Here is a 41,415-nt window from a genome sequence, read left to right on the forward strand (position 1 = left end):
ACTCCATTCCATGTTGGGTTATCAAACACCAGCAAAATTTGAAGTCAAATTGGTCGCTTAGCAATGTGTCCGATTTTCCCGGGCAAGATCAGTTTAATGATTTGATAGACGCTTGTAATAGATATATTGCTCACTTAGAACAAGATATAGGGCGTTATTTTAAAGTATTGAAGGCAAAAAGTGGTCTACAAGAGGACTGGGGATGTGATGTAATTATTAGTAAGGCAAATTCCGGTCTTTCCCTCACGTGGAGTGTTGGGTGTACCAGTGAACACTCAATCACCCTATGTCCAGAGCTCTATTTAGCGATAAAAAAACATAACCTTGTGTCCGCCCTGTTAATGGAGTTAAATAACCCTCAGATCTCACCTGAACATAAGCTCCAAGGGGTAAATGGGTTATTATCCGAAGAAAAGAAGAAAATTTTAAAAGAGCCTTACTCGCAATCGCTAAAGTCCAAATTATTCAAAACCAAAGGCGAAGCTTTTCTAAAAGAAACTGTAAAAATTTGTAGAAGAATACATGCTATCCTAGAAAGTGAAAATCAATCTGAATCCGCTCCTTCATAAGCAAGACAAAAATAAAAGTGTCAGTTTTGACTATAGTTAAATGGAATATTAAACACTAAGCAGGGAATGGAGCTCGAGTCATGAATCGGATCAATGTAAGTTCACATGCGCCCTGGGAATCTATTGTGGGTTACTCCAGAGCTGTACGCGTGGGCAACTGTATTACGATATCCGGTACGACCGCCACGAATAAAGAAGGAAAAATTGTAGGTCATGGTGATATCTATCAACAAACCATTCAAACCCTTAAAAATATTGAACCTGCAATTCAAACTATCGGTGCCCATTTAGAGGATATTGTTCGTACGCGAATTTATGTGACAGATATTCGTCAGTGGGAAGCAGTGGCGAAAGCGCATGGCGAGTTTTTTAAAAGTATTCGTCCTGCGACGAGCATGGTTGAAGTGAAGGCATTGATTACTCCCGAAATCCTTGTCGAAATTGAAGCAGATGCCTATCTTGATCCTCTTATTTTTAGGCCTGCCTTGAAACATGAAATGAGTTGGATCAATGCGATTTATCACGAAATCGGATTTGTTCCTTCTATCCATGAAAAGGAAAACAATATTATTGCTGAATGCGATAAAACCCCCATAGGGATAGCACGACTGGTTCCTATTGACAGAGAGCAAGTAGAACTTGGTGGTATCTATGTCATGCCTGAATACCGACATCTTCATATTGCTGTCAAATTAATCGAATACATGATCGATCTAGGTCGGGCGTGGAAAACGGTTTACTGTGTCCCCGATTCAAGCATGATTAGCTTTTATGAGCGTTTTGGGTTTAAAAAAGAAAATAATTTTGAAATATTACCAGTCTACTTAAAAGACAAATACCACTGGCCACCCAAAAATAAAGAGGGCTCCTCTTTTTATTTAGTCATGCATTATAGCAATCTGCGTACAGATGGAGCCCACAACGTGAGCCTAAAACCGAGTTAAGCGCATTTCTATTTAAAAAGGACTCGCATTGATTGCCATAAATGATAACCGAGCGTTGGTTTTGAGTGGAAATTAAGACAACAATCCAGTCACTCAGTAAAAATTCGGTGAGCTTATTGGATAAAATGACAAATTAATCGTGTGCGAGGGGCGAAATTTTATTAGGGATTTCATGGGTTCCCTTTAGCTTACTTTTGCCCTCAAAGCGATTATTCAACAAACTAAGTAAGGCGCCAAAGAGAAGAACGAACACTCCGATAGCCTGCATAAAATTAACTTTCTCATTCAAAAGGAGGATGCCAAAAATGACAACGAAGACAGGCTCTAACACGGACAATATCGATGCTTGAAGCGAGCTAATTTGTTTTAATCCTTTCAATAGCAAAACAATGGGTAAGGCAGTACAAATAATGCCTATCCCACAGATGTTTATCCAAACAGACACAGCAAAGGGTACTACAAATGTTTTTTCAAGTATTGCAGCGATTAAACAGGTGAATGCGGAGCCCAATGAAACCCATAAAGTAGACACAAGCGGAGGTACTGGACTTGTTTTGCTGGCAATAATGTACAAAGCATAAAAAAGTGCAGATAGCAGTGCCATGCTAAGACCAATAAGATTAAAATTAAATTGACTACCTCTCATTAAACAAAGCATGCCAATTAAAATAATCAACAACGCAAGGTAATAAATTCGACTGACTTTTTGCCTATAAAGCACGAAATTAATGAACATAACCATGGCTGGGTAAGTAAAAAATAAAACCATAGCTAAACCTGAGCCAATGTATTTAGCGGCTATAAAATAAAAAATAGAAGTACCACCATAAAAAGCGATACCATAAAAAAAGACTTTGATGAGTTCATATAAAGGTACTTTTAAAGCATTAGGCTGAGGTATTAACAAGACAAAAATAAATAAGCTTGACACTAAAAAGCGCCAAAAGAGCATCGTAGAAACAGAAATGTTGGCATTGACAACACTGATCCCAAAATAGCCTATTAGGCCAAACAGAAGGCCTGATAATGCCGCATAAAATGCCCCATAATTCTTTGCAGACAAGAAAAATGCCTTCATTAAGCTGAGTTTGCTTCTATTTTATCAGACTTTGGCTGAAAGAGGTTACTGCCAAGAGTCGGGAGGTCCTTCGCGTTGCTCAGGATGACGGTGGTGTTGTCGTCCTTAGCGAAGCGAAGGATCTCCTTGGTGGAGCTACTGTCAAGAGTCGGGAGGTCTTTCGCGTTGCTCAGGATGACGGTGTTGTCGTCCTGAACGTAGTGAGGGATCTCCTTGGTGGAAGTTACTGCCAAGAGTCGGGAGGTCCTTCGCGTTGCTCAGGATGACGGTGGTGTTGTCGTCGTCCCGAACGTAGTGAGGGATCTCCTTGGTGGAGCTACTGCCAAGAGTCGGGAGGCCGCTCGCTTTTGCTGAGGACGACACTGACTACAACACAGAAATTTTATTTCCGCGTTTTTTTAACATTCTGCTTTCTTGTTAAAGTTGATGTTGTTTCTCTTGTTTTTTTAGTCATTCCATCCATAATCCCTTGAGCTCTGTTCATTCCTTCATTTAAATTTTTCATTGCCTCATCAGAGGTGAAAAACAAATTTCGTTCAAATATCTCAGCAGCTTGTTCAAAGTAGTCAAGCATTTTGTGTCCATTATTGACAAACATTTTCATGCTCTTATCAAGAATATCTTGTGGATGCTTTAAATTAGACCATTCACCGGGCCTGATATAGGATAAACTTTTAAGCGTTCTCATGTTCAATTCCATTAACTCCGGTACCGGATTTTGTAATCGATTTAAACTATTTTTTGCGGCTTTTAACATGTCATGTTGCATGGCACTCTCCCTATGCTGGAAATAAATCTAAGCTTAGTTTCTGATTTATTTTTAGTCAAATTAATTTGAGAGGAAAACGCCGTCGCGTTTGAAATTTAAAACCAAGTGCTCGCAGATGAGCTACTAGGCAAAGAACTATAACTGACAAAGTGCTAAATAAAGCTTAGCCTCGGTTTCGCGTACTTCGCGCATGGTGCTTACTTCGCATAGTCGAAGACTAAGACCATGATGTCCTAGTTGCATACGGGGAACTATGCCAAAAGATTTGTCCATTTTTAATATAATGAGATGACAAAACGTTTTGGGTGGTAAAGGGCGCTGATAATACCCATTAAGCATATCGATTTTATCAAATTGTGCGGTATTTCTTATCAACGATAAATAAAGGCTAACTGTCGTACTTAAGGCACGCAAATTATTCAACCAAATGGCAAAATCGCGTTGCCTGATGACAGGATTAGATTCTAACCATAATAGAAGCTGTGGTGAATACATTTCAAAATCATTTGATTGCGAAGGTTGAGTGAGCTTTATTGATTGTAAGAAGGGGTTGTTGTGTATATTTTCACCAAAACGCCCCACGGTATGCGACAAGAGTTGAATTTGATTATATAAATTCCGGTATAATTCTTCTGAAAGCCCCAGCCCTGATTTGTTGAGGGCGTGCTCTATCCGCATTAGCTCTTTAAGAAATCGACTTTTAAGTTCAGGCTTCTCGATTAAATTAGTAATTTCAATGACATTTTTCAATGCATAATGGTGAATAACCGGATGCACTTCTTCGCAGGCTTGGTTTATAGTACGATATAAATATTCTAGTCGCAGAGCAATTTTTGGCAAAAAATGCGTGGCTAATTCAAAGGTAATTATCTCTTCTTGCATAAAAAATTGCTGTCCTTAGCCGGCTTTTGCCCAGTTTATTGTATTCATGGTTTCACTAATGTAAGCGCTTCTCGATGAAAAGGCATGCTTAATTTCGCCATAGAATGATTATTTTTCGAAACGACCCAAATTTATGTTTAAGCGAAAAGCACAGCTTGCCTATTTTCACTGAATTTCTGCTATCATGACTTTTGACTTGCAAATTGTAAATACTGCTGATGTAAAATTTCAACTTTTTTTGCCAAGTCATCAAGAGAACCATCGTTTGTGATGATATCATCGGCAATTTCACGATGAATTGCCTCGTTGGCTTGTGTTGCCAATATCGCTTCGGCTTGTTCCCGAGTCATTTGGTCTCGTGTTCTTACGCGTGCAATTTTTTGTTCGTATCCAGCTACAATAAGTAAAACGCGATCTAAGTAGGGGTAGTCGGCTCGCTTATTCAAAAGTGGAATTTCAATCAGCACATAAGGTCCAATGGATTTTCTGATTTTATCTTGAATATGTTGCCTAATTAGTGGGTGAAGCAGTCGCTCTAACCAGATTCGTTGTTTAGGATCTTTAAAGATCATTTTTCGCAAAGCAAAGCGGTCAAGTTCCCCTCCACCCGTAATAACCGACTGACCAAAATGTTCTGCTATTGAAGTTAGAGCGGGTTGGTTAAATGCTGTAAGTTCACGAGCAGCTTCATCTGCACTAATTACGGCAATACCAAATTCTTTAAAAAAGCGGCTAACAGTCGACTTACCGCTGGCAATATTTCCTGTTAACCCCACACAATACATAAACAGTCCTCTTATTCACTCTTTTGAATTTAAATTTTTACAGGTCATTAAATTGATGTAGCAAGTATCTGGGAAAGCACTGTTTTGCTCGCAATAGGCTTTTGCCGCTATTGCCGCATCATCCCGATGAGTATATACATTACTAGGCCATGATTTTGCCATTTGGTCAAGAGCGGTGCATCGCCACATGGGTCTAGTGGATTTTCCGTTCACAAACGCTTCACATGATTCCTTCGCTGTTTTGCAACTTCTGGGAATCTTACTTTGTTTTTTGCATTCATCAAATGCTTTGTTGACTGCAGAAATTTCATAACTGCTCTCAACAGTCCACTCTTTATTTTCTGCATCAAAGGCGGTGCAGCGCCAAAAATTTCCTTCTAGCGTTTCAGCTGCTAAGGGTGAAGAGATAACCCAGTGAGCGATGAAAAGTGTTATTGTTAAAATTTTGTTCATCCTAAACCTCCTTCAATCATCCGAACTAAATATTCGTAAGATAAGGCTTTTGCAAAATACCATCCCTGCATAAAATTAATTCTATTTTTAAGTAGAAACTGAAGTTGCTCCTCGGTTTCAACCCCTTCGGCAATGATGTTAAGCTCCATATGGTGGGCCAAATGAATAATGGCTTGGTTAAGTGTCTCAGTAATAGCGCCTGTGCCTATTGCTTGGATAAAAATTTTGTCAATTTTAAGGTAATTAAAGGGAAAATGTTGCAGGTACTGTATGCTTGCATGTCCTGTACCAAAATCGTCGATTGCTAAAGAATACCCTCTTATCCTTAAATCATGCATTTTGGCTGCAATTTGAGGATCATTTTGATCCAACAGTTCTCTTTCGGTTAATTCGAACATTAATTGCGGAGGCGGAATTTTGAAATCCGAACACAGTTCATAAAATTGAATAAAAAAATCTTGATCAGAAAAATGGTTGGCCGATAAATTAAACGATAAATAAAAGTGAGGGTGTCGCTTAAGGAAATAATGCATTTGCCGGAAAGTTTTGGCAATGAGCTGCAAAGTAATAGGAACAATTAATCCAGACCGTTCCGCATCACCAATAAATGAATCAGGCATAATAATTTCGTTTGAATCGGTTTGCCAACGAAGTAGAACCTCTGCGCCACAAAATCGATTTTCTAAATGATCTTTAATGGGCTGATAAGCAGGTTGAAAATGGTTTTGTTTAAGTGCATTTGAGAGTGCATAATGCAATGAATAGCGGTTGTTGAGTGCAGAGCGAAATTTGAAATAAATAAGCAACGAAACCAAGGTGATTATAAGGAGCAAAGGTGACTCTTCATAGAGAAAATGTGCATTTGGCTTAATAGGAGCTCCTATAGTAATAATTTCTATATTTGCTAAGCTTTGTAATCGCGCACTCGCTATGTTAGGTGAATCCGAAGAGGGGGGATTGTTGGATAATGATTTATTGCCAATTGCAAGGAGACTTCTCTTTTGATCGTGATCAAACAGTATGATTAATTGATCATTCGAAGAAACGGACTTTAATAGATCTGCAAAAACACTCTGCACAATATAAACGCCCAGGTAGTATTTCCCTAAATGCTGTTGTAGTAAAAAAGCAGGTGCTCTATTGGAATCAATAAGTAAGGGACCATAAAGGAAAGGAGTTCGTTCTGGCGCCTGTGGAAGACTAGGCTGAAAATTGAAAGTTGAGCAAATCACTTTATTATTCTCGTCACTAATCACTGCTGCAGAAATGAAGGGATTGTTAAAGCTAAGAGTAGATAAAATGGGCAGTAAGCCATTCTGGCAGTTTTTAATTTCACGCCCGTATAAGGGTAATGAATAAATTGAACGAAACACGGGGTCGAGTAAATGATCGAATTTAACATTCAATTCATTAGTAATAAGCTGTAATTGCTGTTGGCGTTGCAGCCGATAGTGGTGCCATTGAAGGAAAAGCACAATGATTAGCAATAAAATTGTTGAGAAGAACCAGATTAGGTTTAATGTTCTTCGAGCTTTATCATGCTTCCGATAGCTATTACTTTTCATTTAATTTTTACTATAAGCCATTCTTATAGAGTTTAGGGTGATTTCTGCTAATTTCTCAATGGTTTGGTTATCAATATTCAAGGGAGGAAACCAATACAAGGTATTCCCTAAAGGTCTTAAAAGAGCACCCAGTTGCAGTGCTTCTTGATAAACTCGATAACCAATCCGTTGGGTACCGTAATCGACTAAATCGGCTGCTACAATAGCGCCTACTGATCTGATATTTGTTAATTTGCCGGTAATGGAGGCGATTTCGTGTAATTGATGTTGCATTATTGGGTTAAGTTTCTGAACATGCTCAATTGTTTTTTCATCTTCCATGGCTTTAATTGTTGCCAGTGCTGCGCTCACTCCTAAAGCATGTCCGCTGAAGGTGTGCGAGTGCAGGAAGGTTTTACCCTTGTCATAATCGTCATAAAAAAGCGCATAAATGGCATGGTCAATGAGAACACAGCTAAAGGGAATCGAACCAGACGTCAATCCTTTTGATAAGCAAATTAAATCGGGAGTGATATTGGCATGTTGACAAGCAAGCCATTCTCCTGTTCTGCCTAGGCCTGTCATGATTTCATCGGCAATAAAATAAACGTCATTTTGCTTTGCCCAGAGGGCCAACTTCCTTAAGAAATCTGCACTGTAGCAACGCATGCCATTTGCTCCCTGAACGATGGGTTCAACAACAATTGCACATAAATTCTCTTTCACTCTTTCTAATTGTTCTAAAGTAGAGGGCCAATACGCCTCACAATTTCCCCATAAAGGATCGCTTGGATCAGAAACATAGGGCAATGTCTCAAGGAAATGGCATTGAACGCCATAGTTTTCATAGGGTTTTTTAAAAGAACCTAGATCGCTAATACTGAGTGCTCCTAAGGTTTCACCGTGGTAGCTATTTGGTAGAGAAAAGAATTCATTACGGTGAGACATGCCTTTCAATTGGTTGGCATGAAGCGCAAGTTTCATGGCAATTTCAACCACACAAGAACCATCACTGGCAAAAAAAACATGTTGAAGATGACTCATTTCTGCCATTTTCTCGCCAAACTCAACTAACAAGGGATGAGTGGTATGCGCTGAAATAACATGTTCAAATGAATCAAGTTGTTCTTTAATTGCTGCAATCACTGCGGGATGACCATGGCCTAATGATTTACACCACCAACTGGAAATAGCGTCAATCACCGGACCTTTATCAGTATAAAGGTAACTTCCTTTCGCATGGGTGACGATTAAAGGAGGACATTGTTCAAAATCTTTCATTTGAGTGCAGGGATGCCAAATATGTTTTAAATCTCGTTCAATGAATTGCATTATGTTAACCTTATTTAAAATTTTGGTTGACAAGAAATGGCACGACTCTATCATGTCCGGCATGATAAAAAAAAGGGGTAATCAGTGAGTAAAAACAGTCACCGTTGGACATTAGCAGAAGTAGCCCGAATTTATGAGCAGCCGTTTAATACGCTATTGTACACTGCGCACAGTATTCACAAAGAAAACCATGATGCAAATGCATTGCAGTTGGCAAAATTACTCAGCATTAAAACAGGAGCTTGTCCCGAAGATTGTGGATACTGTTCACAAAGCGGGCATTATACGACTCATATAGAAAAAGAAAAATTAATGACGGTGGAGCAAGTACTGGCCAAAGCCACTGAAGCGAAAGCCAATGGCGCCAAACGTTTTTGCATGGGTGCTGCGTGGCGTTGCCCACCTAATAAGGCTATGCCTGAATTGAAGGCAATGATCGAAGGGGTAAAAGCAATGGGACTCGAAGCCTGCATGACTTTGGGTATGTTGGAGAAAGATCAAGCTGAAGCATTAAAAGACGCAGGTTTGGATTTTTACAACCACAATATCGATACCTCACCGTCTTATTACGATAAAGTGGTCACCACCCGGCGTTTTAGCGAAAGATTAGAGACGTTGGAAAACGTGCGGCAAGCCGGCATTAAAGTGTGTTGTGGAGGTATTTTAGGTTTAGGTGAAACCCGGGACGATCGTATTGAGTTTCTCTTCACCTTGGCGAACATGGAGACTCCTCCTGAAAGTGTGCCTATTAACCGACTCATTCCTGTCGAGGGAACACCTCTTGCCAGCGCAAAGCAGGTCGAAGGAATAGAGTTAGTACGCACAATTGCCACAGCACGAATACTCATGCCCACCAGTGCGATACGTTTGACGGCAGGGCGAACGGAAATGAGCGACGAGTTGCAAGCTCTTTGCTACTTTGCCGGGGCGAATTCCGTGTTTATTGGAGGGAAACTACTCACCGAAGCAAATCCTGAGTGTGATGCTGACCGTGTTTTATTTAAAAAATTAGGACTAAGAGCTTTTGCTGAAGCATGATAAACCAAGCACTCATTGAGCATTTATCTCAACTTAAGCAACGCGGTCTTCATCGTAAGCGACTCTTAAGTGGAGTTGATAAAGAAATAATTAATTTTAGTTCCAACGATTATCTTTCATTATCTGAAGAATGGTGTATTCGCAACGCTTTCCAAAAAGGGTTTGCTCACCATGCCTCAGGGAGTGGAGGGTCAATGGTTATCTGCGGTTATCATCAAAGCCACCGCGAGTTAGAGTGTGCTTTTTCACAAGCTTTAGGTGTTGATGATGCGCTTTTATTCAGCTCGGGTTATGCGGCCAATTTAGGCGTTGTATCCTTATTTGCTCATTTTAATGCTCATTTTTTCATTGATAAAGGCGCCCATGCCTCATTCTATGATGGTTTGCGGCTAACCAATAGCCTTTATACACGCTATCCACACAACGATCTTCAAAATTTAGCCAGTAAATTACAATCAAGTCATTCAAATCCCGTTGTGATTGCGGAAAGTGTTTTCAGTATGAGTGGACAAGAAACTGATCTTCGTAAACTGTCTAACTTGTGTGTTCACTATGGCACGGATTGTGTGGTTGACGAAGCGCATGCTTTTGGCATTTTAGGTGAGCAAGGCTTAGGTGCAGTGAAACAATATGGCTTAAGTCAACAAGAGATTCCCCTACGGATCATTCCTCTTGGCAAAGCATTTGCTTTTCAGGGTGCAGTGGTTGCGGGACAAAGCGAATGGATCGATGCTCTATTGCAATTGGCTCGTTCTCATATCTATTCCACTGCAGTAAGCCCAGCACTTGCTTATGGCATACGGGAAACTTTAGCGTTCATGCTCAAAGCAGAGGATAGACGACAAAAGCTCCGAGATTTAATTGCCTATTTCCAGAGGGCCATTAAGGAGTCTCCTCTAAAATGGCGCAATTCCTCAACCCCCATTCAACAATTGCAGCTCGGTTGTCCACACAAAGCATTGGCTTATGCGAACGAATTGCGAGCTCGAGGCCTTTTTTGTCAGGCAATGCGTGAGCCGACGGTGAGTAAGAAAGACACCGGGTTAAGAGTGATTTTAAATTATCATCATGAGCCGGAGGATGTCGATAAATTGCTCATTGAGCTTGAGCGAATTAGGTGGATGGCGCATAAAAAGCCAGCCATTGTTAATTCTTAAAGCAAAGGGACAAGTCTATTGCTAGCACAGCGCGCTTTGTCAGAATTTGAAACTGAAACGGTAATTTATGAATTTACATATCACAATTAAAGGTCAGGGTTATCCACTAGTGCTTTTCCACGGCTGGGGGTTTGATCATAAAATATGGCTAAATCTTGCTCAGCAACTTGAAAAAGACTATCACCTCTTTTTAGTTGATTTACCAGGGTTTGGTTTAAGTTCACCAATGGATTGGGAAACCTTTAAACAGAATTTACTTCAGCGTTTACCTGCACACTTTCATCTTGCGGGCTGGTCTATGGGGGGACTTTTCGCAACAAGGCTGGCTATTGAAGAACCACAACATGTGATGCGATTGGTGAACATCGCTTCTTCTCCTCGTTTTATTAAAGAGCAAACATGGCCCGGTGTTGAACAAGCTGTTTTTGAGCAATTTTGTATGAATTTAATCACCGATCCTCAGCTTACCCTTTCAGAATTTATTGGTTTACAATTGAAAGATAAAACTTATCAATACGTTAGTGTAGCAATGCCCGAGGCAGCGAGCTTAAAAGAGGGTTTACATCTATTGGCGAATTGGGATTTGAGAGAAGCACTTCATGCATTGACTAGGCCTGCCCATTTCCTTTTCGGGCGTCTTGATACCATCATACCAAGAACCACCCTGGCTGCCATGCAAAAAAACTATCCGCAATTTGATTATTACCTGTTTGGAAAGGCAGCACATATGCCTTTTTTATCTCATCAAAATGAATTTATAACCGTCTTAAAGGACATATTGTTATGAAAATTTTTTTTATCACTGGCACGGATACTGATAGTGGTAAGACTTATGTGACTTGCCAATTATTGAATTTCTTAAATCAACGCCAACAATCCGCGCTAGCCCTTAAACCGGTCGCTTCCGGATGCGATGAAATCAATGGCCAATTGCTCAGTGCCGATGTCTTAGCGTTGCAAAAATACAATTGTAATTCCTCTTTGGAAATTAATGGCTGGAAATTTGCGCCACCCATTTCACCGCATATTGCTGCGAAGAAAGTGAATTTACACCTGTCAATTCAAAAGATTGCTGATTTTTGCTTCGATGAGCGATTTTCTCATTTTGATTATTTGTTCATCGAAGGAGCAGGCGGCTTAATGGCTCCTTTAAATGACGAAGAAACGTGGCTGGATTTTTTAAAATGGACACAGATTCCTGCGATTCTAGTGGTTGGCATGCAGCTTGGATGTTTAAATCATGCATTGCTTACCGATACTGTATTAAAACACAATCGAATTTCTTGTGCTGGATGGATAGCAAATTGCTTAGACAAAGCGATGTTAGCGAAAGATGAAAATATAAAAACGCTCTCGTTAAAAATGCATATGCCTCAATTGGCAACTATTTCGTATGAGGGAAGTCTGACCGATGAACATATTTTGCAGAAATTCCAGTGAAACTGCTGTTAATTTACTCAGCTATACATTGTCCATCTCTTGTTTATTAAGCTATAATAGTTGGTTTTCAGGTTTACACATGAAAAGCGTGATGCGCCTGTGTTTTATCTTCGGAGCTCAGAACCGTTGTTGGGCTGATTGATCTCACGGGGTGCAAAAAGAGGCGTTTAAATTTTCAGTAGACCCATTATAAAAACAGCTGATTGGAGAGTCGTTGATGCCAATTTATGAGTATGAATGCACAAGTTGCCATCATCATTTCGATTTAATGCAAAAAATTAGCGATGCACCTGTAAAACAGTGTCCGCAATGTTTTGAAAACACAGCAGTACGATTGGTTTCAGCAGCTGGGTTTCAATTAAAAGGAAGTGGTTGGTATGTTACTGATTTTAAAAATAATAAAAAATCAGAAGCAAAAAAAGAAACCACTACGAACCCCGATAAAAAGACTGAAGATAAGAAAACTGCAGACGCCAAAACGACTACTGGAACAAAAGGTGATTCTGAGTGAAATCGAAATCCTTGCGAAGTTATCTTCTTACAGGCTTAGTCGTGTGGTTACCTATTGTAGTCACCTTCGTAGTATTGCGCTTTATTATTGATATTTTAGACAATACAATGGCCTTGTTGCCTAAAGCGTACCAGCCTGAACAACTCTTTGGATTTCATATTCCTGGGCTCGGTGTAATTATTTCACTGCTTTTGCTTCTTATAACAGGTATTTTTGCGACCAATTTTTTCGGCTTACGCATTATGGCTTGGGGCGAAGCGATATTAGCTAGAATTCCTCTGGTTCGTTCCATTTACAATGCAGCAAAGCAGATTATTCAAGCCGTGTTTGCAACCAATAGCCAAGCTTTTCGTAAAGTGTTGCTGGTTGAATACCCGCGAAAAGGATTATGGACAATCGCTTTTCTGACTGGAGCACCACATCCAGAAATGAATTCGCTTGCTGGCGAAGACATGGTATCCATTTTTGTGCCGACAACGCCCAATCCGACTTCCGGTTTTTTCATGATGATTCCTAAGCAGGATGCTATTGAGCTGTCGATGACTATTGACGAAGCATTAAAACTGATTATTTCTTTGGGCGTGATGCAACCAGGATTGCAACTGCAGCTTGAGAAATAAACGAAACATTAAAACAGGTGGCGTATGAGATCACATTATTGTGCAAATGTTAATGAAACAATGACTGGAAAGCCGGTAAGTGTATGCGGTTGGGTACATAATCGCCGGGATCATGGTGGTGTGATTTTTTTAGATATACGTGACCGTTCAGGGTTAGTCCAAGTGGTCTACGAGCCAGAACTTGCAAGTGTTTTTGCCATTGCTGAAAGATTACGCCATGAATACGTTGTGCGGGTGCATGGTACTGTCCGCCCAAGACCCGAAGGCATGATCAACGAAAAAATGGCAACAGGCCGTATTGAAATCTTAGGAACCGAGCTGGAAATATTAAACCAGGCCCAAACGCCCCCATTTCTTCCTGATGAACATCAAACGGTCAGTGAAGATCTTCGCTATCGCTACCGTTATCTTGATTTAAGGCGAAGTGACATGCAAAATAATTTAACGCTTCGTCATAATTTGAATCGTTTAATACGCGATTATTTGAATGCACAAGATTTCCTTGATATTGAAACGCCCATGTTGACTAAGGCCACCCCTGAAGGAGCAAGAGATTACCTCGTTCCTTCGCGCGTTCATCCAGGCCAATTTTATGCGTTGCCACAATCACCGCAATTGTTTAAACAGCTATTGATGATGTCTGGTTTTGATAAGTATTATCAAATTGTGCGCTGTTTCCGTGATGAAGACTTACGTGCGGACAGACAACCTGAATTCACCCAGCTCGATATTGAAATGTCTTTTATCGATGAAAAGGTGATTCAACAATTGATTGAAGGCATGCTACAGAAAGTATTCAAGGAGATTTTGGACGTTGAGATAGCTAATCCTCTCCCCAGAATGACATATAGAGAAGCAATGCGACGATTTGGCAGTGATAAACCTGATCTTCGAATCCCCTTAGAACTGGTTGATGTTGCTGATTTGGTCAAAAATTGCGATTTTAATGTCTTTGCTTCTGCTGCTGAAAACAAAGAAGGGAGGGTGGTTGCGTTAAAGCTGCCCAATGGTTGTCGCTTAAGCCGCAAAGAGCTAGATGATTATGGCCTGTTTGTTGGTATTTACGGCGCTAAAGGCCTGGCTTATATCAAAGTCAATGATCGCAGCAAAGGAATTGAAGGCCTACAATCACCCATTCTTAAGTTTCTTTCTGAAGACTGTGTTAATGCCATCCTTAATCGCGTTGAAGCGAACACAGGTGATGTCATCTTCTTCGGTGCTGGCCATGAACAAATCGTGAATGAGTCAATGGGCGCTTTACGGATCAAATTAGGCCATGATTGTCATTTGGTTGAGTCAGGCTGGCGGTTGCTTTGGGTAGTTGATTGGCCGATGTTTGAAAAAGACATTAAAACGAATCAACTGATTGCTATGCATCATCCTTTTACTTCACCGCAGGAATCATCAATTGATTCGCTCAAAGAGAAGCCAACGCAAACACTTGCAAGGGCCTATGATATTGTCATCAATGGATTTGAAATTGGTGGCGGTTCAATTCGGATCCACCAAACTGCAATGCAGCAAGCAGTGTTTGATATGCTAGGCATTGGAAAAGAAGAGGCGAATGAGAAATTTGGGTTTTTGCTTGATGCCCTACAATATGGTTGTCCTCCGCATGGCGGAATTGCGTTAGGGATTGACCGATTAGCCATGTTGTTAACTCATTCCAATTCTATCCGTGATGTCATTGCATTTCCAAAAACACAATCGGCATCTTGTCTGCTGACCGATGCTCCGTCAGCGGTAGGTAATCCACAGCTTAATGAGTTAGGAATTCGTCTTGCACCTTCTTCACAACCCAAATAACTTGAAGCGATCGAATGCCAGCGTAATCTGGCATCGATTGTGGTTTTATTTGTTCCTCAGTCTGGCTTTATTTTGGCCATACTTAACCCCGCTTTATGCAAAATCAGATGGAAGCGCTAATAAATTAATCGAGTATCTGGTTCAGGAAAAAAATAATCTCACGCAAGCCCTTAATGAAACAAAGCTCATTGCCCCCCCTGCTAATCAAGCACAGTATGATAAACGCATGCAAGAAAATCGTGCAATGCTGGTATTAAATCGCGCAAAAACGACCAGTTTGGAGAGTTTTCTTGTTAATCAGAGGAAACTACAACAAGATTACACACTACGGCTAAAAAAGTTACAGCAATCTCCTTTGTCCGATAATAATCAGATCAGTGCGCAGCAACGCATATCGAATTTAAATACTCTCCTTGAGATCAATAAAAAAGGAATTGAATTAATCAGCGAAGATTTAGCGTTGGCCAATCGCTATCAAGATGCTTTAACTGTGCAATCACAACAATTGGAGCTATGGAAGTCCAAAAACCAGATGCATCAACAGTTGGAAAAATTACGCGCGCAAGAAGACAGACTTCGCGAATCGTTAGAAAAGCTTTATGAAAATAGTATTAAGCTTCAACAACAGGCTCAATCAGGCATGGATACTGTGCCTAATTATACGCTAGAAGCGCGGCTATTATTAAATAATCAAGTCATTAATTTAACACAGTATAAAATTGCTGAAATCGATTTGCAGAAAAAATTAGTCAAAGCAGATTATAAACTCGAAAAAAGCCCTGATATCAGAACTCTGCAAGCTGTCACAGAAACTTATAAAAATGCCATTACCCAATTGGTGGAAATGGAAGAGTCGTTAAAAAAAATGGTGAGTATGCTCAATAGCGAACAACTTCAATTTACCGATGCTAATTTGAAACAACAGTTTGCTGCTTTAATTCGCATCATCAATTCCAAAATTGAAGGCATTGTTATCCAGCAACAAACACTGCAAGAAGATCTCGAGAACCATGAACAAGAATTAAAAAAGCAGTTATCCGTCAGGCAAAGTTTATCAGAGTATCGCATTGATAGTTGGCCAACCATCATCGAGCAAGTTTCAAAAATTCCAAGTCAATTTTATAGCTATATCAAATCATTAGTTCTCAAAGTGAAGGATAATTATTTGTGGTTAGATGTTCTTCCAGCCACTTTACTATGGGTAGCATTGACGTTGGTCGTCATTGTTTCTTTCGGTTTACATAAGTTATTAAAACGGCTAACTCGAGATAAAGAGCGTTCACGCTTATCTGGCCATTTATACACAGGAACTTTGACTCTGCTAAGTCGCAATTTGCCGCATTTAACTGCTGCTACATGCCTTCTTTTTTTACTTTATTTTAATCATGTTTTATTCGCTAATTATCAATTACTACTGAACTTAGTCGGGGTCTGGCTTACTTTTCGTACTCTGATTTTAATTGCTAGTTTAGCGCTATTAGAGCGAGTGAGTGATTCATCAGGTAAAGATGTGAGTTTATTTTACCGTCTAAAATGGCTGCTACTAACGGGAGGGTGGGCGACCGCATTAATGGTTATTTCCAATGAGTTACCTTTACCCTCGATACTCCAAGATATTTTTAGCCGTTTGTTTATGTTGTTTTTAGTTGCTGTTTCAGTGGTAGGATGGCGTTCAAAAGAAGTGATTACCCATATCTTACACCCTCTACTGAAATCGAAACGGCGTTATTTTCGCAATGCTGCGATGCTACTTGTGGTTCTCATTCCGCTCACTCTATTTACTACGGCAATTATAGGACTCGTTGGCTATATCAATCTTGCTTGGACTATGAGCCGCTATCAAATGCAAATCCTCTTACTGATTTCAGGCTATGTATTGATTCGAGGCATGCTTTTTGACGCTCTGGAGCTATTATCAGAATGGATGATTTCTACCCTAAGCAACGGTTGGCTGTGGATAGAAGTTGTATTAAAACCTTTGGATAAAATATTCCGTGTGTTGTTGTTTATCGCTAGCGTTTTTATTTTATTCCAGCTATTTGGGTGGCAGTCAGATTCCGCGGTCATTTTGAGTTTACGTGAGTACAGTGAATACCCACTGGTTAATTTATCAGGTATTCATATTACTCCTTTGAGTGTGCTTGAATTTCTTATATTGCTTTCTATTTTTGTTTGGGTAGCTAAGTGGACGCGGGAATTTTGTTACCGTTGGCTTTATCGCGATGCAAGGGATGCAGGTATTCGCAATAGCTTATCCGTCTTTACGCAGTATGCCATTATTTTAATTGGTGGCTTAATTACCTTACGCGTTTTGGGATTAGATTTTAGCGGTATGTCCATGGTCATTGGTGGTCTGGCGGTGGGGATGGGGTTTGGCTTGCGCGATTTTGCTTCCAATATTGTCGGCGGGATAATGCTACTCATTGAGAGACCTGTAAGGGAAGGAGACCTGATAACCATTGGTAATTATGAAGGACGAGTAGCCCACATTGGTATCCGCTCCATGCGTGTTTCCTCTTGGGATAATATGGAAGTGCTTATCCCTAATGCAGAAACGTTTAATAAGCCGTTCACTAATTGGACTCATCAAGACAGCATCGTTCGCACCGTGGTGCCCATAAAAGTAAGCCGATCAGATGACCCTGAAATGATTCAGCAAATTATTTTTGATGCATTAGCGAGTATCCCTGAAATTGTTCTCGATCCACCAGCGCAGGTCTTTTTAAAGCAAATTGATGACGCGTTAATTGAATTTGAGGTGCGTTATTTTATCAATGTTCAAATTCATACTCGCTTTGAAATTCGCTCTAAACTTTTATTTGATATCATGGCAAGGTTTAAAGCTGCGGGAGTTAAACCGCCAATACCGCCCATCAGCATAGAATTAAAAGAAGGTGAAGATGAAGCACCTGTTTTTATCAAAAAGAAAGTTGAACAATGAAGAAGAACTTTTGGATCAGTGTCGCTTAATAGAAGGGGTAAGTTTTTCCCAATTGGCAGACACCTTGCAAATAGCGATACCCACTGAGAGACAACGACGCAAAGGTTGGGCTGGACTTGCAATCGAACTTGCTTTAGGTACGACTGCAGGAACCAAATCCATCCCCGATTTTTCAGAGCTCGGTATCGAGCTTAAGACCTTGCCTCTGAATGAGAAAGGAAAACCGGCAGAATCCACTTTCGTGACCAGTATCCCTCTCCTGACTATTCACCAACAAAGCTGGGTCACTTCTCAATGTTATGCCAAGTTAAAACGTGTTTTATGGTTGCCGATCGAAGGGGACCAAAAAATTCCTTTTGAGCATCGTCGCATTGGCCGAGGGTTTTTATGGTCCCCTAATCAGGCTGAAGAAGCAATACTCGCTGCAGATTGGCATGAATTGGTGTCGATGATTGGAATGGGGCGTTTGGATGAGATTCACGCAGGTATAGGACAGTATTTGCAAGTAAGGCCGAAAGCTGCGAATGCCAAGTCCCTGTGTTATGGTTTCGATAGCGAGGGATCCAAAATTTTAACATTGCCCCGCGGTTTTTATTTACGCAGTCGCTTCACTGAACAGATTATAATTCCTTAACATAGGTTTAGCCTTTGCCCAACCTTAAGATAGTTCGATTGTCTAAAATTGTTAGACCAGTGCCAAATCCTTCCTAAAAATTTATTTAATCCTTAATATTTTGTTAATTAAATTCATCCATAATATTTAGAAATATCTGTTATATTAAAGTCGTTTTATATGAAAATTTCTGTAGCCCAAGCACTCCTGATTCTTATAGATTATAAATCCAAATTTTTAGCTAAGCAATTAGAAGAAAAAGAGTTAAATTTGCAATTAATTGACAATTTAAAATTGCAGTTAACTACGCTTAAAAAATTGTATTTGGTTGGTGCTAAAGATGATGAAAGTCGCGTTGCAATTGTTGATTATTTAAAAGATCCTATTCTGCAAGAATTTGAAATATCAGCTGATCCGGAAATTATTGATAATGATAGTTCGCGTCGATATTTTGAAACTCATCTCGCTTATGAAACACTTGCAAATCACCTTGATAAATTAAGTACTGAAGAACTAGAAAAACATCTGCAGTTGGTGAAGAAAACTGCACCAGATTATTACAGTGATCTTTATGATACCGTTTTAGGTGTTCAGTCTCACAGCTTTGGCGATAACACAGAACGAGAATATGGATATTACCTTAAAAAATTAAAAGATAATGAAATATTCAGCGATTTTTCTGAGGAATCAAGGGAAAAATTAATAGCCCTAGTGTCTTCTGCTTTTGTGGCAATGGTTATCGCTGATAGTAATCCCAAATTATTACCATTAGATATCTATGGAGAAGGGATTTACCTGCCAGAGGAAAGAGGGAAAAAAGTTAGAAATGTAAATAAGAATACGCCGACAAGTGCTCTAGGTCTTCTAAAAACCACTATGCCTATTCCTAGAGAAGACGAAGCACTTATGAAGAAAACCCAAACATTTTTAAAACCTTCAGATCAAGCCACCTACAACGCTGATGCAACATGGGTAAAAGATAATTTTTCAAGATTAGTGCATCCTTTTTCAAACTCAATTTCTGGAACATTGCTTTGCCAGCTTAGGGCTATGCTTAAAATAAAAGACACTGCTTCTGTTCAAGGCCAAAGTATTTATTTATCAGGTGATAAAATGAAAACTTTTTTAACGGTTTTCATTTCTGCTCTCTTGTTTAATTCTGGAGGGCATAGCTTGCATGAGTTTGTTTCCCCCTTAGAGCTTGATAAAGTAAAGAATGCCTTTACCGCTATTAATGGATTTGATTCATTTGATCTTGAAGGGCTTTTCTTAGCAAATAATGAAATAGCATTTGATGAAGCGCTAAAGAAAACAATCGAATACAATAATCAAATTCTCAAGAGAGCCGCAGTGCATGGTGAGATCAAGCAGCAAAAACAATCCTTTAATGAGCAATCACTACGAGCAGCTATTAGCGAGTCACCGTTTGATCAAGATCTAAAAAGCAATTTTTTACAGCAAGTTAATTCCAATGTAGAGAATGCTAAAACCTGTTTTGATTTAGCAGATAAATTACACAGTCTAATTGCTGTAAACAAAGCAAGAGTCAGTGGTGAGTATTTTTCAGTTTATCGACAAGGGGCCTCCAGGCATCAGTTTCTCGAAAAAAATCTAATTGAAGTTATTCGAGAACTTAGTCATGGTAACCTACCCGTTGCAGAAAAATTAATTCAAAGCACAGTTGATGGATTAGGAAAATTTAAATCACATTCTTTGTTTGGTAGTCAAATACCCGAATTGGCGGCGCTTGTTAGTATACAGATGAGGCTACGCACTGTCATTGATACTGATCATCAAATGGAGATTGGACAACTTAGTCCAAGTCAAGTTCATACCAAAGCCCTTGAATAAGAATGAATGGACACAGCAATAGTGGTGATCTCAAAGAAAAATATAATAAGTAGGGTAAAGGCCTCTAATAGTAATTATAAAGCCAAATAGTCTAGATTCCGCCCATGAAGCGCGGAAATAGGCAAAAAGAAAGATATTATGGTTAGAAATTAGATGCGCTTGACCTGTATAATAAGCCTATTAATTTGTATAGATTCCAAGTCTTTGTTATCATATCGCTTACCGCAGTTAAGCTCTCGCGAAGGTTTATGAAACGGATTGATAAAGATGGTAATTATACTACATTCCCGGGTGTCACGGTGATTGCAGCTATTGGAAATAATGCTACTCCTTTTTGGCAAAAAGTTTATGACTTTCTTGTTCATTCTAAAGCGATAAGTGAACATTATAAGCCTTTGCCTTGCACAAGCTACCATATGACGACGTGTAATCTTTATACGAAGGAACAATATCCCGATGATTGGCCGTCTTATGTCACAAAGCAGCTCAATTTTTTACAGAAGCTTCATGCTAAGCTCAGTGAAACCCCGTTAACCCCTGAAATTTCAATCGATGACATAAGTATTCCTGATGTGTTACAGCTGTATGTTTCATTACCTACAGAGCAAGAAGAATTAATTAGGGCCATAGCCAGAGAATTTGGGTTGGAGGACAATGTGCCCAAGGGATTCCATATTACATTAGCTTATGAATATAACCCTATAATCGAGCAAGAAGATTATGATGCAATAAAGAGAGAATGCGAAAAGCTGCTTAAGTTTTGTAAAGAAGAAGGACGCCTTACCCTTGATTGTCCTCAATTATCGTACTTTACTAGCATGGAAAACTTTATTCCTTGGGATGGCAAAACAAATCCTTTCATTGCTCAAGGAGCGAATGATTCTTGTTTTTTCAGTTTGCGCCGGCTTGGCTGTCCAGAACTGGTTAACACCATTTCAAGCTACTTCTCATCCAAATTCTTTTGAGCTTGCAAACAGAGCCTATTTCCCACTTGCATTTAGCCTAAAATAGGGATTACAGTTAGTTACTAACTTATTAAATTTCATGGAGTAAAGGATGAAAAAGCTTTTTGTTTGGACTTTGTCTTCATTGGCTGTAGTAAGTGCATCAAGTTACGCGTCAGAGGACAGTTCTCCTGGACAATTGACAGGTTCGCCCACTCAGCAAATTATGCAATTGAACACACAAATTCAAAATCAATTTAACCAAATTCAATCTGATCAGCAAAAGCAAATAGATAAATTGAACAAGCAAATTCAAAATCAACTTCAGCAAATGCAATCTCAGTTACAAGGTCAAATGCAAAAAATGAATTCTCAACTTCAAGATCAAATAAAGCAAGTACAATCCAATCTTCAGGAACAAATAAAACAAGTTCAGCAGCAAGCAGCACAGCCACAGCAACAGACACCGCAAGCGCAACAACCAGCAGCCAAGTAAAAAGTAAGAAGGTGTAATAATAGCCAGTCTCACTCCAGGTCCCTGAAGCTTAAACTCCAGGGATAACTGTAGATGATGCTCTTTTGTGTTGATAGGTAATTGTATTGCTAATTGCTTATCATGAACTACACTTAATACAGCTTATACACATGAGGGAAGTCCATAATGATGCTATTCTTTCTAAACAAAGGAGAGAAGGGCTAAAACAGGGAGTTAGAAATGACAGAGAAGCATGCAACGTGGCTATTGGTTTTCGATTCAACTTGTTGCCGAATTTATGACTATACAAAACATAAAATAGATTTAATTAAAGAAATCCAGCATCCAGAAAATAAATTAAGGGACATCGAAATTACCTCAGATAAACCTGGACGCTATCAAGCCATGGGGCAAGCTCATGGAACTTACACACAACCCACTGATCCTAAAGAAATAAAAATTGAAAATTTTTCTAAAGAAATAGCGAAGATCCTTGAGTACAATAATACTGTCCATGGATATGAAAAATTAATTCTGGTTGCACCCCCACACATCAATGGTCTTTTGTTGAAACATCTCGATAAACAAGTCAAAAAACGAGTCACACATCATATTGAAAAGGATTTTATTCATCTTTCAGAGGATAAATTATTGGATCATCTTAATGAAGCTTTAGAAAAATGATTTCATCCTAACGTCTCACCCAATGCAACTCTTTAAAGTAGGTTTGGCTTTACTTAATAGCATGCAATGTTTTTTAAATTGTTCAGATAAGGCCCGACCTACAGACTAGGGTTATTTTGAAGTATCGCATGTCTTCGCAGCCAATATAATTGTTTGATTAATAATGCTATCCTATCAATTTCAGGCTATTTAAAAGAAAATTGGGCCTTGGCCCAATCGACGAGCGATTCTAAAAAATTGCACTTATTCGTTTTAACGCGAAGGAAAGCCATAATGAATTTACCCCAAGATAGGACTGCGGAGACCGATAATATTTCCCAGGTTCTTAAATGGATTCTTCTCATAACAGCTATTGTCTGTTTTGGGATTCTGATTTGGGGCACTTATAAAACTTTTCAACTTGCCCCTCCTTTACCTCAGCAGTTTCTTACTCCCTCAGGAAAGGTCATTATGACATCAAATGACATTATTGAAGGGAAAGCGGGATTTCAACGAGCTGATCTGATGGATTATGGTAGCTTATATGGTATGGGATCTTATTTTGGTGAAGACTACACTGCAAAATACCTGGTGAGATTAGGGCAATTGACTGAGGAAGAAATAGGGCGCCAACGTTTTGGTAAGTCCTCCACAAATTTATCAGAAAGTGAGCAGTATGTTGCTCGAAAAGCGATGCAACAAGCATTGCAACACATTGATTTAAGCCACCAAACAGCGATTTTGTCTGAGCCCGTTGCAACGGCCGTTTCTCAATTGCAATCTGAGATTGCACAAAGGTTACTTCATCATAATTTTGAAACGGGTTGGACCAAAGCCTACAGTTTAGATGAAAATAGCGCACTGCAAACCGCTGGTTTTCTTATTTATTCTTCACTGACGACCATCGCGCGCAGGCCACAACAAAATAATTCATACACCAATAATTGGCCTTATGAACCCTCAGTAGGAAATTACCCAACCTCATCGACTTTCTATTGGACTTGGATTTCTTTTTGTTTTGTGTTCTTTGGTTTTGGTGCAATATTATACATTTATCATCGATACCTCAGCATTCCAGATCATGCAGCAAAAACGCCTATTTTTTTGGATTTTAAACCGTTAACAGTGAGTCAGCAGAAGGTTGGACAGTATTTTGTGATTGTCGCCGTCGTTTTATTAGTGCAGATTGGTGTGGGTGCGATTATGGCTCACTGTTATGCAGAGCGCACTGGATTTTATGGCATCGGTATCAGCCGCTTTTTGCCCTTTAACTTTTTACGTGATGTGCACATCCAAACGCCAATCGTTTGGATAGCGTTGTCTTGGATAAGCTCTGCTGTTTTTCTTGCCCCCCTCATCAGCAAGCAAGAGGCAAAAAGGCAGGGGGTTTTAGTGGATTTATTGTTTTGGGTTACTCTTTTTATCGTGGGTGGAGCAATCGTTGGCAATTATTTAGGGATTATGGGCTATGTTAACCAAGCTTGGTTTTGGATTGGTAATCAAGGTTTATCCTACATTGAGTTAGGACGACTGTGGCAAATCGGGTTTTGCTTAGGATTGTTTCTGTGGAGTTGTATTATTTTTCGAGGTATATGGCCAAGCCGAGAGCAATTAAAAAAAGCAACAGTTGAATTTTGGACCGGCCGAATTCGATTAGAACACATGTTGTGGGCAAGCACGATTAATATTGCAGTACTGTACTGCTTTGGCATGATACCACTGACAGGCATAGAAAAATCATTCACAATCACTGATTTTTGGCGCTGGTGGGTTGTACATCTTTGGGTTGAGCAATCTTTTGAGTTTTTTGCTGCCGCTGCTACTGCTTATTTTCTCATGGGGTCAGGGTTGGTTTCTCGGCTTCTTGCTGAACGGACAATGTATTTTGAGACTATTCTTATTTTCCTAGGCGGTGTTATTGGTACTGGACATCACTGGTATTGGACCGGGACACCCGGCTTTTGGGTGCCACTCGGTTCGATGTTTTCTTTTATTGAAGTACTCCCTTTAGTATTGCTTATAATTGATGCCATTGAACATCGCCAACTGATTAAGCGGCAAGGATTATTTACTTATAATTTGGCTTGTTTATACGTTTTTGGAGCGGCATTTTGGAATTTTGTGGGTGCAGGGGTGTTGGGTGGTGGCACTATTAATGCTCCCCTTGTCAACTATTATGAGCACGGTACATTTCTGACTTTGAATCATGCACATACTGCTTTGTTCGGTGCGTTTGGTTTATTGGGCATAGGATTAATTTATTTTTGTCTACGCTATGCTGCGGGTGAGGGTTTGCCTTGGGACGAGCGATTAGGAATCTGGGCATTTTGGCTATATAACATAGGTCTCTTATTATGGATCGTTTTAAATTTCTTTCCTATTGGTTGGGCGCAATTAGTGGATGTTTATGAACACGGTTTAGCACACGCGAGAAGTCTTGAATTTTATAATACAACGTTATTATGGCAATGGTTACGGCTTCCTGGCGATGTGATTTTTGCGTTAGGTGCGCTCCTTATGGCCTGTGACTTCTTTAAAAAGCTTAAGCCGTTTTTCCCTCGGTTAGCACAATTAAATCTGGAGCAAAAAATTCAATGGAGTTAGATGAAATGCTAATCTCCAAAATCAAAAGGTCTATTTAGGCTCTATTACCATTCTCTCATTGCCTCTCCTTGTAATGGTTGATTTTTTGGCAGGATGCGTTGGATTGGACTAAACTTATTGAAGCGGGTTATTTTAGCTGGAGATAAGTAACATGCAACATGAACGATTTATTCAACAATTAGTATCTCAGTTTAAAGAAAAACTTAATGGCTTATCGTCTGAGCAATTAGCGAATTTAAATTTAGAAATCGCGCTCATACCCACAGTAGGTAATGAAGCGGGTGGTGCAGCAGGCGAGCGTAAGCGAAAACCCTCTTCGCCTCCATTACCTCAAACTGGCCCTCAGCCAGGTCGTACGCTACCCGAGTTAAAAAAAGGAAATTAATGACCGTGGTCTGAGGTGCATGGCTTAATCATTCAATAAATGGAGCGGATGTAATTGATGGAGGTATTTTATGGAGCGTCAACAACTTATTCAAACGTTGGTGTCTCAGTTTGAGGAACAAATTAGAAAATTATCCGAACACAAGCTAAAAGAGCTTGGATCTGGCAAATTGGAGATAAGTTTAACGCCAGTAGTCGGAAGGGAAGCAGGTGGGGTTATTGGCCCAGTCAAAAGTCCTATTCCTTCTGGACCTGCTACCGCTCCGGCAGCTTCTAGGGCTAAAAAATTAGATGCGGCAAAGAAATATTAACCCTAATTTTTTAGTTTAAAGTGTAAATAACACGGTTAACCCTGTTCAGTATAAATTGTGGAGGTATTTTGTGGAACGTAAGCAACTTATTCAAACTTTAGTGTCTCAGTTTGAAGCGCAAATTAGGAATTTACCTGAACAGAAATTAAAGGACTTAGAGTCAGGTAAATTAGAGATAAGTTTAACACAAGCGGTCGAGAAAGAATCCGGAGGTAGAGCTCAAGTCCGCCATGAAAAAAGAAGAGAGCTTTTATAAATACTTAAGAAAATCAGCATGGAAGCTGATTTTTACTAAAACCCTGCTATTGCAGCTTTTTGTTAGAGCGATAAATGCAACTCGCTGAGGCTTGCGCTGTTGGCATGATTGTCATTTCTGCAATATCAACGTGAAGAGGGCGAGTTGCACAATAATGAACAGCGTCTGCGATATCTTCAGCATAGAGAGGATTAAAATCTTCGTAAAAAGCTTTTGCTTTCTCTTTGTCATTCCAGCGTACCTCACTAAATTCCGTTTCTACCGCTCCCGGCGCTATCTCAGTTACACGGATAGGGGTGCCTAATAAATCCATACGCATTGATTTTGTCAGGGCTCTAACCGCATGTTTGGAGGCACAATAGACATTGCCATTCGGATAGCATTCTTGCCCAGCGATTGAGCCAATATTTATAACATGCCCTTCTTCACGAGCAAGCATACCCGGCAATACTGAGCGAGTGACATACAATAATCCTTTCACATTGGTATCAATCATCGTTTCCCAATTGCTAATGGATCCTTGTTGTATTGGATCCGTCGATAATGCAAGCCCGGCATTGTTAATTAATACACTGATTTTTTGCCACTCTGGAGGCAAAGAATTTAAGGCGGATTCAACTTTTGTCTTATCTCTCACATCCAGTACAATGGGTATGCAGCGTATGCCATGCATGGCTTGCAAATCATTGGTAAGATGTTCTATGCGCTCTTGCCGACGTGCGCAAAGAATAAGATGCGCTCCACTTTTTGCGAAAAGACGGGCACACGCTTGCCCAATGCCGCTCGAGGCACCGGTTATTAATACGATCTTATTTTGTAAATTCACCATATGTTTCTCCAAATAATTCTTTGTTAGGGAGATAAAATACGTCGATGCCATTGTTCATCTTGCCCATAATATTCAACCACATCCGATAATTCGTCAAAACGTAGTGAATAAAATATAAATTGAGTAGGTTTTATTCGAAACCCACAATAGAGCGGACTTAAGGGCAACTGTTTATTCGAATATTCTCTTTCGATAGCTTTCTTTTTGTCCTCTATCACATGTTTAGTCGCAATAGGCTGCATTGAGGTTGGCGCATAGGCAGTGAATCTTAACTGGGCTAGCTGTGGATTAGTATTCCAGTAATGTTCTATTTCTGCTGGCAACAAAGGCAAAGCGGTGCCGTTAAGGATAACTTCTCTTTGTTTAAGTTCAAACCAAAAAGTAAGTGATACTTGTGGATTACGAATAATATCGTTGACTTTTTGGGTTCCTTTTTGAGTAAAAAAAAGGAGTTCGCTTAACGTAATTTCCCGTATAGCAACCACACGACTGTGCGGCACACCGTTCAGAGTTGCTGTAGCCAAGACCGCGTGTTGAGGATTGGATGCTCCTGCCTCTTTTTCTTCTGTAATCCATTGTTTTAAAAGTGTGAAGGGCATGTTCTGATCCCTATTTTAAATTTTTAACAAACGCTTCGCTCAGCCATGTCAAAGTGTAGTCGAAAAGAGGGCATGCTGACAATTGTCGTTCTTATCGAGGTATGAATTAATGATAGAAACGGTTTACGTCATGCAGTATGGATATTAATTGCTTGCCATCGGGTTTACCATTCGTCAAGGCTTTCGCTTTTGCATCTTGAATTTCGAAATCTCCAGAAGGGAATAGATTGGTAATCGTTTCCGGAGTTAAATAGCTTATGTTGTAATTGCCGCTAACAATAAGTGGGTAGCGATTTTTGTTATCAAAAAAATTCATGCCATAGCTGTAATCAGAATAGGGAGTTTGGCAACCTAATGCATCTGACATAATTGTAGGCACAACATCATAATGAGTGGTGATAAAATCATAGTGTTGCTTTGTTTTACCGGGCCAATGCACAATAAACGGGACTTTGATTTGATATTTACTGAAATTGCTTGCATGCCCCCAATAGTTCTGCTTGTTGTCATTAAATTCTTCACCATGATCGCCAGTAATAATAATGATTGAATTATCCCATAAATTCGCTTTTTGGATGCTAGCCAATACTTGAGCCACTTGTTGATCAACAAAGTGGGCTGCATTTAAATAGCGGTTCACTAATGGTTGTGCATTGTAGTCGTTATTAAAAAGGTAGCGGCTACAAGAAGACAGCTCAGGTTGAAAAGGGCCTTGATAGTTCCTATTTTCGCAATATTCATGCGCTGAATCATAAAATACAAAAGAAAAGATAGGTTGATTAGGTTTATGGTTTTCTAAAAAAGAAAGAAATCGCTTGGTCGTTTCTTGATCCCTTTGGTAAGCCCACCCCTTGGGAGCAGGTAAGTGAGGTACTTGCTTAAAGATGGTTGAAGCAAAATCGGGTATCGTTAAGCTAGCACTAGCAAATACCCCGAATTGGTAATTTTTATCTATTAATTCATTAATCAAGACAGGACTCTTTTTTTGTTCAAATATGGCTGTCCAATAAGAGGCAGGTATTCCATAAAACAGTGAAAATACCCCAGGTTGAGTGGCATTACCACCACTCAGATGATTATGAAAATTAAGATTTTCCGAAGCAAAATGAAAAATATTGGGAGTCACTTTCTCATTCATGGCATCGAAACGCCAAGTATCAATTAAAATAACAAAGATATTAGGCGGGCGCGCATTCTTTTTGCATTGCAAGGGTTTAATGGGGTAGGTTAATTGATGATCAGGAAATTTTGATTGCGCAAAGTAGTGACTAAACACAAAATAATTCATGTCTTCTTTCGAGACATAAAACAGGTGACGCACAATATCGGTGTAATACGGAAAAATAGTACTTTGCCTAATCAAATATTTATTGCCTACCACTGTAGAACAAAAGGAAAGAACAATTAAGATAATAGATGCGCAAATAAACCGTATAATCCATTTTGAAAGGTTAATGACATTATTAAACCATAATAGCAACGCGATGAATCCCTCAGCCACGAGAATGGCAGAGACAAGCAGATAGAACACAACCCATTCATTTTTCGAAAAATAAAAGATTTGATCACTGTATTGACTGAAAAGCATTTTGAAGATTAAAGAATTTAAATGAAATCGATACAGCTTAAACACATACAGATCGATAATAAGGTACAAAATAAAGCAACTGACGAAAAGAATACTAAGTCCCATAGTCAGCCAATTTTGCGATGTTAATTTAGATAGCAGATAGGGAATAAGCAAAGCTAAAAGAGTTAAGAACGCAAAATAACTAATGTACGTGACTAAGAGGTAGAAACTGACAATGAAACGGGTAAAAGAAGTGGCCTCTTCAAATCCATTTGTTCCAAAATTATAAAGTTTTATCGCAAATGCATCGACAACATAGTTGTATGAAAGTGCATAAACGACAAGCAAATTAATAAAGAAAAAATGCAAAAGCCATTTATTTATTTTGGCTTGATTTACCTCAATCGTTGCCTTCATAGAAAAAATAAAGCAATGAAGCTAATAAAAAGAGCATATTTAATTATATAGTATAGATTTTTATTGTAGTTTTTCAGTTTCTTGCCCACTAACCGTATTTGATAGATATAGGTAAATAATTGATTGATAATCCCCACGCGTTCATTGGGTAAATTTTTGCTAGAAGCTGCTTTCATTACCGTTCGACTAAAGAAACGATTAAATCGGTTGGCCAGAGCATTGTTTAAAGGTCGCTGAACATCACAGAAAAGAATAATTCGATCTTGAGAAGTGTTATTCTCAGCATGATGTACGTAAGTTTCATCAAAAAGCACGTCTTGACCGTCTTGCCAGAAGTAAGGTTCACCATCGACATAAATACAACATTCCTTAGAGTTAGGCGTGATTAACCCTAAGTGATAACGAAGTGATCCAGCATACGGATCTCGATGTTTAAATAAAAAGCTATTTTTCGGAAGTAGGGTGAACATAGCCGCATTAATATTAGGAATTTGTTGAATGAGTTTGAGTGTTTTAGGACAAAGGGTTTGCGCAGAATCCATTGGTTCCTGGTACCATTTGAGGTAAAAGCGCTTCCATCCTCGGCGAAAAAAAGAGTTAAAGCCAATATCATCGTATTTATCTGACGCTGAAATGTAACCCTCTTTGTACAAAGACTCCGCTTCTTCACGGATTGTTTCCCAATTATCGCGTAGCAGTTTTAATTCGGGGAAATCTGCTAAATCAAGAAAAGGGGTTTTGGGAACTGAAGAAAAAAGATACATAATGGCATTAACAGGAGCCATCAAGCTTGAGTGATCCGTGAGTTGGCGCAAAAATTTTAGGCGAACTTTTCCTCGTAAATGGGTGTAAGCAATTGAAAAAAAATAACTTGAAAAAAATAATGTTTTAAAATTTAGAAGTGAGAGGTAAGTCATAAAAGTCCATTGAGTGGCAATCATTTAGTGGATAAAAGCTATAATCTCCAAATGAACTTGTCAATCAGAGAATTGATTTTAATTACAAAAATGAACGGGTTTTTCCGCTAATTTTTTATCTTTTTTGATGGAACTAAAATACAGCTCATTGGCTTTAGCACAAAATTGGGAAGGTTTAAGATCATATTCAATATTGAATACGGCTTTATTTACACGGACAAAAGGGGTGAGTAACTGGCATTCGTTGTAATAAAAACATTGTTCATTGATTGCAAAATCAAAATAAGGTTCGAGTTGTTCAATTTGGTCAAGATCATTCTTTAAGCCCACCGCAAGTCCGGCTTTATGAGCCAGGTTTGCCAATTTAGTGTTGTAATTAAGTTGATCTTCTGCAGTGAGAGGGAACCCTGTTTTATTGGTATAACCATCCACATTGTCAAAGTCAATGGCGTCAAATCCCTTGTTTTTACACATCGTGATTCGTGCTTCCATGATGGGGAGTAACTGTGAAATTTGACTAATATCCAACCATTTTTCCCCTTCCCAGCCATTGGATTTGCCTTTGAGGGCTTCAGGAAAATCCTTCGCATCTGGGCGCCAATCTTCCCAGGCTCCTGCATTAAGATAACAAATCGCTTTAGCATTTTTTGCATGAATTGTGGCAACGATTTTGGCTGAATTATCAAAGCCATCGATGTCATAAACATTCACAGGCACGGTAAATCGAGGGATTTCAGATAAGATCGCATTCCATTTAACTGCTGGGGTAATTTGAGTCGTGCAATCAAGGCAAAACTCAGGTGGCTCTAGACCATTGGTTTGTGCGAAAGAAGTAGAAACTAAAGTCAAAATAAAAATCGCTGTAAAAACTCCTTTTTTACTCACAATACTTCCTTTGGGGCTTAAAACGTTACTTTTTAGTTTAGCAATAAAAGGCATTCTTTTCTCTTTTCTCCAATGGGCAATTTACAAAATGGTTAATTTCCCTTTCGTAACTAAAACGTCTATGCTTATTAATTATCTTAGCGAGGATAAGGATAAGCCATGACTGATATTTTCATTTGTTCACCGACTCGTACGCCTATTGGGACTTTTAATGGCACGCTAAAAAACACTTCTGCGCCTCAATTGGGTGCTGCAGTAGTCAAGGAAACGCTTAGACGCGCCGAACTTTCACCAGAGGATGTGGAAGCCGTTGTAATGGGCCAAGTTGTTCAAGCGGGTGCGGGGATGAATCCAGCTCGGCAAGCCGCTATTCATGGTGGTGTACCTGTCAATGTCCCTGCTTACACAGTCAATCGAGTCTGTGGTTCAGGTGCACAAGCCATTGTTTCTGCCTATCTAGAGATAGTTAGTGGCAATATTCAGTGTGCTATTGCTGGGGGCATGGAAAATATGGATCTTTGTCCTTATCTTCTTACTTCAGCACGTTGGGGATACCGTATGGGCGATAACAAAATCGTTGATAGCATGCTCTTGGACGGGTTACACGATATATTTTCAGGAAACCATTCAGGTTGGCATACTGAAGATCTCGTCAAGAAGTATTCCATTTCTAGGGAAGAACAAGATGCATGGGCGCTGCGCTCACAGCAACGCTTTTCAAAAGCGCAAGCAGAAGGTAAATTTGACACTGAAATCACACCCATTGAAATCACAACGCGTAAAGGGATCGAATTATTTCAAAAAGACGAACATAATCGTCCTGATACCACTGCAGAAACACTTGCTCAACTAAAACCTGCATTCCGCAAAGAGGGTACCATTACAGCGGGTAATGCGCCAGGTTTAAACAGTGGCGCAGCAGCGATGGTTATTGCGAATGCTCCCTTTGTTTCAGCTCACAAGCTTAAACCCATGGCGCGTATCGTAGCTTATGGAGTCAGTGCGGTTGAGCCTGGTATGTTTGGTATTGGTCCCGTTTCCGCTGTTTTGCAGGCATTGGAACGAGCAAAATGGAAATTGGCTGATGTTGAGCGAGTGGAAATAAATGAAGCTTTCGCAGCCATTGCTATCGCAGTGACTCGTGAACTTGGGCTTAACGAAAACATCGTCAATGTCGAAGGCGGGGCAATTGCTCATGGGCACCCAATCGGGGCAACAGGTGCTATTTTAACCACTCGGTTGTTGTATTCAATGAAACACGATGGATTAAACCGCGGTATTGTTACTTTGTGTATTGGTGGTGGACAGGGTATTGCGCTGGCATTAGAACGCTGTGACTAGTATTGTGCCCCACACTAAATCAGTAACGGATTTTTATATTGCTGCAGATAACGTCTGGCGAGTTGATAGGAAGCATAATCAGTAATGTGGGCTATGTCTCGAAAGACGGGGACGCCATTGATATCGGCTTTACAGCGTCCCTGCGAACATTGCACTTTTCTTGGATCAATAAGGATTAATTGAGAGTATTTCTTTTGCATTGTTAAGAATAAATCATCGAGCCAAGGATCTACTTCGCTTTGTAGACTAAACTCGCATTGCTCGGGGTGGTATTTTTTCCTTTGCTTAATATGCTTAAAAAAGCAATCGCGCAAATTGGAAGTTGATGACGCAGTCGCTTTAATAATGACAGGCACAGATCCCGAATCAGTAATTAAGCGTAGCGCTTTATCTAATGCAGTTTTGATCCGCTTTTTGGATAGTGCTATAGAGCGCTCATCGTGGAGCTGATTAATGACGTTAGTTCCTAAATAGCCGCCCCATGATTGCCCAATAATGACAAAATCATAATGATTCGCTTTAATCATCTCATAATAGCGTTTAGTCTCCTGATAGCATTCCTGATAAACAGTGTTTTTATGGGTTGACCAGTCGTAAAGATAAATTCCAGGAAGAGCAAGGCAACCGGGTGTTGCTTGCGCAAGAACAGAGAGATTTGCTTCTTTAGCCAATGTCTCAACAAAGCGCCAGGAATGATTGGAGAAAGAATCGCCAATCATTAGGCTTGTTTTACTGTCAGGATTATTTGCGCCAAAAGTACATCGATTGTTGATGTCAACACCGTTTCTACCCATGCATTTTTCTCTTTGAGCCACATCATACCGCTTTAATTGCTCAAAAACGGCCACCACGTCGTTGCTGAACCGGTGTGGAAGGCCTGCATTGTTTTTAATGATATGCCCGCTTAGATGCATTAAACCAATAGGTAAAAGCAATAAAAGAATGAGGGTATAACCCAATTTCAGATGATTGAATTTGCGTGTTGGTTTTTCAATAAATCGCCAAGAAAGATAAGCCAAAATGAAGCTGGCACAAAGTGCTAAGGAGAGGATTAAATGGGTACTTTCGATGTTGAGGTAATGAATAAAGGCAAAGACAGGCCAATGCCAAATGTAGAGTGAATATGAAATTAAGCCGATAAAAACCAGCGGTTTGGTGGCCAGGCATCGAGCCACAAGGGAGTAAGGATGACTTCCTGTTGCAATCAAGATACCCGCAGCAACACAAAGAAGCAGGGCATACCCATTGGGGAAACCAAAACTGATATCAGTGCGTGTTGCGACATAAAATAAGGTGAGTAAGGCAAACAAGCTTAGTGAATTTACCACAATTTTGTTTAAAGCAACGGTTCGGGGCGATAAGGCCACACAAGAGCCTATTAGGAACTCAAAAATACGACTTAAGAACTGGTAGTAAGTTTTGTCAGCATGATGGGTCGAGGAATAAAAAGCCAAGGCGAAAAAGAGAAGCGTAAGCCCATAAATTAGTTTGCTTAAGTGTCGCTTCGCAACGACCTGATTCAATAAGTAAATGGCCACGGGTAAGATGAAGTAACATTGCCATTCAATCGATAATGACCAAGTATGCAACAAAGGCAATTGATTGCTGTCGGCAGCAAAATAGCCGGTGGTGACACGGGAAAAATAACTGTTAGAAGTAAAAATGGAGGTTTTGCGAGCACTTTTGGCGTATTGCACTAAATCATCAGGCAAATAGAAGACCAAGGCAAAAAGGGTGACCACCACTAAGAGACAAATGAAGACGGGTTGTAGACGCCACAATCGTCGGCTGTAAAATTCAGCGAATGAAAAATGATTATTCTGAATGGATTCATGAATAAGAGTGGTAATCAAAAAACCAGAAATGACAAAAAATAAGTCAACGCCAACGAAACCCGAGGGAAAGAGCGCGAGACCGCTGTGAAAAAACAAAACAAATAGAATTGCAATTGCTCTTAAGCCATCAATATCTGGACGATATTTCATCCTCAGCTTGCCTTCTCATGTAAATGCGCCCTTTATACCATAATTTCTTTTGAGCTTGAAGAAATAGACTTGTCTGCACTCAGTGTTCATCGCGAAGGGTTATTTTAGATCTAAATCTAGATTCCATCGTTTACCATCGATTGTATACACCTGCAATAAGTAACTACCTGTATTGAGACGAGTAAACTGCTGTCCGGGAAGCAAAACTTCGGCTTCTGCGCTTTCGGGGGCAACTAAACCATATATCCCTGTGTCAATCTTATTGTAGTGGTAATGATTGAGAAGGGCGGCCTTTGGCAAGGCGCGTAATGTTGAGGCTGTCCAGGTTTCAACAATCTTGTTGGTTGAATCCAATAGCTCAATTCGCACAATATAAGCAGGTACGGTACTTGGACCCGCATCCACATTCAATTTAAAACGTACTGAACCATTGGCATCCAATTGTCCATTGCTTAAGCTTAAGTGAAAAACATCGGCACTCACGGGTCCTGCATGGTATCGGGAAAAAACTGCACCGCGGTAAAAGTCGTAGGTTCCCACTGTAAAAATCACGGTAAAGATAAAAAACACAATGGCTGTGCGTCTCAATGAGGTAAAAGCCCATGGACCACTGTTTAACAGTAAAAACCAGCGCTTTTGCAATAAATGAGGACGACGTTTTATGAACCAGGCATCCAATGAATAAACAGAGCTCCCGGCTAAAATTAGCGCTAGGCCCATCGATAAATTGGAAACCGCCATTGTCCACTCATCAAGACAAGTACTCCCTTGCCAGCCAAATAAGAGCATGAGAATGATACTAATTACTGCCGTGACCATAGCAGCAGCACGCGTGCAAAAACCCAAAATAAGTCCTACACCACTGAGCAGCTCCAAAAGGCTGAAGCCAATGATGGCAACGTAAAGTAAGATAAAGTGGTGTAATAAAAAGCTGACTACCGAGCTTAAATCGAATAGGGCGCCTGGCATCGCGCTTTGAATTTTATTCGCCATCCATTGAGGGGCATAAGGATTGAGTTTTTGCGGATCATAAATGAATCGTCGCGATCCGCCACCCCAAAAAATCCAGCCTTGGACAAATCGAATACAGAGAATTACCCATCCAATCAGTTGCCCATTTAATTGATCTTGTTCGCGCATCCGTTTTCCTTAAGGTCTAAATGGGTTATCCAAACCCCTTAATCACTCTTTCAATGAGTATTCATGAGCAGTTTCTCAGTAATTTGCGCTCTTACCATTATTAATATACTTTTATGAGTAGGAAACTCATGATTAATGGACTAAAAATGAATCAAAAATTAGTTGTTGTTACTACTTTATTAATAATTATGGCGACGCTTTATTTATTATTTCCAGCAACAGCAAGTGCAACGCCAATGCTCTAAATCTTAAAATTACCATAACGGTTAAGCCCGTGAAATAAAAATCATGCGTTGATGGCTATAATTAAAGGATAACTGCTCAAATGAAGGATTAATTATGAGAGCCATCTGGAAAGGCGATATCTCTTTTGGCTTAGTTACTATTCCTATCCAAATTGTACCTGTTGAAGAAAGAAATGAGCTGAAATTTCATTTATTGGATTCTCGTGATAATGCTCGTATTCGTTATAAACGGGTGAACAGTGAAACGGACAAAGAAGTTCCCTGGGAAAATATTGTTAAAGGGTATGAATACGATAAAGGGGCTTATATTGTTGTGGATGAGCAAGCTTTTGAAGAAGCGAGTCCTGACTTATATAAATCCATTGATATTGAAGAGTTTGTTGACTTAAACGACGTCGACAATCTGTATTTCGAGAAGCCCTACTATGTTCTTCCCGATTCAAAAAATCAAAAAGCCTATGTTCTTTTAAGAGAGGCCTTAAAAAAAACTCAAAAAGTAGGGGTGGCAAAGGCCATTATTCGCACGAAAGAATATTTAAGTTTGGTGATGGCTCATGATCAAGCTTTAGTCCTTTATCTCATCCATTTTGATGAGGAGATACGTAAGGAGGATGAATTAAAGCTACCTAGTGAATCATTGAAAACGTATAAGGTGACTGATCGTGAAATGAAAATGGCAGTTAATCTCATTAATGATTTAAGCGCTAAATGGGATCCGCAGAAATACCATGATGAATACCGCGAAGCAATGAGCAAATGGCTCGATAAAAAAGCAGCACAAGTGGAAAAAGAAGCGGGTAAAAAAGTCACTGCTAGACGCCGTACACCGGATGATGTGGTTGATTTTATTACTTTACTTAAAAAAAGCATGGGTAAAAAAAGTAAGAAGGGTGCGGAGAAAAGCAATAAAAAACAGGTTAAGAAATAAGGTGTCTTAATCACTAGATGTAGTAGCACTCAGAGGCACGACTTTTGAGGCTACTGTAGCGTTAATTTTTTCTTGCTATCAATCAAATAAATAAGGTCGTAGATGGGCAATGGTTTTGAAAAATAAAATCCCTGCATTTCATCACATCCTTCGTCCATTAAAAATCGTAATTGATCAGCATTTTCGACCCCTTCAGCAGTGACTTTTATCTCTAAGCTGCGACATAATGCAATGATTGCTTTAACAATGCCTGCATTTTCGCAATCGGCAGGTAAACCATCAATAAATGATTTATCGATTTTTATTCGATTAGGTTTGAACTGCTTTAAATATTGAAATGAACTATAGCCCGTACCAAAATCATCAATCGCGATGGATAGGCCCAGTTTTCGAAGTGATCCCAAAACCTTGCTCGAGCGAACAGGATCACTCATCAATTGGGACTCAGTGACTTCAATTTCGAGTAGATTAGGTTGCAATGACAATTTTTCTAAAATGAGTGTAATGACTTTCACAATATCATATTGAATTTGGAACTGACGAGCAGAAAAATTAATCGAAACGGGGATATTTAAATGCTCAAAGGGAAAATGGCGGCAAACTTCCAGCAAAACCCATTTACCAATATAAACAATCAAATCCGATTGCTCTGCTACGGGAATAAACGCATTGGGTAATAGCAATCCTTCTTTAGGGCTTTGCCATCTCAGCAAGGCTTCAACCCCGATAATTTGTCCTGATTTTAAATCCACTCTAGGCTGATAGTATAATCTGAAGTCATTTTCAACGAGCCCGCGGCGTAAATTATCTTCAACCTCTATGGTTTTTGTCGCCGTTTTCTGTAATATTTCTGAAAAATATTGCACACAATTCCCCCCCCTGGATTTAGCATGATTGAGTGCAATACTAGTATTTTTTAATAGCGACAGAACCTCTTTCCCGTCGTAAGGATAAATACCTACCCCTACACTCATCGTTAATAAAATATTTTTACCCTTAATCATCAAAGGAGTTTTTACAATCGATTTTATTCGCTCAATCAATGGTGGAATTTCTTCAACTCGTTTCATATCCTTTAGGACAAATACAAATTGATCCCCACCTAGATTGGCAATCGACGCGCATGTTTCAAATAGGCACTCACTAAACTTAGAAGCCATATGCTTGATTACAGTATCTCCGACATCAAGTCCCATGAATTCATTGATTTTTTTAAACCGATCAAAATCCATCATAATAAGCGCTATTAATTTATTATTCTTATTGATTTCAGTTTTTAGAAATTCTTCTAAAGCTAAGCGATTGATTAATCCCGTTAAATTATCATGATGGGTAATATAAAGTATTTGATCTTTATTGCATTTGTTCTGAATAATATCGGCTAATATTGCGGATATCTTTTCCGCAATGCTAATTTGTCTATGTGTAAGCTTTTTTACATGTTTGGAAAAATAAATCAGTACACCAAGTATTTTACCCTGGTGGGTTATGGGTAAGCCAAAGACGGTTTTTAATCCAGCTTTTTGGGCGGAAACGCCACGAATATATTGTTTATGTTTGCTATAGTCAGTCACGAGTGTTGGTAAATTATTCCGTATTACCTCACCTTGAAAGCCCTCGTTGAGATTAATTTTTAATTGGTACGATTTTTCATAAAATTCTTTGATCTCATCGTGAAGGTTATGCCAAATTTTTATGCAATATAATGAATCTGTTGATTGCTCAATTAGCCAAACTTCGCCTTCATCCCATTCGAATGATAAGCAACTAATTCTCAATATTGCTTCAATAGCAACTTCTATACTTTTTTCTGTGTGCGCCACATTCATGATTTGATCATAGAGTAACATTTCCTTTTTGGCAGTAAAAAGTTCAGAGGTATCATGTATAAAGCCCATAATATAGATAGGATTACCTTGACTGTCATATATCAGGGTGGCTCTATTAGTCACATATAGATAGGTTTTGTCATTTTTTTTGATTCTGTACTCAAGCAATATTTCACTTTCTCTGTTTTTAGCCATATTTTGAAGTGCGCGAAATACGGTTGATCGGTCTTTTTCATGAATCGATTGAAACCATAAATCAGGATTTTGATAAAGTTCTTTACTTGAAAACTTCATCAATTTCCTAGCCGCTGGATTAATATAGATAATTTTTTTTAGATCAATGGATATTTGATAGATGGGAGTACTTATCTTCTCAAGATATTGAGGTTGCTCCTTTAGTAATTTCTCATATTCTTTAATTTTAGCAACTAACTCATCTCGCTGTGCAGCAATCTTATCTAATTGAGAGGCGATGGTCGCTTCTTTTGTCAATTTCATTTTGAACAATCCCTTAATTCAAATGATATCAGCGAGATCTATATTATTTAACCTTAGCATATATTCAGTTTCTGTGTATCAAAACCGCCTATAAGCTTAGATTGCCAGGAGATTATTTATATAGGTATACTGCATTCTCTAATGAACTTTCCTTATGGGACCTGTACTTAAATCATTAAAAATAATGATTAATTCATTTGTATAAGAATGCGCTTTTACCAGTAAAAGGCTGTTTAAAGTATTTGAATATCTAGGTCACCACTAACTCTTTGAAAATCCATGAAAAGGTAAAAGGCATGTTGGATTTTAAAAAAAAAGTAATTACTGCTGAGGCCAGAATCAGGCAATATATTCGAGAAACTCCTTTGGATTATTCGGTTGCATTAAGTCATGAAACGAAGAGCAATGTGTTTTTTAAATGTGAACACCTTCAGCTTACGGGTTCTTTTAAGGTTAGAGGGGCTATCAATAAGCTATTAAGCTTGACTTCTTCTGAAAGAAAGCGAGGCGTTGTCACAGCTTCTTCTGGTAATCATGGTGCAGCGGTTGCTTTTGGTTTAGATAAACTAACTTTGAAAGGAATGATTTTTGTTCCTGAAAATGCCTCGTCAGCCAAAGTCCAAAATATTCGTAATTATACGAATAATCTTCGATTCTACGGAAGAGATTGTATAGAAACTGAATTGTATGCATTGGAATACGCAAATCAACATGAAAGGGTTTATATCTCCCCTTATAATGATCTTCAAGTGATCAGCGGCCAAGGAACAATTGGTTTAGAGCTTTCCAGGCAACTTGAGGAAATTGATACTGTTTTTGTCCCTATCGGTGGTGGGGGTTTAATTGCAGGGATTGCTTGCTATTTAAAATCAACTCATCCAAACATCAACATTATTGGCTGTTTACCCGAAAATTCTCCGGTTATGTCAGCGTCGATTAAAGCAGGTTATGTGGTAGAAATGGAGACCTTACCCACTTTATCCGATGCCACGGCGGGGGGAATAGAACCTAACTCCATTACCTTTGATCTATGCAATCAATTTGTTGATGATTATGTCTTAGTTTCCGAAGAGGAAATTAAAAATGCCATCATTCATTTAATGCAAACACAGCATTTTTTGGTTGAGGGTGCAGCCGGAGTTGCTTTAGGCGCTTTTTTAAAAGCTGCAAAATCAAGTGAGTCTCAAAAATTTCAAGGGAAAAACCATGTGGTTGTTTTAAGCGGGGCTAATATGAGTCTTGAAACATTAAAATCAATTCTCGCTCTGAATGGAAGATAATAAATGCAGGTTCACTTGCTTTTTTTTACATCTCTTAATAATTCCTTAACATTTGGTTTGTAAAATAACGTCGACTCAATAAATAATTTATCTTGTGTCGCACAGAAGACCGAGATAGTGGAGGGCTGGTAACTTAAGAAAATTCTGAATCAATAAGCAAGCTATTGTTGAATTAGATATTTTTTAAGTTAATCAGTTTCCATCGAGTCTTAGGACATTTTTCCTCTCTATAAGTTCCCTAAGTTTTAAACTGATTCACGAATATCCCCAACAGCCAATTGCCCCTATTAAAAGAATTGAAGGGCGTCGTCTTGCTTATTCCTTACTTAGGTGCCTTCAATCCCCATTGAAAGCAAGCTTAACTTTTTAAAAGCAGGTGACTTATGAGTTCCAATGGAAAGACGATAGACAATGTGCAAGTACAACTTGAGGCAATAAGGCAAGCAAGACATAAACGCTATGTCGGAGAACAAACCGCAGAAACGGCAAAACAATTATTAAGCTTCCTTGAGGGAATTAATGAAACCTTAATCCAGTACAGTTTTCCTTCGGATAGGAAAATTGATTTATTTGCCTCACAGCAATGCCATGACCAATACATTTGCGCATTAATTGACATGAGCTCAAAACTGAAAGCCTTTACAGCAAGCTATGAGGAATTAAAGGGTTATGAGATGCAATGTGTGATTTCCGCAATCGCCTCAACTCATGAAAGCGATGACACGATGGAATTAAAAAGAACACTCGTTTCGCTTGCACAACGAATCACGCTCTTAGGACAAGAAGTTGAGCTATTGCTCTCAGAGCAAGTCAATGCTCGGGACAACGAGAGAAGAGCGCTGGATGAAAGCATTATCTCTAAAACCAACTCCGTTAAAGAGAATATCAACTACCTGTTTTCCATGATTAAAAGGGCGGAAGTAGAAGCCGATACGCAGGATTTTATTTCCACAGTGACAGAGTCAGTGGCTCAAGAAGAGAC

39 protein-coding genes are annotated in these 41,415 nt (G+C 39.3%); 24 read left to right on the top strand and 15 right to left on the bottom strand.

What is annotated here, in order from left to right; translation table 11 throughout:
• Together B5D33_RS15060 and B5D33_RS16700 are read left to right on the top strand one after the other, a co-directional pair.
• Positions 1–569, top strand: a 569-nt coding sequence (locus tag B5D33_RS15060) for a hypothetical protein (RefSeq protein WP_176119748.1), incomplete at its 5' end; no start/stop codon positions are given.
• 80 nt (positions 570–649) lie between these two features.
• Entirely contained in the window at positions 650–1,513 is an 864-nt protein-coding gene (locus tag B5D33_RS16700; protein ID WP_065240024.1) for a GNAT family N-acetyltransferase, read from the top strand.
• 133 nt (positions 1,514–1,646) lie between these two features.
• Here B5D33_RS16700 and B5D33_RS15070 read toward each other — a convergent pair whose 3' ends face one another.
• On the bottom strand, positions 1,647–2,576 hold the full coding sequence (locus B5D33_RS15070; protein ID WP_234802528.1) for a DMT family transporter: 930 nt from the start codon (positions 2,574–2,576) through the stop codon (positions 1,647–1,649).
• A gap of 231 nt (positions 2,577–2,807) precedes the next feature.
• On the opposite strand from B5D33_RS15070, the gene B5D33_RS16760 reads away from it, so the two are divergent.
• Entirely contained in the window at positions 2,808–2,945 is a 138-nt protein-coding gene (locus B5D33_RS16760; RefSeq protein ID WP_160158658.1) for a hypothetical protein, read from the top strand.
• 28 nt (positions 2,946–2,973) lie between these two features.
• On the opposite strand, the gene B5D33_RS15080 is transcribed toward B5D33_RS16760, so the two are convergent.
• The 6 genes from B5D33_RS15080 to bioA all read right to left on the bottom strand — a co-directional run bounded on the left by B5D33_RS15080 (position 2,974) and on the right by bioA (position 8,410).
• Positions 2,974–3,348, bottom strand: coding sequence for a hypothetical protein (locus B5D33_RS15080; RefSeq protein ID WP_133141013.1), 375 nt, complete (start codon positions 3,346–3,348; stop codon positions 2,974–2,976).
• 147 nt (positions 3,349–3,495) lie between these two features.
• The gene (gene zapD, locus B5D33_RS15085; RefSeq protein ID WP_058452823.1) at positions 3,496–4,242 is read right to left on the bottom strand and encodes a cell division protein ZapD; all 747 of its coding nucleotides are present in this window, start codon (positions 4,240–4,242) and stop codon (positions 3,496–3,498) included.
• A 182-nt stretch (positions 4,243–4,424) separates the two neighbouring features.
• Positions 4,425–5,027, bottom strand: coding sequence for a dephospho-CoA kinase (coaE, locus tag B5D33_RS15090; RefSeq protein ID WP_058452824.1), 603 nt, complete (start codon positions 5,025–5,027; stop codon positions 4,425–4,427).
• 15 nt (positions 5,028–5,042) lie between these two features.
• On the bottom strand, positions 5,043–5,480 hold the full coding sequence (locus B5D33_RS15095) for a hypothetical protein (RefSeq protein ID WP_058452825.1): 438 nt from the start codon (positions 5,478–5,480) through the stop codon (positions 5,043–5,045).
• On the bottom strand, positions 5,477–7,045 hold the full coding sequence (locus B5D33_RS15100; protein ID WP_058452826.1) for an EAL domain-containing protein: 1,569 nt from the start codon (positions 7,043–7,045) through the stop codon (positions 5,477–5,479). Before B5D33_RS15100 ends, B5D33_RS15095 begins: the two co-directional genes overlap by 4 nt.
• Positions 7,046–8,410, bottom strand: a complete 1,365-nt coding sequence (gene bioA / locus B5D33_RS15105) for an adenosylmethionine--8-amino-7-oxononanoate transaminase (RefSeq protein ID WP_058452827.1) — start codon at positions 8,408–8,410, stop codon at positions 7,046–7,048.
• 30 nt (positions 8,411–8,440) lie between these two features.
• Between bioA and bioB the strand changes: the two genes are divergently transcribed.
• From bioB to B5D33_RS15190, 17 genes are all read left to right on the top strand, one after another.
• The gene (gene bioB / locus B5D33_RS15110) at positions 8,441–9,394 is read left to right on the top strand and encodes a biotin synthase BioB (RefSeq protein WP_058452828.1); all 954 of its coding nucleotides are present in this window, start codon (positions 8,441–8,443) and stop codon (positions 9,392–9,394) included.
• Complete coding sequence (locus B5D33_RS15115) at positions 9,391–10,551, top strand: aminotransferase class I/II-fold pyridoxal phosphate-dependent enzyme (protein ID WP_058452829.1); 1,161 nt, start codon at positions 9,391–9,393, stop codon at positions 10,549–10,551. The genes bioB and B5D33_RS15115 overlap by 4 nt, the downstream gene beginning before the upstream one ends.
• Positions 10,552–10,618: 67 nt before the next feature.
• Complete coding sequence (locus B5D33_RS15120; protein ID WP_058452830.1) at positions 10,619–11,338, top strand: alpha/beta fold hydrolase; 720 nt, start codon at positions 10,619–10,621, stop codon at positions 11,336–11,338.
• Entirely contained in the window at positions 11,335–11,991 is a 657-nt protein-coding gene (gene bioD, locus B5D33_RS15125) for a dethiobiotin synthase (RefSeq protein ID WP_058452831.1), read from the top strand. The genes B5D33_RS15120 and bioD overlap by 4 nt, the downstream gene beginning before the upstream one ends.
• Before the next feature lie 217 nt (positions 11,992–12,208).
• On the top strand, positions 12,209–12,502 hold the full coding sequence (locus B5D33_RS15130; protein ID WP_058452832.1) for an FmdB family zinc ribbon protein: 294 nt from the start codon (positions 12,209–12,211) through the stop codon (positions 12,500–12,502).
• Positions 12,499–13,122, top strand: coding sequence for a DUF502 domain-containing protein (locus B5D33_RS15135; RefSeq protein WP_058452833.1), 624 nt, complete (start codon positions 12,499–12,501; stop codon positions 13,120–13,122). The genes B5D33_RS15130 and B5D33_RS15135 overlap by 4 nt, the downstream gene beginning before the upstream one ends.
• A gap of 24 nt (positions 13,123–13,146) precedes the next feature.
• The gene (aspS, locus tag B5D33_RS15140) at positions 13,147–14,928 is read left to right on the top strand and encodes an aspartate--tRNA ligase (RefSeq protein WP_058452834.1); all 1,782 of its coding nucleotides are present in this window, start codon (positions 13,147–13,149) and stop codon (positions 14,926–14,928) included.
• Positions 14,903–17,869 carry a mechanosensitive ion channel domain-containing protein gene (locus B5D33_RS15145; protein ID WP_078767501.1) on the top strand — a complete coding sequence of 989 codons (2,967 nt, stop codon included), beginning with the start codon at positions 14,903–14,905 and terminating at the stop codon, positions 17,867–17,869. The genes aspS and B5D33_RS15145 overlap by 26 nt, the downstream gene beginning before the upstream one ends.
• The gene (mutH, locus tag B5D33_RS15150; RefSeq protein ID WP_058452836.1) at positions 17,829–18,503 is read left to right on the top strand and encodes a DNA mismatch repair endonuclease MutH; all 675 of its coding nucleotides are present in this window, start codon (positions 17,829–17,831) and stop codon (positions 18,501–18,503) included. The genes B5D33_RS15145 and mutH overlap by 41 nt, the downstream gene beginning before the upstream one ends.
• 159 nt (positions 18,504–18,662) lie before the next feature.
• A complete protein-coding gene (locus B5D33_RS15155) occupies positions 18,663–20,333 on the top strand; it encodes a hypothetical protein (RefSeq protein ID WP_058452837.1) in 1,671 nt (556 codons plus the stop codon).
• Between the two features lie 248 nt (positions 20,334–20,581).
• The gene (locus tag B5D33_RS15160) at positions 20,582–21,298 is read left to right on the top strand and encodes a DUF1868 domain-containing protein (RefSeq protein ID WP_058452838.1); all 717 of its coding nucleotides are present in this window, start codon (positions 20,582–20,584) and stop codon (positions 21,296–21,298) included.
• 91 nt (positions 21,299–21,389) lie between these two features.
• Positions 21,390–21,773: a hypothetical protein gene (locus tag B5D33_RS15165; RefSeq protein WP_058452839.1), complete on the top strand. Its 384-nt coding sequence runs from the start codon at positions 21,390–21,392 to the stop codon at positions 21,771–21,773.
• Between the two features lie 219 nt (positions 21,774–21,992).
• A complete protein-coding gene (locus tag B5D33_RS15170) occupies positions 21,993–22,436 on the top strand; it encodes a host attachment protein (protein ID WP_058452840.1) in 444 nt (147 codons plus the stop codon).
• Between the two features lie 273 nt (positions 22,437–22,709).
• On the top strand, positions 22,710–25,019 hold the full coding sequence (locus B5D33_RS15175; protein ID WP_058452841.1) for a nitric-oxide reductase large subunit: 2,310 nt from the start codon (positions 22,710–22,712) through the stop codon (positions 25,017–25,019).
• 151 nt (positions 25,020–25,170) lie between these two features.
• Positions 25,171–25,404 (top strand): hypothetical protein, encoded by a 234-nt coding sequence (locus B5D33_RS15180; protein ID WP_058452842.1) that lies wholly within the window; start codon positions 25,171–25,173, stop codon positions 25,402–25,404.
• Positions 25,405–25,474: 70 nt separating this feature from the next.
• The gene (locus B5D33_RS15185; RefSeq protein WP_058452843.1) at positions 25,475–25,714 is read left to right on the top strand and encodes a hypothetical protein; all 240 of its coding nucleotides are present in this window, start codon (positions 25,475–25,477) and stop codon (positions 25,712–25,714) included.
• A 70-nt stretch (positions 25,715–25,784) separates the two neighbouring features.
• A complete protein-coding gene (locus B5D33_RS15190; RefSeq protein WP_058452844.1) occupies positions 25,785–25,970 on the top strand; it encodes a hypothetical protein in 186 nt (61 codons plus the stop codon).
• A gap of 46 nt (positions 25,971–26,016) precedes the next feature.
• On the opposite strand, the gene B5D33_RS15195 is transcribed toward B5D33_RS15190, so the two are convergent.
• The 5 genes from B5D33_RS15195 to B5D33_RS15215 form a co-directional block, all read right to left on the bottom strand.
• Complete coding sequence (locus B5D33_RS15195; RefSeq protein ID WP_058452845.1) at positions 26,017–26,799, bottom strand: SDR family oxidoreductase; 783 nt, start codon at positions 26,797–26,799, stop codon at positions 26,017–26,019.
• A gap of 23 nt (positions 26,800–26,822) precedes the next feature.
• A complete protein-coding gene (locus B5D33_RS15200; protein ID WP_058452846.1) occupies positions 26,823–27,398 on the bottom strand; it encodes a pyridoxine/pyridoxamine 5'-phosphate oxidase in 576 nt (191 codons plus the stop codon).
• Positions 27,399–27,504: 106 nt separating this feature from the next.
• Positions 27,505–29,385 (bottom strand): sulfatase-like hydrolase/transferase, encoded by a 1,881-nt coding sequence (locus B5D33_RS15205; RefSeq protein ID WP_058452847.1) that lies wholly within the window; start codon positions 29,383–29,385, stop codon positions 27,505–27,507.
• Positions 29,382–30,302 carry an aspartyl/asparaginyl beta-hydroxylase domain-containing protein gene (locus B5D33_RS15210; RefSeq protein ID WP_058453062.1) on the bottom strand — a complete coding sequence of 307 codons (921 nt, stop codon included), beginning with the start codon at positions 30,300–30,302 and terminating at the stop codon, positions 29,382–29,384. The genes B5D33_RS15205 and B5D33_RS15210 overlap by 4 nt, the downstream gene beginning before the upstream one ends.
• A gap of 78 nt (positions 30,303–30,380) precedes the next feature.
• Complete coding sequence (locus B5D33_RS15215; RefSeq protein WP_058452848.1) at positions 30,381–31,241, bottom strand: endo alpha-1,4 polygalactosaminidase; 861 nt, start codon at positions 31,239–31,241, stop codon at positions 30,381–30,383.
• A gap of 105 nt (positions 31,242–31,346) precedes the next feature.
• Between B5D33_RS15215 and B5D33_RS15220 the strand changes: the two genes are divergently transcribed.
• Positions 31,347–32,528 carry a thiolase family protein gene (locus tag B5D33_RS15220; RefSeq protein WP_078767502.1) on the top strand — a complete coding sequence of 394 codons (1,182 nt, stop codon included), beginning with the start codon at positions 31,347–31,349 and terminating at the stop codon, positions 32,526–32,528.
• A gap of 14 nt (positions 32,529–32,542) precedes the next feature.
• Here B5D33_RS15220 and B5D33_RS15225 read toward each other — a convergent pair whose 3' ends face one another.
• On the bottom strand, positions 32,543–34,513 hold the full coding sequence (locus tag B5D33_RS15225) for an acyltransferase family protein (RefSeq protein ID WP_078767503.1): 1,971 nt from the start codon (positions 34,511–34,513) through the stop codon (positions 32,543–32,545).
• A 99-nt stretch (positions 34,514–34,612) separates the two neighbouring features.
• Positions 34,613–35,653 carry a TQO small subunit DoxD gene (locus B5D33_RS15230; RefSeq protein ID WP_058451695.1) on the bottom strand — a complete coding sequence of 347 codons (1,041 nt, stop codon included), beginning with the start codon at positions 35,651–35,653 and terminating at the stop codon, positions 34,613–34,615.
• A 339-nt stretch (positions 35,654–35,992) separates the two neighbouring features.
• On the opposite strand from B5D33_RS15230, the gene ku reads away from it, so the two are divergent.
• The gene (gene ku, locus B5D33_RS15235; protein WP_234802530.1) at positions 35,993–36,826 is read left to right on the top strand and encodes a non-homologous end joining protein Ku; all 834 of its coding nucleotides are present in this window, start codon (positions 35,993–35,995) and stop codon (positions 36,824–36,826) included.
• A 50-nt stretch (positions 36,827–36,876) separates the two neighbouring features.
• Here the strand turns inward: ku and B5D33_RS15240 are convergent, their stop codons facing one another.
• Positions 36,877–39,153 (bottom strand): EAL domain-containing protein, encoded by a 2,277-nt coding sequence (locus tag B5D33_RS15240; protein WP_058451693.1) that lies wholly within the window; start codon positions 39,151–39,153, stop codon positions 36,877–36,879.
• A 296-nt stretch (positions 39,154–39,449) separates the two neighbouring features.
• Here B5D33_RS15240 and B5D33_RS15245 point away from each other — a divergent pair, with 296 nt between their 5' ends.
• Both B5D33_RS15245 and B5D33_RS15250 read left to right on the top strand, forming a co-directional pair.
• Entirely contained in the window at positions 39,450–40,433 is a 984-nt protein-coding gene (locus tag B5D33_RS15245) for a threonine/serine dehydratase (RefSeq protein WP_058451692.1), read from the top strand.
• 383 nt (positions 40,434–40,816) lie between these two features.
• On the top strand, positions 40,817–41,415 hold a 599-nt coding region (locus B5D33_RS15250; protein WP_139364757.1), incomplete at its 3' end, for a hypothetical protein.

The sequence above is a fragment of the Legionella maceachernii genome, assembly GCF_900167045.1.
Lineage (GTDB): Bacteria > Pseudomonadota > Gammaproteobacteria > Legionellales > Legionellaceae > Tatlockia > Tatlockia maceachernii.

Coding starts and splice junctions, on each gene's coding strand:
- B5D33_RS16700 (WP_065240024.1), top strand. CDS start 650: ATGAATCGGATCAATGTAAGTTCACATGCGCCCTGGGAATCTATTGTG.
- B5D33_RS15080 (WP_133141013.1), bottom strand. CDS start 3,348: ATGTTAAAAGCCGCAAAAAATAGTTTAAATCGATTACAAAATCCGGTA.
- zapD (WP_058452823.1), bottom strand. CDS start 4,242: ATGCAAGAAGAGATAATTACCTTTGAATTAGCCACGCATTTTTTGCCA.
- coaE (WP_058452824.1), bottom strand. CDS start 5,027: ATGTATTGTGTGGGGTTAACAGGAAATATTGCCAGCGGTAAGTCGACT.
- B5D33_RS15095 (WP_058452825.1), bottom strand. CDS start 5,480: ATGAACAAAATTTTAACAATAACACTTTTCATCGCTCACTGGGTTATC.
- B5D33_RS15100 (WP_058452826.1), bottom strand. CDS start 7,045: ATGAAAAGTAATAGCTATCGGAAGCATGATAAAGCTCGAAGAACATTA.
- bioA (WP_058452827.1), bottom strand. CDS start 8,410: ATGATAGAGTCGTGCCATTTCTTGTCAACCAAAATTTTAAATAAGGTT.
- B5D33_RS15115 (WP_058452829.1), top strand. CDS start 9,391: ATGATAAACCAAGCACTCATTGAGCATTTATCTCAACTTAAGCAACGC.
- B5D33_RS15120 (WP_058452830.1), top strand. CDS start 10,619: ATGAATTTACATATCACAATTAAAGGTCAGGGTTATCCACTAGTGCTT.
- bioD (WP_058452831.1), top strand. CDS start 11,335: ATGAAAATTTTTTTTATCACTGGCACGGATACTGATAGTGGTAAGACT.
- B5D33_RS15130 (WP_058452832.1), top strand. CDS start 12,209: ATGCCAATTTATGAGTATGAATGCACAAGTTGCCATCATCATTTCGAT.
- aspS (WP_058452834.1), top strand. CDS start 13,147: ATGAGATCACATTATTGTGCAAATGTTAATGAAACAATGACTGGAAAG.
- mutH (WP_058452836.1), top strand. CDS start 17,829: ATGAAGCACCTGTTTTTATCAAAAAGAAAGTTGAACAATGAAGAAGAA.
- B5D33_RS15155 (WP_058452837.1), top strand. CDS start 18,663: ATGAAAATTTCTGTAGCCCAAGCACTCCTGATTCTTATAGATTATAAA.
- B5D33_RS15160 (WP_058452838.1), top strand. CDS start 20,582: ATGAAACGGATTGATAAAGATGGTAATTATACTACATTCCCGGGTGTC.
- B5D33_RS15165 (WP_058452839.1), top strand. CDS start 21,390: ATGAAAAAGCTTTTTGTTTGGACTTTGTCTTCATTGGCTGTAGTAAGT.
- B5D33_RS15170 (WP_058452840.1), top strand. CDS start 21,993: ATGACAGAGAAGCATGCAACGTGGCTATTGGTTTTCGATTCAACTTGT.
- B5D33_RS15175 (WP_058452841.1), top strand. CDS start 22,710: ATGAATTTACCCCAAGATAGGACTGCGGAGACCGATAATATTTCCCAG.
- B5D33_RS15180 (WP_058452842.1), top strand. CDS start 25,171: ATGCAACATGAACGATTTATTCAACAATTAGTATCTCAGTTTAAAGAA.
- B5D33_RS15185 (WP_058452843.1), top strand. CDS start 25,475: ATGGAGCGTCAACAACTTATTCAAACGTTGGTGTCTCAGTTTGAGGAA.
- B5D33_RS15195 (WP_058452845.1), bottom strand. CDS start 26,799: ATGGTGAATTTACAAAATAAGATCGTATTAATAACCGGTGCCTCGAGC.
- B5D33_RS15200 (WP_058452846.1), bottom strand. CDS start 27,398: ATGCCCTTCACACTTTTAAAACAATGGATTACAGAAGAAAAAGAGGCA.
- B5D33_RS15205 (WP_058452847.1), bottom strand. CDS start 29,385: ATGAAGGCAACGATTGAGGTAAATCAAGCCAAAATAAATAAATGGCTT.
- B5D33_RS15210 (WP_058453062.1), bottom strand. CDS start 30,302: ATGACTTACCTCTCACTTCTAAATTTTAAAACATTATTTTTTTCAAGT.
- B5D33_RS15215 (WP_058452848.1), bottom strand. CDS start 31,241: ATGCCTTTTATTGCTAAACTAAAAAGTAACGTTTTAAGCCCCAAAGGA.
- B5D33_RS15220 (WP_078767502.1), top strand. CDS start 31,347: ATGACTGATATTTTCATTTGTTCACCGACTCGTACGCCTATTGGGACT.
- B5D33_RS15225 (WP_078767503.1), bottom strand. CDS start 34,513: ATGAAATATCGTCCAGATATTGATGGCTTAAGAGCAATTGCAATTCTA.
- B5D33_RS15230 (WP_058451695.1), bottom strand. CDS start 35,653: ATGCGCGAACAAGATCAATTAAATGGGCAACTGATTGGATGGGTAATT.
- ku (WP_234802530.1), top strand. CDS start 35,993: ATGAGAGCCATCTGGAAAGGCGATATCTCTTTTGGCTTAGTTACTATT.
- B5D33_RS15240 (WP_058451693.1), bottom strand. CDS start 39,153: ATGAAATTGACAAAAGAAGCGACCATCGCCTCTCAATTAGATAAGATT.
- B5D33_RS15245 (WP_058451692.1), top strand. CDS start 39,450: ATGTTGGATTTTAAAAAAAAAGTAATTACTGCTGAGGCCAGAATCAGG.